This window comes from Streptomyces sp. NPDC001941, assembly GCF_040296945.1.
Classification (GTDB): domain Bacteria; phylum Actinomycetota; class Actinomycetes; order Streptomycetales; family Streptomycetaceae; genus Streptomyces.
The window spans coordinates 1-55,709 of the sequence record NZ_JBEOYE010000045.1 but is presented as its reverse complement, the minus strand read 5'-3'; the positions used below and the strand labels follow the sequence as shown (position 1 = coordinate 55,709).

Below are 55,709 nucleotides of genomic sequence, written 5' to 3'. Positions count from 1 at the left end.
GGATCATCCAAGAGGGTGATCGAAATCATTGCCTCATATTTGCGAGCCGACCTCGCGGTGTGGGGTGGAACCTGCGGTCAGGCTCCTACAGGCGCCGCGTCGCCCATCGGCTCCTCCGCCGCCACGCTCGGGCGTTCCGCCCAGTACGTGGTCGAGACGCGTCGCCACACGAACATCACCAGGACGCCCGTCGCGGCGATGCCGATCCCGATGACCAGCGGCGGGCCGAGCCCGAACCAGGACGTGCCACTCGCGGAGCTCGCCGGGTCGGCCATGTCCGCGACCGATTCCACCAGCAGCCAGGCCAGCAGGGCCGCGCCGGTGAGCGGGCCCAGGCCGAGGAAGAGGAATTCGCGGATGCTGCGCAGGAGGCGGTGGCGGTAGTAGACGGCGCAGGCGATGCCGGTGAGGGCGTAGTAGAAGGCGATCAGCAGCGACAGTGCGGTGACCGAGTCGACCAGGGCGTTGCTGCTGACGGCGTTCACCGCGAGGTACCAGGCGATCGCGACGACGGCGACCCACCAGGTGCTGGTGTGCGGGGTGCGGAAGCGCGGGTGGATCCGGGCGAAGTGCGCGGGCAGGGCGTGGCGCCGGGCCATCGACAGGACGGTGCGGGAGGCCGGGATGATCGTGGTCTGGGTGGAGGCGAGCGCCGAGGTGCAGATGGCGAGGAGGACGACCCAGTCCCAGCCGCCCATGACCTTCCCGGCGAGCAGCGCGAAGACGGCTTCGCCCTCGTCGGCGTTGTCCGAGAGGTAGGCGGTGCCGGCGTAGGCGACGACGGCGGTGCCCACGGACACGTACGTGACCAGGAGGACCACGGTCGACCAGACGCCGGCCTTGCCGGAGGCGGTGGCGGAGTCCTCGACCTCCTCGGTGAGGTTGACCGCCGATTCCCAGCCCCAGTAGATGAAGACTCCGAGGAGCAGTCCGCCGGTGAGTGCGGCGCCGCCGGAGGCGAAGGGGTCGAGCCAGTGGAGTTCGGGGGTGAGTGAGCCGGTGAGGGCGGTGCCGTCGTGGACCCGGTAGAGGGCGACCGCGGCGAAGACGAGCAGGCAGGCGACCTGGGCGAGGACGAGGACGTTCTGCAGCCGGGCGGACGCCTCGGTGCCGACGACGCAGACCGCGGTCATCACCAGGACGAGCAGGACGGTCAGGCCCTGGTGGATCCAGGCGGTGTCGGCCCAGCCGTCCAGGCCGACGGTGAGCAGCCCGAAGGTGACGGCGACGTCGGCGAGTGAGCCGACGACGAGTACGCCGGTCATGGCGACGGCCCAGCCGCCGAGCCAGCCGGCCCACGGGCCCAGGGCCCGGGTCACCCAGGAGAAGGTGGTGCCGCAGTCCTGGTCGGCCTTGTTGAGGTAGTAGAACGCCGAGGCGATCAGCAGCATCGGCACGAACGAGGCGAGCATGACCCCGGGGGCGGTGACGCCGACGAGTGCCACCAGCGGGCCGATGACGGCTGCCAGCGAGTAGGCGGGCGAGGTGGAGTTCAGGCCGATGACCAGGGCGTCGGTGAAGCCGATGGCGCCGGCCTTGAGCCCGGGGGTCGCAGTGGCGCGCCCCTGGGCGTGTTCGCGGTCCTGTTCCCGGTTGCGGTCGCGGGGCCCTCGGGGGCCCTGACGTCCGTCGGGCGGGTCGGTCCCCGCGATCAGGTCGGTCAATGTATCTCCTCGCCTCGGGGGGCTGCCTCGGTGGGTTGCCTCGGGATGGGTGTGGGGGCGGATGCGTGCGGGGGTGCGCGGGTGGTACGTGCGGGGTGCGGCGCTGGTACGTGTGCGGTGCGGGCGCTCGTACGTGCGCGGTGAATCGGGGCGGCCCCGGTCCCGTGCGCGCGTCGCACGGGACCGGCGGGTTCCGCTACTGCTCGCGCAGGCCCCAGGGCGAGCCGTACTCGACGAGCAGGTCCAGGAACGGGCGCGGGGCCAGGGCCTCGGCGCCGAGGACGCCGGTGCCGCTCCAGGTGCCGTTGGCGACCAGTTCCAGGGCGACGACGGGGTTGATGGCGGTCTGCCAGACGACGGCCTGGGAGCCGTACTCGCGCATCGACCACTGGTTGTCGACGACGTGGTAGAGGTACACCTCGCGCGGGGCGCCGTCCTTGGTGCCCTTGACCCAGGTGCCGGCGCAGGTCTTGCCGTGCATGCGCTCGCCGAGCGTGGCCGGGTCGGGCAGGCAGGCGGCGACGACGTCGCGCGGGGAGACCTCGGCGCCGCCGACGGTGACCTTCGCGGTGCGGTCGAGGCCGAGCTTGTGGAGGGTCTTGAGGGTCTCGATGAACTCGTCGCCCAGGCCGTACTTGAAGGTGACGCGCTGCGCGCCGACCCAGCGCGGGATGAGCAGGACCTCCTCGTGCTCCACGTTGACGCACTCGACCGGGCCGATGCCCTCGGGGAAGTCGAAGACCTCGGGCTCGCTGAACGGCGCGGTGGTGAACCAGCCGCGGTCCTTCTCCCAGATCACCGGCGGGTTGAGGCACTCCTCGATGGTGGTCCAGATCGAGAAGGAGGGGGCGAAGTCGTAGCCGTCGACGGTGAGGTTGGCGCCGTCGCGGACGCCGATCTCCTCGATCTCGTCGAAGAGCTCGTCGGCGGCGTAGCGGGCGAAGACGTCCGAGAGGCCCGGCTCGACGCCGACGCCGACGAGGGCGAGGAGGCCGGCCTTCTCCCACTCGTCGGCCCGCTCGAACTGTCCGTCGCCGAGCTTGACGCCGCACTCCTCGTAGGGGCGGTCGGGGTGCGGGTAGGACAGCGACATGGCCATGTCGAGGTAGTTCGCCCCGGCGGCAAGGGCCGCTTCGAACAGGGGCAGCACGAAGCGCGGGTCCGTGGCGTTGAGCAGTACGTCGCAGCGGTGCTCGGCGATCAGCGCGGTGACGGCGGTCTGGTCGGAGGCGTCGACGCGGGCGGCGCTGAACCGCGTCTCGTCGGTGCCGAGCGCGGCCACGGCGGCCTCGGCGCGGGAGAGGTCGTAGTCGGCGACGACCATGTGGTCGAAGAAGGAGCGGCGAGCGGCGATCTTCGTGATCGCGGTGCCCACACCACCCGCACCAACAAGCAGTACGCGCATGGCAGAAGTGCCCTTTCGTCGGAGGACCAAGGTCCTCGGGTCGCTTCATGAAAGGTCCACCTCCCGGACAACGTCAATTGCGTTGGCATAAGGTGTGCCAACGCCGCTGGCGTAGCATGAGTGCAGGCAGACACCGTGGAGGGGCTGGTTCCGGTGGCGAAGAAGGTGGTCCCCGACGAGGACAGGCGGCGCAGGCGGCCGACGAAGACGGGCGTGGTCGTCACGCACGGGCTGATCGTGGAGACGGCGCTGCGGATGCTGCACGAGCACGGCCGCGAGGGCCTGACCGTACGGCGCCTGGGCACCGCGCTCGGCGCGGACCCGAGCACGTTGTACCGCTACTTCCGGGGCATCGACGACCTCACCCTGGCCATCTCCGACGAGCTGATCGGCCGTGCGCTGCGGGCCTGGCGGCCGGGCGGCGACTGGCTGGCCGACCTGCGCGAGGTGGGCCGGCGGATCTACACCGCCTACCTCGCCCACCCCGAGGCCGCGGTCCTCACCGCCAACCGCGTCAGCGGCCGCTCCAACGAGATCGCGGGCGACGAGAAGATCCTCGGCATCCTGCGCTCGACCGGCCTGCCCGACCCCGAGGTCGTACGGATCTACCAGGCGTTCGTCGACCAGGCGCTGGCCTTCGCGGCCCTGGACGCGGCGAGCCTGGCCATGCCGGAGGCGGCCCGCACGGCGGACGCGGAGGTCTGGCGCGCCACCTACGCCCGCCTGCCCGCCGACACCCACCCGCACATCGCGGCCACGGCCCCGCTGCTGGTCGCCCGGATGAACGACAGCGCGTACCCGACAGCGCTCGGGATGCTGCTGGAGAGCGCGGAGCTGGCGGTGGAGCGGGCGCGGGCGGCGGCGGTCTGAGGCACTGACCCCGGCGGGGTCAGCAGACGCGCTGGTACGGGCTCAGGCCCGCGCGGAGTCGCGCCAGCGGCCTCAGGCCCGCTCGGAGTCGCGGCGCCCCGGGGTGGTGAGGTAGGCCATCGCCATGTCGGCGAGTTCGTCCGCGTAGCGGCGTACCTCCGCGTCGCCCTCCACCGGGTCGGGGCGTACGGAGTTGTGGAAGCAGGCGCCCAGGACGGCGCGGGCCGCCGTGTCCAGGGCCGCTTCCGGGTCGGGGCGGCGCACCTCGTGGAGGTGGGGGGCCGCCGCGGCGAGGACCAGGCGGTGGAGCTCGGTGATGGTGCGGGCGCCCCGGTCCAGGGTGCCGGTCCCGCGAGCGCGCAGCAGTTCGGGGAAGAGGGCGCGGTGGTCGGCGAAGGACCGCAGCAGGGCGTGGGCGAAGGCGTCGAGGACGCCGGAGAGCGAGGGCCCGGCCGCGGCGAGCCGCTCGGCGACGTACTCCTCGCGCTGTTCCAGCATCCGCTCGGTCAGGGCGGTGACCAGCTGGTCCTTGTCGTCGAAGCGGCGGTAGAGGGTGCCGACGGCGACGCCCGCGCGTGCGGCGACACCGGTCATCGTCATCGCGTCGAGGCCGGTGGAGGTGGCGATCTCCTCGGCGGCCCGGAGCACGCGCGCGAGGGTCGCGGCGCTGCGCGCCTGCCGGGGCTCCCGGTAGGGAGCGGGGCGCTCCGGCTCGTGGGTCATGCCCGGAATCGTAACGGCGGGGCGCCCGCGCGCCTGACAGCACGGGTGGCGGAGGCAGGCGTTCGGCGGGCGGTGACGGGGAACCCCTCCCCCATGACGCCCACAGCGGGAGACGGCGGGAGCGAGGGCGCTGCGCCCCGGGAGGACCTGGTGCGGCGCGCGGCGCCGTTCCTGCCCGCGGGAAGCGAGATCCGGCAGGTGTTCCTCTGCCAGAGCGCGCCGAACTTCGCCTTCTTCGTCATCACCTATCTGACCGGCCTGACGATGTTCCGCAACGCGTACCGGTGCGTCGCCGTCACGCGCGACGCCCTGTACGTACTGGACAGCGCCAAGTGGTCCGGCGGCTCCAGGCCCCGGCGTCTGCTGGCCGTGCTCCCCCGCGCCACCCGTCTTGGCCCGGTGGCCGGGCGCTGGGCGCGGGTGGAGCTCCTCGGTGAGCGCCACTGGGTCCACGTACGCTTCCACGCCCAGGTCGAGGCGGCGGACCGGGAGGCCGGGGCGCCGGGTTGAGGGCGTGTGGCGGGTGGTTGAGGGCGTGTGGCGGGTGGTTCGCGACGGGGTGGGTCCGCCGCGAACCGCCCCGCATGGGTGGGGCGTTCAGCCCTTGATGCCGTGCGCCTTCTTGTACTCCAGCATGTACGCGATCTTGCCCGGCTTCTCGTCCGCGTACGGCTTCGACAGCTTGGCGAACTCGCCCTTCTCCGCGGCCTTTCCGTCGTTCCACGCCTTCAGCGCGCCCAGCTGGCCGGCCGTGAAGCCGTCCGTCACCACCGAGTCGGCGGGCAGCGCGGTCTGCGCGTGCGAGATCTTGTCGACGGCGGCCAGGTAGCCCGGCAGCGTCGTGAGGTCGCCGCCGAGGGCGTCCGGCTGCGTCCCGCGCACCCAGTTGCCCCAGTAGAACTCCTGGAAGGGGATGGTCCCCGCCGTGTAGCCGATGTCCCGGGTGAAGTACAGGGCGCTGCGGTACGGGTCGTTCTGGAACCGCTTCAGGCCGACGCCGCCGGGCAGGCTCCACACCGATACGGGCTTGCCCTTGGGGTCGCGCGTCCACACCCACTTGTTGGCCTGCATCTGCTTCCAGAAGGCCGAGGGCGACAGCTTGGAGAGGTTGCCCAGGACGCGCAGGCGCACGTGCAGGTTGGCGCCGCCGTCGCGGGTCTCGTAGAAGGACGTGAGGGTGTGGTGGCCGTCGGTCAGGTACGGGACGCCGCCGGGGCCGATCACCACGGTCTTCATCGGCGCGATGCTCTCGGCCGTCTCCGAGCCGACCGGGACCTTGCAGGTGAACGACTCGGGGTCGTCCAGACGGGCGTCGGGGCGCGCGGACGCGGCCTCGACCTGGCCGTTCGCCTCGCACCAGTCGTCGAACTTCTTGTTGATCTTGTCCTTGCCCAGCGTGTAGCGGCCGAGCTTGTAGTAGACCTCGTCGTAGCCGAGCGAGGGCTGGGTGGCGTGGACGTCGCCGATGCGCACGTCGAGCAGGTCGCCCGGCTGCGCGCACAGGTACGACAGCCACTGGACCAGGTGCTGGGCGCGGCACAGCAGCGGGTACGGGCTGGAGTCGGCGGCGGCGGTGCTCCCGCTGGTGCCGGTGGCGGCGGCACCGGTGGCGGCGCCGGCCGTCGCACTGCCGGCGGCGACGGCGGCCACGGTGCAGGCGGACAGCGCGACCAGGCGCAGGGACCGCTGGGACCGCCGGGTTCGACTCGTGCGGATGAGCACGGGAGCTCCTTGTTCTCGGTGGATGGCGTGAGGATGCTCCACTCCGTACATGGTGCGGACCCGGCGTCGGGGCCACGCGACGGCCAATCCCCGGTGAACGACGGGTTTCGGGGGCGCGGCCGTCCGCTGGGCGGCCGGACCACCACGCCGCGCGCGGAATCGACTGAGCCGTCAGGGAGCGGCTGTCAGAACGAGCCCTTCGTCCAGGACAGCCTCGGCCGGAAGGAGCGCGGGCCGCCCAGCTGAGGGCGGCCCTCCATGCTCGTGCTCACCACCGAGGTGCCGTAACGGCCCGCGTTGCCCGCGACCTCGAACAACTTGGCGTAGCCGGGAAAGGTCACGGGGTACCACTCGCTCCCCCGTCCGCGGGTCGTGACGTTCACGTCGACCCCGAACACGCAGTCCTGGCTGCCGGTGAGGAACGTGAGGTCGAAGGCGCGGGCGTCGAAGTTCTCGCCGCCGTCGAGGTAGACCGTCTTCGCGAAGGCGTTGCCGGAGAGGTAGTGGGCCGGCTCGCCGGTCCGGGGGTCGGCGGTGGTGCCCGCCAGCTTCCACGGCCTGGGCACCGGTTCCGTCAGGTCGAAGGCGACGGTCGTAGGAAGCGACTCGCCCCCGCTGTCCCCGAAAGCTGGCGGCACGACCAGGGTGCCGGTATGCCGGGAGGGATGGCAGGAACGCTTGGTGACGCGCATGTTCTGGATCACCACAGTGCCCTCGTGAATGGGGAAGACGGTCACCCGTACCGTCCTCTCCCCGATGGGGACGCCCTTGTTCTCGGTGAACCAGTCGACGTATTCCGACGTCATGAATCCGGCGGACGGCAGACCGGTCGCCTCTGTGGTGCGTCGGACGAACGCGAAGCCGCCTCCGTAGAGGAGGTTGGGTTCATCGGCCGTGATGCTGATCGCGGGGCCGACGAAGTGACGTCGCTCCTCTTCTTCCTCCTCCTTGTCCTTCTTGCGTTCACGGTCCTCCGCCTGCTGGGCGACGTTCGCGCTCTGTATGGCGGCCGGAAGGCCCCAGATGGCAACGATCGAGGACACGACCACCCCAAGGGCACCGATCACGGCGAAGCCCTTCAGCGTCAAGTCCCACCATCGACCGCGTCCCGCCGACCCGTCTCCGTCTCCACCGCCGCCCACGCGATCGGGGGTACGCGGATCGGGGGAGGCCGGATCCGCGCTCCCCCCTGGGGCTCGGTCAGGTGAGTCCCCCGTCGGTGCGGGCGCGGGTGCGGTCGGCTCCGGGGGCGTTGCGGGTGGTGTCCGCGAGGGTCGCGGGACCGGCGCTCCGGGATCCGGCGGTTCCGGTCCCCGTGGCGGGGTCGGCGGTGAAGGCGTCGATGCCATGTGGTCCCCCCGTGGTGGTGCCGTCGACACGCGCAACTCGTAGCTCGCGCGTCACAGTAGGCGCATCCTGCTTACGAGGCTGGTGGTGCGGCCGAAACTGACTCATACATGGCCCTCACCAGTCCGGAACGGACCCGGATGCACCCTCCCTCGGCCAACGCGGAGGACGCGCAGCCCGTGTGTGCGCGAGGCTGCCGGGGCCGCCGGACCGCTACTGGACCCCTACCGGACCGGGATCGCGACCCCCGCCGCCCGTAGTCTCGCCTCCACCATCGCCGTCAGGCGGGCCGAGTTCTTCAGCTCCTCCTCGCGGTGCGAGCTGATCATGTCGTAGCGGGCCGAGGCGTCGGCGGACGGCTGGAAGTCGGCGGGCAGGGCGAGGAGTTCGGGGTGGGCCAGGAGGTTGTCGGCGAGGGCCTTGGCCAGGTCTTCGAGGCGGGGGTCGTCGGGCGGCCAGGACTCCGCCTCCCAGCCGCGCTTCTGGAGGTCGACGTACTCCGGGTCGTCCAGGCGGTGTTCGAGGCCGGTCAGGAACGTCTCGTACACCTCGGGCGCCAGGGCCCTGGACAGGATGAGGACCTCGCGCTGGGCCGCGACGTAGTCGGGTGCGAAGCCCAGGCCGGCCAGGCGGTCCAGGATGGCCCTGGCGCGTTCCGGCAGCAGTAGCCGGTCGGCGTCGGCCAGTTGTCGCAGGCTGTTCCGACGGGCCGTCAGGTCGGCTATTTTCGCGGTGAGTTGGGCTTCGACGTCCGCGACCCCCGCGGTGAAGTCGTCCGCGTCCGAGTCGAGGAGGGCCCCCACCTCCGCCAGCGGCACCCCGGAGGCCGCCAGGGTACGGACCTGGACGAGGCGCAGCAGCTCGGCCGAGCCGTAGCGGCGGTAGCCGGAGCCGTCCCGGCGGGGTTCGGCGACCAGGCCGTGCCGGTGGTAGACCCGTACGGTCTTCACGGTCACCCCGGCGAACGCCGCCGCCTGGCTGATGGTGACCCCGTCCGCGCTGTTGCCCGTCATCCGTCCCCCGCCCGCTCGTCCCGGTGCGTCGAGCGTAGCGGGCGAGGGTACGCGGGCCAGGGCGCGGGTCCCGAGGGGGTGCGGGACCCCGTGCCCGGACCGTACGGGCGTCATCCGCGCGCTTCCCGCTCGCCCGGGAAGACGGCCTTGAGCAGGTCGTCGAGCAGCGGCGGGAACTCCGCCGCGGCGTTGATGTCCGCGTCCCCGGTGGTCAGCGAGCCGGTCAGCGTGGAGCCGCCGTCGGGGGTGGCGTACATCAGGGTCGCGTAGCCGTTGACGCTGCCGTTGTGGTGGTACACGGTGCCGCGCCCGTCGCCGAGGTCCTGCTCGAACAGGCCGAGGCCGTAGGGGACCGGGGCGGTCGGGTACGGTGCGCGCATCTCGGCCAGCAGGTGGTCGGGCACCAGCTTGCCGGACATCAGCGCGGAGATGAAGGCCGCGAGGTCCTTGGTGCTGGAGACCATCTCGCCGCCCGCGCCGACCCAGGACGGGTCCTGGCGGCTGACGTCGAGCACCTTCCACTCGTCGCCGTCCTGGTAGCGGTGGTAGCCGTGGGCGTGCGGACCGTGGATCTCGGGGTCGCTCCCGGGGACCCGGGTGTCGGTCAGGCCGAGCGGCTGCATGACGCGGCGGTCCAGCTCCTCGCCGTACGGCCGGCCGGTGAGTTGGTGGATCAGCAGCGAGGCCAGGACGTAGTTGGTGTTGGCGTAGCTCCAGTCCGTGCCCGGCTCGAAGCGCGCGGGCTTGGACAGCGCGAACTCGACCAGTTCCTCGGGGCGGTAGGAGTGGAAGCGCTCCGCCACCCACTCCGGTCCCTGCCAGGGGATGCCTTCCACGACGGTGCCGTCGGGGTAGTACTCGCCGGTGAAGTTGAAGACCCCGCTGGTGTGCTGGAGCAGCATGCGTACGGTGATGCGGGGGTCCAGGTCGAACCGGGTGAGGTGCCCCGCGATCGGCTCGTCGAGTCCGATCAGGCCCTCGTCGACCAGTTGCAGGACGACGGCGGAGACGAAGGTCTTGGTCGCGCTGCCGATCCGGAAGAGTCCGTCGGTCGACGGCGGCTCCTGGAGGCCCAGTTCGCGCACCCCGGCACTGGCGGTCCAGTCGCCCCGGTGGTCGCGGATCCGTATCTGCATGCCCGCGAAGCCCTTGTCGATGAACGCCTGGAGGGCCTGGCGGACTTCGGCGCGGTCGGTCGGTGCGGAGGTGCGGGTGGAGGGGGTGGTGAGGGCGTTCTCGCTCATCGTCAGTCATTCCTCAGGTGTGAAGGGATGTCCCCGCCGCGGTGCGGAAGCGCGGTCCGCGAGCGCCTTTCCCGGCCCCCGCCTGCGCGTTTCCCGCGGCGTTGAGATGAGTCTCCGGCCTGACCCAAGGTCAAGGTCAACCCTCTTCCTCCCGCCCTCCTTTCGCGTCCGCTCGGACCGTGGGATCAGACCGCGTGCAGGCTGGTGAGGACGTTCGACGTCACCGTGCGGATGGGGGCCTCGGGGGGTGCGCTCTCCGTGGCGCCCTCGGTACGCAGTTCGTGCAGCAGCCGCTTGGCCTGGGCGAGCAGTTCCTGCTGGCGCTCGATGCGGCCGATCTGCTCGTCGAAGCGCTGACGCGCGTGCGCGCAGGTGGGGCCCGACGGGGACTCCACGCAGGGCAGGACCTCGGCGATGGCGGCGATGTCGAGGCCGACCTGGAGCAGGAGCTTGATCTTGGCGATCTGTTCCAGCGCGCTGGGGTCGAACTCGCGGTAGCCGTTCCCCGCCCGGCCGGAGGTGAGCAGCCCGACCTTCTCGTAGTAGCGGATGGAGCGGGCGCTGGCGCCGGAGCGTTCGGAGAGTTCCCCGATCTGCATGGCGTTTCCTTTCTGCGGAGGGCGGGTCGGGGCCGGACCGCGGCCGCGCGCCCTCACACCGAGGTGCGGTACGCCGAGGAGAGCGAGTGCAGCAGGCGCGTCTCCTCGGGCGAGGCCTCGCCCGACAGGAGCAGCAGGGCGTCCTGGCACTCGATCTCGCGGCGGTAGCGCCGGTAGGACAGGTCGACGCGGTCCCACACGCCGCGCACCCCGCGCTCAGGCGGCAGGACGACGTGCGGGTACATCGTGGTGAGGCGCTTCCAGACGGGCTTGAGGCGGCGCAGGGTGCGCCAGTCGTCGAAGCCGCGCCGCACCAGGAGGGCCGCGCGCCAGAGGGCGGCGAAGTAGAGGCCGAGGACGCTGGCGAGGACGGCCGCTTCGGTGAAGACGAAGTTGAGGATGCTGTACCAGGCGAACCAGCCGTCCTGGACGAGCTGTACGCCCACCAGGGCGAGGCGGTTGACGCAGGTGATCGCGTAGGCGGTCATGCCGACGGCGCCGACGCCGACCGCGACGGCGACGTGGCCGCGCACGATGCGGCGGATGCGTACGCAGGCGACGGCGGCGGCGCCGGAGCAGTACAGGAAGAAGAGGTTGCCGATGACGTAGACGCCGACGATGCGCCAGTCGGCGGCGTACTCGTTCTGCAGCGGGTTGGCGCGGCGGCCGGCGGGCGTGGTGGCCATCAGGACGGCGAGGACGGCGCTGACGACGCAGGCGGTCAGGAAGAGGGTGCCGCGCCACCAGGGGCGGTCGTCGCCGCGGCCGAGCGGGCGCCACAGGTAGGTGGCGAGCAGGGCCAGGCTGACGGAGACGCCGGTGTCCATGGTGATGGAGGCGACGCCGGGCACGTCCTCGAAGGGGACGGCGTCGCGCACGGCGGGGATGCTGGAGAGCGCGGCGACGGTGAAGCTGGTGAGCGCGACCATCAGCATGGTGGTGGGCTGGTCGCGCGGCGGTCTCAGTCTCAGCTCGGCCGCCTTGACCAGGAGGGCCACGCACAGGAAGCCGGACAGAAGGTACTGGAACCGCATCGTCACGCGTCAGCTCCCGGCGAAGTACTTGTGGACGTCGGAGGAGCCCTCGCCCTCTTCATCGAGGTCGTCGAGCAGCTGCTCGGCGAAGGCGGCGGCGAGTAGCTCGGCCTCGCGCTCGCACACGGAGTCGTACGCCGAGCGCAGCCGGCCGACGGGCCCGCCCCGGGCCGTCTCCAGGGCGGGTATCTCGGGCTGGTAGTCCGGCAGTTGCTCGCCCTCGTGGCCGCACAGGATGTGGGCGAGCTCGTGCAGCACGATGTGGTCGCGGTGGGTGCCGGTGGCGAGTTCCTGTACGACCACCACGTCGTCGCGGGCGCGCGCGATCCACACCCCCATGGGTCCGGGGATGGGCAGCGGCGCCTCGACGACGCGGATCGGCCGGTCGCGCAGGGAGCTCATCTGGTCGCACAGTTCGTAGGCGGACGCGTACGGGTCGAGCCGCAGCGATCTGACGTACTTGCGGCAGGAGTGGATGTTCGTGAAACGAGCGGACGTCACGTCTTTCCGTCCATCATGTCGAGGATCGCGATCAGTTGGTTGCGGAGCTCGGGCGTCATCTTCCCGGCCCGCATGGCGATGTGCCGCACCTGCTGGTCGGCGAGCGGGGAGAGCTGGTCGGCGGGCTCCTCGCGGCGGGCACGCGACTCGCCGGAGGCGAGCCAGTCGACGCTGATCTCCGGGTGCCCTTGGGGCAGGTGGTCGTTGAAGAAGCGCACGAGCGCGAGCACGACGGTGATGGAGGGGTTGGTGTAGCGGCCGGTCCTCAGCATGCCGAGGTAGCTGCGGGACAGCTTGACGGGGTACTCGTCGGTGGAGCGGGTGATGATGTCGGCGACCTCGCCGGTACTGAAGTTGCGCCAGCGTCCGCCGTGCTCCGCGTCGCCGGTCCCCGCCACCGAGAGAAGGTAGTTGAGGCGGTCCGCGAACGTCTCGCCGCCACCGAACCCGCCGCCCTGCTGTTCCATCCCGCCGCTCCGTTTGCCGAGAGATACCCGTGTGAAGTTCTGCCCCCCTGGTCGCTGCCACTCGGGCGGCTCGACCTCGGCCGGGCGTTCGAATGGCGATGGGCGCCAGTATACTGACGCACCCGCCGGGGGGCTACCGCCGTCCGACGGCACCGCTGCGCTCCGCTCCCCGGGCGTACCGCGCCACGGCGGCGGCCTCGTCGGGGCCGAGCGGGCCGCGCAGCACGGCGGCCGCGTTCGCGCGCAGGTGGTCCGCGCTGCCGGTGGCCGTCAGCACCGTGGTCACCTCGGGGCGGGCCAGCACCCACCGCAGCAGGGCCTCGCTCCAGGTGGCGCAGCCCAGTTCGGCCAGGAGGCCGGCGGGCGGGGGCGAGGCGAGCAGGCCGCCCTCGCCGAACGGCCGCATCACCAGCACGCCCACCCCGGCCTCGGCTGCGGCGGGCAGGACGTCCTCGGCGAGGTCGGGCTCGGCCGCGTTCAGGTTGACCTGGACGAAGTCGGCCAGCCCCTGCGACACGACCCGGTTGAGGTCCGCGCGGGTGCCGCCGAGGCCGAAGGCGTTGTCGAACTGGTAGGTGACGCCGGTGAAGCGGACCCGCCCCGCCTCCTTCTGGCGCGCCAGCCAGTCGAGGTTGGCGCGCCAGCCGTTGAGGTTGTGCACCTGGAGCAGGTCGACCGAGGTGCGGCCGTAGGCGCTCAACTGCGCCCGGAAGACGGCCTCGACCTCCTCGGGGTCGGTGTCCCAGAGCTTGGTGGCGACGAAGAAGTCGTCGTCGCCGTGCAGCAGCCGGGCGAGGTGGGCCTCGGACCTCGCGTAGACGGGTGCGGTGTCGACGAGGCGGACGCCGGTCTCGCGGCAGGCGTCGAGGACACCGCCGAGGCGCGCCAGGTCGGGCTGGTCGAAGGTGCGCCAGGTGCCGAGGCCCAGGACGGGCAGGTCCAGGTCGAGTGCGGGGAGGCGGCGGGTGGGGACGGTGGGCGCGGGTGTCATCGGTCCTCCGGTGGGGCGGCGGGTGCGCCCGCCGTGGCGGGCGGGCGTGGTGTGGCGTGGTGTGGTGTGGTGTGGGTCAGACGCTAGGAAGTGACACCGGTGTCAGGTCAAACCGAGCGTCGTCATCGCGTCACTGCGCGGGATACCCGCACGCCGCGGGGGGAGTTGGCCCCGGCGCGGACGGCTCGCGCGGGCGGGAGCGGCTCCGTACGTACGACAGCGGTACGGGAGGCGTCGTACGTACGACAGCGGTACGGCAGGAGTCGTACGTACGAAAGCGGTGCGGCCCCCACGCGTGTGGGGGCCGCACCGGGGCACGGGGGTACCGGCGGGCGCGCCGCCGGTGTCAGACCGCGGCGGTCCGGCGCTCCGGGGCGGTCACCCGGACCGCGTCGAGGAGGCCGGGGAAGAGTGACTCGATGTCGTCGCGGCGCAGGGTGACGACCCGGGCCGTGCCCCGGATCTCGGTGTGCATCACGCCGGACTCCCGCAGCACCTTGAGGTGGTGGGAGAGGGTGGACTTGGCGATCGGGTAGTCCAGTTGCCCGCAGACCCGCGAGCCCTCCAGGTGCATGACGCGCGCGATGTCCCTGCGGATGGGGTCGCTGAGCGCGTGCAGGACCTTGTCGAGGGAGATCTCCTCGCGGTCGGGGTGGTAGAGCTCCGCACGCATCCGCCGCCTCCTTGCCGCACCGGCGGGGCCGGTGCCCCGCCGAGTTGTTCGATGTTCGACGATTATAGGAGCCCGTGCCCGGGGAGGGCACGGGGTCACTCCCCTGCCATGCGGGTCACTCCCCCTGGAATGCGGGGTCACTCCCCCGGAATCAGGACGATCTTCCCGCCGGTGCCGCCCTTGAGTCCGAGGGCGAGGGCCTCGGCCGCCCGGGACAGCGGGAAGCGCGCGGACACGGGCAGCGCGAAGGGCCGGTGGCCGATCAGGTCGAGGGTGGCGGCCAGTTCCAGCGGCACGTGGTCGAGGAACGGCACGCCGCGCCCCTGGGCGGCGGCGTCGGGCACGATGGTGACCCGGCGCTCGGCGCGGTCCACGGCGCGCAGTGCGGCCTCGGTGGGCTGGGGGCCGCCCGCGCAGTCGACGGTGGCGTCGAAGGACCACCGGTCGAGCGCGTCGAGCAGCCCGTCGCCGTACTCCACCGGCGTCGCCCCCAGGGAGCGCAGCAGGTCGTGGTGGCGCGCCGAGGCGGTGCCGACGACCTCGGCGCCCATCAGCCGGGCGAGCTGGACCGCGGCGAGGCCGACGCCGCCGGACGCGCCGTGCACCAGCAGGAGTTCGCCCGCGCGCAGCCCGGTCTGCCGCAGTGCCGAGTAGGCGGTGCCCGCGGCGACCGGGAGGACGGCGGCCTGCTCGGCGGAGAACCTGCCGGGCTGGGCGGTGAGTTCGTCGGCCTCCTGGGAGGCGGCGACGGCCTCGTGGACGCGGAAGGTGCCGGGACGGCCGTGCCGGATGACGGCGTCGCCGACCTCGAACCTCCGTACTCCTTCGCCGACTTCGACGACGACCCCGGCGGCCTCGACGCCCAGGCAGGCGCCGGGCAGGGCCAGCGGGAGCAGGGCCCGGGCGTCGCCGCGCAGGACCTTCCAGTCGATGGGGTTGACGCCGATCGCGGTGTAGCGGACGACCACCTCGCCGGGCGCGGGCCGGGGCACGGGCACGTCGGTGACGTACAGCTCGCCGGGGTCTCCGTACCGGTCGAAGAGTACGGCGGTGCTCATGCGGCGCTCTCCTCCCGCCGGAAGGCTCCGGCCGCCGCGTACAGGCCGACGGCGGCGAGGAAGGCGATGACGGTGAAGGCCGCCACGCCGTGGAAGCCGCCGAAGCGGGTGAGCATCACGCCGCCGACGGCGCCGCCGATGGTGGTGCCGACGTACATGGCCGCGTTGGACAGGGAGGAGACCGTGCCGCGGGCGGTGGTGGTCTGCTGCTGGAGGGTCGCCATGAGCACCGGGAAGAGGAAGCCGCCGACCATCATGACCAGCGCGAGGAGTACCAGGGCGGTGGCGAGGTTGGGGGCGAACGGCACGGCGCAGTACAGGACGGTCATGCCGAGCAGCCCGAAGAGCAGGGAGCGGTGCAGGCCCAGGCGCTGGACCAGCCGGCTGCCGAAGAGGGAGCCGATGACGTTGCCCGCGCCGACGGCCATCATCGCGGTGCCCACGGAGCCGACGCCGAGGCCGAAGTCCTCGGAGAACCAGGAGCCGAAGAAGGAGATGGCCTCGAAGTTGCCGGTCTGGAAGACCAGGTAGGCGAGCAGGTACCAGCGCAGCCGGCCGGCGCCGAAGACGGTGGCGTACGTGCGCAGCGCGCCGCCGGCGGAAGGCGCGGCGGGCACCGAGGGGAAGGCCTTCAGGAGCACCACCCACAGCACGACGGAGGTGGCGCCGATCGCCCAGAAGGGCAGGTGCCAGGAGGACGAGGCGAGCCAGCTGCCCAGCGGGATGCCGAGGAACTGGGCGATGGACAGTCCGGCGGTGGCGAAGCCCATGGTGCGCACGATGCGCTGGGGCGGCACCAGGACGGGGATGGACGCCCAGATCTGCGGGGAGACGAAGGCGGCGCTGACGCCCGCGAGGAAGCGGAACAGGATCATCGTCCAGAAGCCCTGGGCGAAGCCGCACAGGGCGGTGGTGACGGTGAAGCCGACCAGGCCGGTGAGCAGCACGGTGCGGCGGTCACGGCCGTCGGAGAGCGGCCCGGCGATCAGCGCGAACAGCGCGTAGCCGAGGGCGTAGGCGCTGACCATCCAGCCGGAGACGTCGGGTTGGACGTCGAAGGTGTGGCTCAGGGTGGGCAGCAGCGGCGCGACCAGGAAGGTGTCGGTGCCGATGACGAACATGGTGGCGAAGGACAGCAGCGACACGACGGTCCCGGAGGGGCCGGTCGGGGCGTCGGTGGCGGCCGGGGTGGCGCGCGGGGTGGTGGCGGAGCTCATGCGGGCACCGCCTCCCGGTGCGGGGTCCGCCCGTGGGGGCGGCAGGACGGACTGGTCATCGTGGGCTCCTGAGCGGGCCGGTGCGCGCGGGTCGCCCCGCTCGCTATTTCGGTGTTCGTCGAACATCGAAGCAGAAGGTCCCGGGCGGAAGGAAGAGCGCCCGTCAAAAGAGTTCGTAAACCGTGGACTTCACGGGCGGGAACGCCAACTGGGCCATGGAACAGGCCTGTTACAGGGGCGTTAAGGGCCGCTCGGCGGTGAGTGACCTGGACCACAAAGCGCTTGCGGCCCACTGGAGTGTCAGCATACTAGCCATCAAGCGAGTAAACGCTTCAGCCTTGAGGGGAAGGCTTCATGGGGGATCTCTTCCAGGGTTCGTCATGGCTCCGACATGGCACGATCGTCGATCGATCGACCGTCGGCAGCCGGACGTTCACCGGTTTCCACGTCGTCCTGCGGTACGCGGACGTGGGGTCCGGGGCGCAAATCGCCGCCCGGGCACAGCTCTTGGGGACCGCGGCACGACGGGTCACGGTCGGCGACGGCGCCTGGATCGGAGCCGGTGCGCGCATCCACCCGGGTGTTCGCATCGGTGAACACGCCATCGTCGGCGCGGGGTCGGACGTCCACGAGGACGTCCCCGCGCACACCATCAGCTACGGTCGTCCCGCCACAGCCCGCGCCACCGTCACCACCCGCTTCGACCAGGGCGACGGCATCGAGGGCGTACTCGCACTCGTCCGCAAGCGGCAGGAGCGCGACACCACCCGTCTCGCACCCGACCGGCCGGCCGACCCGGAGGCCTTCTTCGACTGCGCGGCCGACCTGGGCCAGGACGTGTCCGTGGGACGCGCCGCCGTCGTCATCGGGCGCCCCGACGGGCCCAGCCCCCAGGGCGGCGTGAGCGTCGGGGACCGCACCCGGCTGGGCGACCACCTGGTCGCCGAGGGCGGCGGCGGGCTCACCATCGGCCCGGACGTGACCCTCGCCGAGTGGGTCACCGTCACCACCTCCACCCACGACCACCGCACCGCGGGCCGGCCCTGGACGGCCGCCCCCGTGCACATCGCCGCCGGAGCCTCCATCGGCGCCGGCGCCACCCTCGTCGGACCGCTGCGGATCGGCGCCGGCGCCACCATCGCCCCCGGCGCCGTGGTCACCCGCGACGTCGCCCCCGGCGAGCACTCGAAAGGCGTCTTCGGATGAAGGTCCTCCACCTGCCCGCTGAAACCGGCACGGGCCACAACATGCGCGTCCTCGCGGTCGCCACCAAGCTGCGCGAACTGTTCCCGCACGCCGAGCAGCACGTCCACCTCGCCTCCAAGAGCGAGGTCTTCCGGCCGATGTTCGAGGCCCAGGACGTCCGGGTGCACCTGGCCGCCACCGAGCGGGACCACGCCAACACCTCGCAGCTGGGCCGCAGTTTCGACTGGCACACCTACGTCAGCGGCTACCTGGACCGCACCTTCATCAGCGGCGACAAGATGCTCCGCGCCCTCGCCCTGATCAACGAGACCCGCCCCGACGTCGTGGTCAGCGACTACAACATCGCCGCCAGCCTGGCCGCCGAGACCGCCGGCGTCCCGCACGTCCTGATCACCGAGCGGTACGACTTCACGCTCGGCCAGGTCTCCAACGACGCCCTCGCCGCGGCCGGCTTCGACGTCACCCCGGCCGAGGTCGACGCCGCCCGCTCCGCCCTCACCACCCTGTTCGACTGGGTCACCCGGCGCGCCCACGCCGTGCTCACCGACAAGCCCCCGGTCGAGGAACTCGACCTGGGCACCCCGGTGCTGCGCGCCATCGCCGCGGGCAACGGCCACTTCGTCGGCCCGATCGTGCGCGACGCCTGCGCCGCCGAACCGGCCCCGCGCGCCGAGGTCGACGAGCGCTACGGCCTGGGCGGAGCCCCGTACGTCCTCGCCGGCGTCGGCGGCACCGCGATGTTCGCCGCGAACAAGGAGCGGCTGCTCGCCCACTACCTGGAGGCGTTCGGCAAGCTGCGCGCCGAACACCCCGACGCCCGGCTCGTCCTGATCGGCCGCCAGGAGTTCACCGAGGAGATCGACGGCGTCGTCCTGCTCAACTACGTCACCGACTGGCACTCCCTGGTGCGCCACGCGCACCTGGTGCTCTCCCCGCCCGGCTGGATCTCGGTGACCGAACTGGCCGTGATGCGCACGCCCGTGGCGTACGTGCTCAGCGGCCGGGACGAGTACCACGAGATCGAGGCGATGAGCCGGCTGCGCCTGCTCGGCTACACCACCGTCACCGAACCGGACGCCCAGGCCCTGCTGGACATCCTGCGGACCGCGTTCCGCACCCCCGAGGACTTCGCCCGCACCGCCGAGGGCGCGGCGCGGATCATCGCGCCGAACGGCAACGGCGCCGAGGTCGCCGCCAAGCTCGTCGCCCAGGCGGCCACCACCGCCCGCATCCACCGCGAAGACGCCACCGCGGCCTGACCGCGCACCCGGACCCCAGGAGGAGAGAAAGTGAAAGGCATCATCCTCGCCGGCGGCAACGGCACCCGGCTCGCGCCGATGACCAGCGTCGTCTCCAAGCAACTGCTGCCCGTCTACGACAAGCCCATGATCTACTACCCGCTGTCGGTGCTGCTCATGGGCGGCGTCACCGACATCCTGGTGATCGCCCGGCCCCAGGACATCGCGCTGTTCCAGCGCCTGCTCGGCGACGGCAGCCGCTTCGGCGCCCGCATCGACTACGCGGCCCAGGCCACCCCGCGCGGCCTGGCCGACGCCCTGATCGTGGGGCGCGAGCACGTCGGCGACGACGACGTGGCGCTGATCCTGGGTGACAACATCTTCCACGGCCACGAGTTCGGCTCGATCGTGGTCGACGCGCTCAAGAACAACGACGGTGCCACCCTGTTCGGCTACGAGGTGTCCGACCCCGAGCGCTACGGCGTCGCCCGCCTGGACCAGGACGGCACCGTGGTCGACGTGGTCGAGAAGCCCGCCGACCCGCCGAGCCGGCTGGCGATCACCGGCTTCTACGTCTTCGGCAACGAGGCCCTGGACGTGGCCGCGGGCCTGTCCCCCTCGGCCCGCGGCGAGCTGGAGATCACCGACGTCATCCGGCACTTCGTGGACCTGGGCCGGGCCCGGGTCATCCCGCTGGCCGGCGGGTTCGCCTGGCTGGACGCCGGGACCAGCGAGTCCTACATCGACGCCTGCAACTACGTGCACGCCATCGAGACCCGCCAGGGCCGCAAGATCGCCTGCCCGGAGGAGATCGCCTTCGACGCCGGGCTCATCGGCACCGACGAACTGCGCGCCTCCACGCTGCAGTTCAAGTCCTCCGAGTACGGCAACTACCTCGAACAGCTCGCAGAACGGAACGCGGCATGAAACTGGCGGTGACCGGCGGGGCCGGTTTCATCGGGTCGAACTTCGTCCGCGCGCTCCTGGCCGGGCGCCACTCCTCACTGGGCGTGGAGCGGATCTCCGTCATCGACAACCTCACCTACGCGGGCACCCTGCGCAACCTCGACGGCGTCCTGGACGACATCGAGTTCCACCGCACCGACATCTGCGACACCGAGGCCGTGACCGGGCACCTGGACGGCTTCGACGCGGTGGTGCACTTCGCCGCCGAGTCGCACGTGGACCGCTCCATCGCCTCCGGGCAGCCGTTCATGCGCAGCAACACCCTGGGCACCCAGTCGATGCTGGAGGCCGCCGCCGCGGCGGGCGTCGGCCGGTTCGTGCACATCTCCACCGACGAGGTGTACGGATCGATCCCGGTCGGCGCCACCGACGAGGACGCCCCGCTCGCGCCCAACTCCCCGTACGCCGCCTCCAAGGCGGGCTCGGACCTGGTGGCACTCGCCTTCGCCCGCACCCACGGGCTGCCGGTGGTCGTCACCCGCTGCTCCAACAACTACGGGCCGTACCAGAACCCCGAGAAGGCCATCCCGCACTTCGTCACCACCCTGCTGGGCGGCGGGAACATCCCGATGTACGGCACCGGCACCAACGTCCGCGACTGGCTCCACGTGGACGACCACGGGGACGCCGTCGCCGCGCTCCTCGGCGGAACGCCCAAGGAGTCCGTCTACAACATCGGCGGCGGCAGCCAGCTCACCAACCTCGAACTGGCCCGCCTCATCCTCGACGAACTCGGCCTGGACCACGGCCGCGTCGACTTCGTCGCCGACCGCAAGGCCCACGACGCCCGCTACTGCGTCGACGACTCCCGCATCCGCGACGAGTTCGGCTACCGGCCCCGCCGGGACTTCACCACCACGATCCAGGAGACCATCACGTGGTACGCGCAGAACGAGAGCTGGTGGCAGCGGTGACCCCCTCCCCCACCCTGGCCGCACGCCTGGTCGCGGGCGACGAGCCGCCCTCGGCGGTGTTCTCCTACGACGAGCGCGTCATCACCCAGGAGAGCCTGCTCGCGGACGCCGCGCTCGCCGACCTCATCGCCCAGCGGGCCCCGCTGCCGCCCGTCGGACCCGGCTTCACCAGCCGCTTCCGCGACCCGGAGGCCGGCGGCTTCCACGAGGTCCTGGAGCAGTACGGCGTGGTGTCCATGGCGGGCCGCCACCGCAGGACCGGCTCGCAGGCCCTGGCCTACCTCGCCTCGATCTCGCGCGCCGAGCTGCTCGGCGACAAGGAGGACGCCGAGCAGCTGCGCGAGGAGTTCGAGCTGCTGCTCACGCGCCTGGGCGAAGCCCGGCTCGCCACCACCTTCCTTCCCGGCCTGACCCGGCCGGTCGACCGCCAGCGGCGCCTCGGCGACCTCGCGCTGGCGCTGATCGCCGTGCACGCCACCGGGACCGTCCACCCGGTGACGGCCGACCTCACCGAGGCGCTGTTCGCCCTCTTCGACCACGACAAGGGCGTGTTCTGGGAGGCGGCCGAGCCCACCGGCGAGCCCGACCTGCTCGAAGGCCACCACCTCGCGGGCAACGCCCTCGCCCTGCTCGCGCTGCGCCGCCTGCACGACGCCGGGCACGCCTTCGGCCACGACACCTACGTCGCGGGACCGCTGCGCTACCTGGCCGCGCACCACCCGCACCCGCTCTCCGGTGGGTTCTGGAACCGCAGCGACCACTCCGGGCGGGTCAGCGTGGCCGCCGAACTGGCCCTGTTCAAGGGCGGGGCCTCGCCGTTCCCGAAGAAGGACCTGGGCGACCACGGCCTGCTGTTCGGCGCGGCCACCGCCTGGTCCGCCGAACTGCCCGAGCACACGGACGAGTTGATACGCACCTGCCTGGAGCAGGCCGCCACCTACAGCGACGGCTCGGGCGTCTTCCAGGGGCAGGGCAACTGGTTCTCCACCCCCGTCGACCCGACCGTGCCGCTGGCCCGCCACGTGATGGTGCCGCCGCGCACGCCCGGCGGGTTCAACGTCGGCAACTCCGCGTACGTGCTCTTCGGCAGCAAGTTCGCCGCCACCCAGCTGGTGTGGGAGTACTTCGACCCGGCCGGACGGCTGCGCGCGGACACCGCGCCGCCCGTGCCCGGGGACCCCGGGCGGCTGGAGCGGCTGGAGCGGCGCCCGTACACCCCCGACATGTCCTACGTGGCGACCGGCCCCATCGAGACGCCCCGGATGCGGGTGGACGACTACCTGCGGTGGCTGGACTCCACGAAGGTGGGGCCCGCGTACGGGCTGACGCCGTACACCTCGCCGCTGTCCTTCCGGGCGGACAACACCCCGCAGAACTTCTCCGCCGTGCACGTCATCTCCGACCGCATGGCGCTGGACCTGCCGCTCTCCGACGAGGAGGCGGACCGGCTGACCACGGCCCTGTTCGCCTCCCAGAACGCCGACGGCGGCTTCGGCGAGGCGCCCGGGGTCCCCTCGGAGCTGTTCACCACGTACTGCGTCGTCCTGGTCGCCTACGCCCTGCGGCGCTGGGACTTCGACCAGGAGCGCTGCCGCGCCTTCCTGCGCCGCTGCCAGCACCCGCACGGCGGCTTCGGCAACTTCCCCGGCTACCCGGCCGACTCCTGGCACACCAACCTGGCGGTCCTGGCCCTGCACGCGCTCGGCGAGCCCGCCGAGGCCCACCAGCACGCCGCCTCCTACGTCCTGGCCTGCCGCAACCCGGACGGCGGCTACTCCAGCGTGCCGGGCGGCCCCTCGGAGTCCTTCTCCACCTTCCGCGCCGTCGACACCCTCATCCCGCTGGGCTTCCAGCCCCCGGAGGCCGAGCGCACCGTCGCGTACCTGCGCGGGCTCCAGGACCCCTCGGGCGGCTTCCGGTACGGCGCCGGGCGCGCCGTCAGCTTCGTGGGCAGCTACCACGCGATCGCCGCGCTGTACCTGCTCGACGCCGAGCCGGCCGACGCGGCGGCCTGCATCGACTGGATCGCCGGGCACCAGAGCCGCGACGGCGGCTTCTCCCGGCAGTTCGACGCGCCGTCGGACACCACCGACGAGGGGTTCATCGTGGTGCAGGCGCTGCTGATGCTGGAGAAGAAGCTCAACAAGTACTGGGCGTCGATCATGACGTGATCCGGGCCGCGCCCGCCCGGCCGTCCGCCCCACCCCGCGGGGCCGCACCGGGGGCCGTGTCCGCACGTTCCCCGTGGCGCGGCCCCGCCCCGCGGGTCACCCCGTACTCCCGTCACCAGGATCGAAGGTTTCCCATGGACGCGTATCCCGACTTCTCGACGCCCCCCGCCCTGCCGTCCGCGACGCGCCTGATGCTGCGCAACGAGGGCTCGACGACCGTGCTCCTGCAGTCGCTGGTGGGCGCCGACCTCTCGGCGGAGGTGCTGCCGGGCCCCTACGAGGGTCCGCTGCCCGCCTCGGACCACCTCGACGCGGTGTTCGGCGCCGTCCCGGACGGTGAACTCGCCGTGCGGCGCTCCCGGTTGCGCGACCCCTCCGGGGCGCTGGTCAGCGAGAACGCCATCACCTTCCGCGGCGCCGACCGCGCCGGGCTCATCCCGCCCGGCCGGATCCCCTTCGGCCTGCACACCCGACGCCTCGGCCTGTACGAGCGCCGCCGGATCCTCGGCGCCGGACTGACCACCCGCCGCTTCGGCCTGCTGCCCGCGGGCTCGCCCGGGCGCGCCTACGAGATCGAGTTCTCCAACGGCGTGCGCGTCCTGGTCCACGAGGTGTTCAGCCCCGCGCTGGTACCGACCGGCGAGCAGCGGCCCGCGGCGGCATCGGTCACCCACCACCAGCCGGACTGGCCCGCCGGTGCGGGCGTCGAGCGGGTGCGCGCCGTGCTCGCCGGGGTGGACCCGCTGGTCTCCGACGCCGACTGCCGCGACCTGCGCGCCCGGCTCGCCGGGCCCGGCTTCCTGCTCCAGGCGGGCGACTGCGCGGAGACGTTCCGCGACAACACGCCCAGCTCGGTGGCGCGCCGGGTGGCGCTCTTCCGCGCCATGTCCGACCGCGTCACCGCGGCCTCGGGCCACCGCGTGGTCACCGTGGGCCGCATCGCGGGCCAGTACGCCAAGCCGCGCTCGGCGCCCGTGGAGCGGCGCGGCGAACTGGCCCTGCCCTCCTACCTCGGCGACGCGGTCAACGCGACCGGGTTCTCGGTCCGGGAGCGCGCCTTCGACCCGGGCAACCTGCTGCGCGCCTACCAGGAGTCCAGCAAGACCCTCTCGTTCATGGCCGGTTCGGGCGTCTTCGCCTCCCACGAGGCGCTGCTGCTCGACTACGAGCGGCCGCAGACCCGGCGCAGCAGCGCCGACGGGCGCGACTACGCCCTGTCGGGGCACCTGCTGTGGATCGGCGAGCGCACCCGCGCGCTGGACGGCCCGCACATCGCGTTCGCCGCCGGGATCCACAACCCGGTCGCGGTCAAGGTCGGCCCGTCCTGCACCCCGGACGAACTCCTGGCGCTGCACGGCGTGCTGAACCCGGACAACGCCCCGGGCCGGCTCACCTTCGTCCTGCGCATGGGCCGGGAGCGGGCGTACGAGCGCGGACACGTGCTGATGGCGGCCGCGGCGCGGCAGGGGCTGGCCGACCGCTTCGTCAGCGACCCGATGCACGGCAACACGGTGACCAGCCCGGCGGGCGTCAAGACGCGCTCGCTGGCCCACGTGGAGGAGGAGCTGCGGGCGTTCTTCGCGGCCTGCCGCGACACCGGCACCGAGCCCGGCGGCGTCCACCTGGAGGTGTCGGGCGACGACGTCACCGAGTGCGTCGCCGACCACCCGGACGACGCCTACCTGGCGACCGCGTACCGCTCCTCCTGCGACCCCCGCCTCAACCCCGCGCAGGCCCTGCGCGTCGCCGACCTGGTGGGCGAGCTCCTGGCACCGGTGTCCGCCCAGGCCCCGGCCCTGGGGCTGCCGGCCCTGACCTGAGGGTCCCCGCACACGCCGACCCCCTACTCACGTAGGGGGTCGGTTCTGGCGCCGTGGAGTGACGTGCGCGACGGGTGCTCACGCATAGCTTTCCTGTGTCGGCGGAACACACCTCCGGCCAGAGCGTGAGGAGCAGGTCATGGCAGTCATCGCTTCGGGTCACAGCAGCGGCAGCGACAGCGGTGCCGGTGCCGGCAAGGGTGCGGCCGCGCTCCTGCGGACGCCGTTCGTACGGCGCGTGGGTGCGGGTGCCGCGCTCCTGCCGGTCTCCCTGGCCGCGGTCGCCGCGGTCGCGGTCGGACGGCCGGAGGCGGCGCGCCGCTGGTGGGGACGGCTCTCCGCGCAGGGCACCGCGAACGGCCACCGGCCCGGTGCCGTACGACTGTTGGGGCACGGGCTGCTCGCCGTACCGCTCGGACTCCTCACGCTGATCCCGATCGGCATGGAGCTGCTGTTCGTGCTGCGCGGGGTCTTCTACCCGCTGGTCCAGCCCGGCCCGTACACCACCGCGTGGGGCGGCCCCACGACCGGCGGCGCGTGGCTCGCGCACTTCGGCGTCGGCCTGCTCACGGCGGCCGTCGGGCTCGGTCTTCTGTGGCTGCTCGACCGGCTGCACGCCCGGCTCGCGGGCGGGATGTGGGGCCGTCGCGTCGGCGCCTGGCCGGTGGTGGCCACCATCCTGTCGCTGCTCGGCGGGGCGCTCCTGGTCAACGCCTGGACCCACCAGCTGTGACCGGGGCCAGGGGCGCGGGCATCATGACCGGCGACCGGCACGGTCCCGCATCGTCGCAGGTCGTACGATGGCCGACGATGAAGCCCGATGCACCCGCCCGCCGGACCACCCCCAGGATCCGCGCCCTTCCGACCGTCCTGCGCGCGGCCCTGTGGGAAGACCTGGCCACGCGGTCGGTCCCCTTCCCGGGCGGGCGGCGCGGCAGCCGGACCGTCGTCGCGGGCGCCTGGGTGCTCGCCCTGGTGGCCTTCTTCGCCGGCACCCTGGACCTCATCCAGCACTACGCCCTCGACCCCGGGGTCGCCCTGGCGCTGACCGTCGCCCGCGCCGTGCCCCTCGTGCTGGCGCTCAGCCGCCCCCGGACCGCCTGGTGGACCGAGCTCGCGGCGGTCGCCCTGACCGCCGCGCTCACCCGGCCCGTCTCCCCGGCCGAGCCCTGGCCCTGGGCCGTGACCTCGGTGCTCACCCTGACCGTCACGCTCGGCGTCGTCGGACTGCGCGCCCCGCGCCGTGCGGTCGCCGCACTGTGGGGTGAAGTCCTGCTCGTGGGCGCGGTGTTCACCGCCGTTCTCCCCTCCCACGGCGGCTGGCTCGCGCTGCTCGCCCCGAGCGTGATCCTCGCGGTCACTGCGGTCACCGTGAACGCGCTGCGCGACCGCGTCGACGTACGGGCCAGGCTCGCCGTCGCCGAGGAGCGCGGCGCGGCCGAGGAGGCAAGGGCCTCCCTGCTGGCCGAACGGGCCCGCATCGCACGGGAGTTGCACGACGTGGTCGCCCACCACATGTCCGTGATCACGGTGCAGGCCGACAGCGCGCCCTACCGCGTCGCGGACGTGTCGCCGGGCGCCGCCGAGGAGTTCGCGGCGATCGCCGGCGAGGCCCGCACGTCGCTCGCGGAGATGCGGCGCCTGCTCCACGTGCTGCGCAGCGAGGACGCGCCCGACGGCGAGCACGCCCCGCAGCCGGACCTGTCCGGGCTGCCCGAGCTGATCGAGACGACGCGCCGCGCGGGGATCGCGGCCCGGCTGACCCTGGACCCCGGCCTGTCGGACCCCTCGCGCGGGGGTGAACTGCCCGCCGCCGTGGCCCTGTCGGCGTACCGACTGGTCCAGGAGGCCCTGAGCAACGTGGTCCGCCACGCGCCCGGCGCCGAGGCGGACGTGGAGGTGACGCGGTCGGGCGGCGCCCTGCGCGTCAGCGTCGTCAACTCCCCGGCCCGGGGCGCCCGTCCGGCCGTGGAGACGCGGGGCGGCGGGCACGGCCTGCTCGGGATGCGGGAGCGCGTCGCCATGCTCGAAGGGGAGTTCAGTGCCGCACCACTGCCCGGCGGCGGCTTCCGGATGGCCGCCGTACTGCCCTTGCCTCAACCGTCCCCGCCCGGCACACCGTCAGGAACCCCGTGACCGTCTCCGTACTCGTCGTCGACGACCAGGCCATGATCCGCGCGGGCTTCGCCGCACTCCTGAACGGACAGCCGGACATCTCCGTCCTGGCCGAGGCCGGTGACGGCGCGGAGGGACTGGCCCTGTGCGCGGAGCACCGGCCGGACGTGGTCCTGATGGACGTACGGATGCCGGTCATGGACGGCCTGGAGGCGACCCGGCGCCTGATGGGCCGCCCGTCCGGGGCGGGTGGGCCGGGTGGATCGGGCGGGCTGGGCGGATCGGGCGAGCCGGGTGGGGCGGGCGGGGCGGGCGGGGCGGGCGCGGAATACCGACCCCGGGTGCTGATGCTCACCACCTTCGACGTCGACGACTACGTGTACGACGCGCTGGCCGCCGGAGCCAGCGGGTTCCTGCTCAAGGACGCGCCGCCCGCCGACCTGATCCAGGCGGTCCGGGTGGTCGCGGCGGGCGAGGCGCTGCTCTCGCCGCGGGTCACCCGGCGCCTGATCGAGGGGTTCGTACGCAGCCGCCCGGTGGCCCCGCACGCGCCACAGCGCCTGGCCGGCCTCACGCCCCGCGAGACCGAGGTCCTGGTGCAGGTCGCGCGCGGCCGGTCCAACGCCGAGATCGCGCAGGAGCTGTTCCTCGCCGAACAGACCGTGAAGACGCACGTGTCCCGGGTCCTTGACAAGATCGGGGCGCGGGACCGGGCCCAGGCGATCGTGTTCGCGTACGAGAGCGGTCTGGTGCGGGCCGGGGAGAACGGCTGAGCGACAGCTGAGCGCGGCACGCCTGTGGGGTGGCTGAGCGGGGAACGCTGGTGGGGTGGCTGGGCAGGTACGCCGGTGGGGCTGCCGGACGGGGGTACCGATGGGCGGCCGCTACCCCGCCGCGGGGCGCAGCACCTGGCGCACCGCGCCGCGCAGCCACTGGTGGGCGCCGTCGGCGGTGTGCCGGGGGTGCCAGGCCATGCCGATGCTCACGGGCGGCAGCGGCAGCGGGATCTCCAGCAGGCGCAGGCCCAGTGCGTGCGCCGCCTCGGTGAGCGGTGAGGACGGCCCACCCGGCAGTGCGGTGGGCACCAGGCACACCACGTCGTCGGCAGCGGCGAGCGCCATCGCCGCCAGGTGCCCCGGCAGCACGGCGGTGACCCGCCGCTCCAGCCCCCGGTCGGCCAGCGCCGCGTCCAGCGGGCCGGTGAAGCGCCCGCGACGGCTGACCGCCACGTGCTCGGCCGCGGCCAGCCGGGCGGGCGTCAGTGTCCCCTCAGCCAGTGGGTGACCGGCCCTGACACCCGCCGCCATGCGCAGCGTGACCAGGTCCTCGACCCGCGTCTCCGGGTCGACGTGGTCGATCGCGCCGACCTCCAGGTCGACCCGGCCGTCACGCAGCGCTGGGCCCGCCTCCCACTCCTCGGCCAGGACGCGCAGCGAGACGCCCGGGGCGTCACGGCGCGCCCGCCCCAGCAGCCCCGGGGCCAGCGCCGCGCCGACCAGGTCGGCGGCCTGCACGGTGAAGGTGCGGCGCAGCACGGCGGGGTCGACCTCGCCGCTCGGCGTGAGCAGCGCCTCCAGGCTCCGTACCACCGCGGCGGCCTCGTCCCGCAGCGCCTCGGCGCGGGGCGTGGGCACCATCGCCTGCCCGGCCCGGACAAGGAGCGGGTCCTGCAGGACGCGGCGCAGCCGGGCCAGCGTGCGGCTCATCGCGGCGGGGGAGGTCCGCAGCCGCGCGGCGGCGCGGGTGACGCTCTGCTCGGTCAGCAGGGCGTCGAGGGCGACGGCGAGATTGGCGTCGAGGTGGGATACGGGGCCACTCACCAGCATCGTTCCGTTCTGGGCAATGACCCATTGCTGAAGTTCCCATTGTGGCAAGGGCGATGGCGTCCGCACGATGAGGGGGCGCCGCACCCGCTTCGGCGCACTTCCGGGGGACCTCCTGACGGACCTCCCCCATCAATCCTCTCCACCCACCCCTTTCCACCCACCCCTTTCCACCCACCCTTGAGGTTTTCCATGATCGTCATCACCGCCCCCACCGGGAACATCGGCCGCCAACTGCTCCCGCTGCTGCTCGACGCCACGCCCGCGCACGGAGAGCAGCTGCGCGTCGTGGTCCGCGACCCCGCCCGGCTCCCCGCGGACGTGCGCGGACGGGTCGAGGTGGTCACCGGCTCGCACGGCGACGCCGCCACCGTGGGGCGCGCCTTCGCCGGAGCCGACGCCGTGTTCTGGCTGGTGCCGCCCGACGCGTCGACCACGCCCGAGGAGGCGTACAGCGGCTTCACCCGCCCGGCCGCCCGGGCGTTCGCCGAGCACGGCGTCGGCCGGGTCGTCGGCGTCTCCGCCCTCGGCCGCGGCACCCCGCAGGCCGCGCGGGCCGGACTGGTCACCGCCTCCCTCGCCATGGACGACCTGATCGCGGGCTCGGGCGTGGCCTACCGCGCCCTGGCCAACCCGTCGTTCTTCGAGAACCTGCTGGAGGAGGCCGGCTCGATCCGCGAGGACGGCGTCTTCACCGACACGGCAGCCGCCGACCACCGCGCGCCGATGGTGGCGGTCGCCGACATCGCGGCGACCGCGGCCGGGCTGCTGCTCGACCGCTCCTGGACCGGCGTGGACAGCGTGCCGGTCCTGGGTCCGCAGGACCTCTCCCCCGACGACCTGGCCCGGATCATGTCCGAGGAGCTGGGCCGCCCGGTCCGCTACCGGCGGCAGCCGCTGGACGAACTGCGGTCCACGATGCTGGGGTTCGGCCTCGACGCGGCCTTCGTGGAGGCCATGGTCGACATGAAGCGCGCCAAGGACGAGAGCCTGGACACGGGCGCCACCCGTCCGCCGCACACCGGCCCGACCCCGGCCACCACCTTCGCGCGGTGGTGCGCGGAGACGCTGAAGCCCGCGGTGCTCGGCGCACCGGACGTGCAGACTGCCCCGACCGCCCCGGCCGCCCTGGAGACCGTCGATGCCGACTGACCGTACCCACGACACCCACGACACCCACCACACCGACCACACCGACCACACCGACCGCACTCACCACGCCAACCCGTCGACGACGGCCGACCGGGCCGAGCCGCCGGTCACCGCCTTCATGCTGGTCAAGACCACGCCCGCGTGGCTGGCGATGAGCGTGGCCGAGCGCGTCCACGCCTTCACCATTACGTCGCCCCGGTGATCGAAGCGCGCACCCACGGCGTCCGGTCCCGCTTCTACGACACCGAGTTCTACTCGGCGCGGGTCACCGACGTCTGGGTCTGGGAGGCGGACGACCACGACGCGTATCGGATCCTGATCGACGCACTGCGCGAAACCCCCTTCTGGGACCACTACTTCGAGGTGGTGGACCTGCTGGTGGGCACGGAGAACGGCTACGCCCGCACGTACGGGGTGGAGCCGGTGACCACGTTCGCGACGTGAGGCGCTGAGTTGGAGGGGGCACCGGGCGTGCGCGGGTGCCCCACCCTCAGCCCGTCGCGACGATCGCGCTCGCCGATCCGCCCAGGGGCTTCCACTCCGTACCGTTGCCCGTCCAGCGGGAGACGGTCAGGCCGTCGGCGGCGATCCGGTAGACCGAGCGGGCGCCCACGGCGAGGCCGACACCGGCCTCGCCGATCGGCGTCCACACGCCAGGGATCCCGGCGTACTTGAGGATCCGGCCGCCCGCGGCGTCGACGGCGAAGAGCCCCGCGCCGCCCGCGTGCAGGGCGCGGGCGGGGCCGCCGATGCGCCGCCAGCGGGCGCCCTTGCCGTTGGCCTGCCAGATCTCCTTGCCGTCCGGGGAGAGCCGGGCCACGTAGTCGGGGCCGACCGCGAAGTCCGCGCCGGGGCCTCCCGCGTCGACCCAGTAGTCGCCGGTGCCGGTGTACCGGGCGAGGTTCCCGGTCTCCGGGCTGACCGCGAACAGGCCCGCGCCCCCCGCGTACAACCGGCCGGCCGCTCCGCCCACGCGTACCCACTCCGCCCCCAGACCGGTCCACCGCATCACGGCATCCCGCCGCTCGGTGATCGCGAACAGGCCGTCCCCCGCGGTGATGAACTGCTCGCCGGGGGCCCCGATCTGGTGCCAGGAGCTGGAGGGCTCGTCGTAACGGAAGACACGGCCGTCGTTCGGATCGGTCATGAACAGCCCGGCGGTTCCGACGAAGATCTGGTCCGCCGACGGGCCGATCGCCCGCCAGGCGCCGTCCCGCGCCGTCCACCGCAGGATGTTCCGGCGGTCGGGGGTGATCGCGTACGCGATGGCCGAGCCCGGGTCGACGGGCGCGGCCGGGGGCCGCGCGGACGGACCCGTGGAAGGGGTGGGGGCGAGGACGGGCGGAGCGCCCGGGGTCCGTCGCGACGGCGAACTCGACGACAGTGGTACGGGTACGGGGCTCGCGGAGCCGGAGGGCGACGCGCTCGGGGACCCGGTCGAATAGGGCCGCACCGGCCAGGGCGCCCGGCGCGGGGCGGCCTCCTCGTGCGTGACGTCGGAGGCCGCGTCGGAGAGCCGTCCGACCACGACGCCCGCGAGGGTCGCCGCCGCGACCACGGCGAGGGTCAGCAGCACGCCCAGGACGACGACCGCCGCCGTGGTGAGGCGACGCGCGGGCGACGGGCTCGCGGGGAGCGCGGCGGGCAGGTACCGGGGCCGGACCTCGGGGGCGGTGTCGAGCCGCTGGAGGACCACGCCCTCGACGACCGGATCGGCCACCACCTGACCGGTGCGTAACCGCTCCCGCAGCCAGTGGGCGTCCTCGCGCTGGTGCTCCAGGACGTGGTGGACACGGGCCAGGGCCAGGGCGAGGGCCGGGTCGGCGACCTCGAGGAGCACCGGGAGCCGAGGCGCGTCCGGGGTGGCGTACTGGTCGCGTACGTCCGTCACGGCGTCGCGCGCGGCCTCCTCCGTGTCACGGGCGGCGGCCAGCTGGTCGAGGACCTCGTCCAACTGCTCCCGGGTACCGGGGTCGGGGGCTCGGGCCGGGGGCTCGGCCGGGGAAGGGGCCTGGGACTGCTCCTTCAGCAGGGTCACCATCGCCAGCAGGGCCTCGACGAGCCGCCCCGACTCGGCGAGGTCGGCCTGGGCCTGGCGCAGCGCCTCGTCCAGTGCGGGCGGCGGAGTGCTGGCCGCTTCCGCGGTGAGGGCCTCCGCGTGCAGGCGGCGGGCCTCGGCCAGTGCCGACTGCCGGGTGCGGGCGTCGCGCACCCGGTCCCTGATGACGGTGTTGAGGCGGCCCAGCGGGATGACGCGGACGCCCGAGCGGTAGTCGCCCCAGACGGACTTGCCCCCGCCGTAGCGTTCGGAGAGGTCCCTGAGGGTGAGGCCCTCGGTGACTCTGCGCAGGAGCAGTGCCAGGTCGTTGGCCGCCTCCGACCGACCCCGCGGAGCTCCCTGCGGACGTCCCGCTCTGGTCATCCGTAACCCCCACTCTGGTCCCCGATCGCCCCACCCCTGAGGAGCAGCCACAGACAACAACGGCGGGATGACTCGTGTCCACGGGGCGCGCTGGTCCCCGCACACGGTGGCGGGAAAGCGTGGCGCGGCGGGGCATGAGCGCTCGTGGGGGGCGTGGCGCACGGGTGGGGCGCGCGCAGATTCGGCTGGATCAGGCGGTCGGATTGGCGGCGCCCGTCACCGGCGTCGGTACCCGTCGTACGAACGCGGCGTCCGTCACCGGCGTACGTACGCGGCGTCCGTATTCGGCGTACGTACGACGGGTACGGACGCCGGTGACGTATCCGGCGTCCGTCCGTACGCCACGTACGTCCCCGGCCGTCCGATCAGAAGTCGTCCGCGCCGTTGCGCAGCTCCTCCGTCCAGAAGCCCGTCTTGGCCGCGGCGTCGTCCACCGCGATGCCGCCGCCCCCGATCGTGACCGACTTGCTGCCCTCCGCGGGGCCGTCCGCGGCGAAGACGTTCACGTAGAAGGTCTTCACGACGCGGTTGTCCTCGTGCACACCACCCTGGTTGATGCGCACCGCCGCGTAGGCGGGGGCGCCCGGCCTGAGGACCACCGGGGTGTGCGGGCGGCTCTTGGCCACGGACGGGACGTCCTTGGCGGTCTGGATCTCGCCGAACGCGATCAGCGGGTACTGGAGCAGCGTGCAGGAGCGCCCGGAGACGTTCTTGGCGGTGAGGACGATGTGCGTGGTGGGCACGCCGTCCTGCTTCTCGGCCGTGACGCGCAGGTCGGCGGCGCCGCAGGCGGCGGGAGCGGCCGCGCCACCGTCCGTTCCCTTGCCTGCCGTGCCCTGGCCGCTCTTGCCGCTCTGACCGGCCGCCTGCTTGCCCTGCGACTGGCCCTGGCCCGTCCGCGAGGCGGAGGCGGCGTCGGCCGAGCCACCGGTGGCGGACGTACCGGAGGCAGACGTTCCGGCGCCGGAGGCGGTGCCGCCGCCCGCGGTCGCGGTGTCGCCGGCGGCGGGCTTGGGAGCACCCTCGCCTCCCGCCGTACCGGTGCCGCCGCAGGCGGTGAGGCCCAGGGCGAGGACGGCGGTGGCGGCGGCGAGGACGGTGGAACGGGTGCGGGACGTACGCATGGGAAACCCCCGGGAGCGGTGAGCGGATCGCGGATTGCGGATGAGCAGTGTGCGGAGGTCGTACGTGATGTTCGGTACGCCTCTCCCGGCCCGGGCGCCCTGATCGGCTGATCGTTGGGCGGCCCGTCGGACCGGACACCACAGACTCTGGATCACCACCGGCCGCCACGGCCAGCACACCCGGCCGATCAGGGACGCTGGAACGTTTCAACGCCCCTGACCTGCGGAAACCCTCCCGCCTGGAACGGGCTGGTGGAATGACCCACGCTCACGCGGAACGCTCGGCACCGCTTCCCAGTGCTACTCCTTGCGCCCCCGCAGCGCGTCCAGGTGATCACGCGCCGCCCCCGCCGCGCGAGTGAACCAGTCCGAGATCACCGCCGTCTCCTCCGGGCTGTACCCGGCGAAGATCTCCTCGAGCCGGGCGTAGAACGGCTGGTAGATCTCGACCACGCGCACCGCCGCGTCCGGATCGGCGACGACGCGGACGCGCCTGCGGTCGCCGGGGTCCGGGACGCGGTGGGCGTAGCCCGCCTTCTCCAGTCGGTTGAGCACGCCGGTGACCGCGCCGGTCGTCAGGTTGGCGCGCTCGGCCAGGTCGCCCGCGGCGAGGGGGGTGGCACCGGCGCCCAGGACGTGGCCCAGGCAGGTGAGGTCGGTGACGTTGAGGCCGAGCGCCTGCGCCACCTCCTGCTGCCCGATCAGGCCGAGGGCCACGTACGCGTCCATGCGCTGGATCGCCTCCCCGGCGGTCGCCGGGGGGCGGCTGTTGCCCTGCACGCAAAGACTCCTTAGTATCTAAGTTACTTAGCTCGTGAGATAAATGGTTTCTCCCGAGCCTTCATCCTGCCTGCTCACCACCCCCTCAGGAGCCCCCATGAGCGCCCACGGCGATGTCGACCTCGGCCACACCCTGGCCGGCTGGACCGGAACGGCCCTCGCGATGCTCGGTTCCCTCACCCTGGGCGCGGCGATGTGCCTGCACCTGACCTGGGCAACCCTCCTGGGCGCGGCCCTGACGGCGGCGGCCGCCCTCGTGACGTGGGTCCTGCACCTGGCGGGCTGGGGCAAGCCGTCGGGTCCGCGCCCGGCGGCCGAATGGGACTGGCGGGTCCGCGACACCGCCGCGCGGGGTGGACACACGAACTGCCTGGGCTGCCGACTGGCAGGGCGGGGCGGGCACGCCGGGCACGAGCGGGCGGCGGGGGACGTCGCGCTTCCGTCGTCGCCGTCGTCGCCGGTGTCGGGGGCGTCGCCGATGTCGTCCATGTCGTCTTCGTCGTCGCGCTGAGGATCCACGACCCGGTGGGCGAGGCCTACGGCGGGACGGACCCGTGCGCCCGCCTGCGCCTGGCTGCCCCCGTCACCCGCGTCGGCGCAGGCGCAGGCGGTCGACCCCGCCACCGGCCGCACCTTCGCCCGCCTCCTGGCCACACCGGAGCAGGCTACGGCGCTCTTGGGAGGAGGGGCTTCGCGCGGCGCCTTCAGCGACGAATGAGACGGATGAGACGGATAGCTGGGCGCGAAGGCGTCCGGGTGGCCCGCGTGCCGCGAGGCGCACACGCCCGAGACCGAGAGGTACGCATCGGACAAGATCCGGGCCGCGCGGGGCCGACCGGTACGTGAATCGACGGGTGGGCCGGGCAACGCCGGGGAACTACCCCCGCACGCGTCAGTGCTGCACCAGCCCTCCGACCGCGACGGGGCCGACGTGTCCGGTCGGCGGGAGCTCGCGGGCCAGGGCGATGCCGACATCCACCAGCGAGGAACGGCGCAGTCCTGCCACCTCCTCGTACGGGGTCCACACCGACTCAAGCACCGCGTCGCCCGGTTGGGGCGTGAAGTCGCCGCCGGTGATGCGCACGCCGTAGAAGACCCCGACGTTCTGGTGGTCGGGCTGCCCGGGCACGGTCCGCTCGGCCGAGGGAATGACGCGCGAGTCGACGCCCAGGAGCCGCTCGACGACCGCGCTGCACCCGGTCTCCTCCGCGACCTCCCGGATCACCGCGTCGAAGGGGTCCTCACCCTGCTCGACCCGGCCGCCGGGCAGGGTCCAGTTGCTCGCGCCGTCGTCGGACAGGTGACGGGCGAGCAGGACGCGCCCGTCCTCCACGCATACGGCGTAGGCGGCCAGCCGAAAGGTCATTCACGCACCTCCGAGGGAGAGTCCGGACCCGTGGACCGTCGAACTGCGGGCCAGGAGTGTCGTCGCAGTGACGGTAACGACTGCCACCGAGCGGCGGAAGAGTCCCGCCCGCCCCCGACAGCGCGTACGAAACTACGAAACCCGGTGCACGGGAAAACCGTTCGAAGCGTGGCCGGCTCCCGTGTCAGCATGTGCCGCATGAGCAGGAACACGAACATGAGCATGAGCACGCATACGAACCGAAAGGCCCATGCCGCGTAGTCGGCGGGGCCTCACCACCGGGCCAGGCGCGCACTCCCACCAGGCCCACCCGCGCAACCGAGTCATCGACGGGCTGTCACCGAGCAGCCTGCGGGACATCGACCGGCTGGAGCGCAGCCGCAACTACCTCGCCACGGGCGAGGTCAGCGCGTCGTTGCGCCAGTGGCGGGACTACGTACTGTGTCCCGACACGGAGGCGTGGCACGCGTACGAGTACGGCTATCCCTACCGAGAATGCTGCGGCGACCCCTACGACGCCCGCGCCCTCCTCGACACCGTGCTCCAGGCCCTTCCCCCGCGCAGCGCACGGCAGTTGAGGGCCGTCGTCGCGCGTGTCGACGCACTGTGGAACGGCTCGTAGCGCCGTCCCTTGCCGTCGGCGGGACAGCACCCGGGCGCCCGGGCCCCGCCCCCCGGGCGCCTCCGTCACGAGGCGCGGAAGCGGCCCCGCGCGTCCTCGATGTCGCCGAGGTACCGCTGCGTCCAGTCGCACATCACGTCGACCGCGCTCCGCAGTGCGCGGCCCGGCTCCGTGAGGGTGTACTCGACGCGCGGCGGCACCGTGGGGTGCACCTCGCGGTAGAGCAGGCCGTTGCGCTCCAGCATGCGCAGGTTCTGCGTCAGCATCTTGTGGCTGACGCCGTCGACCTGGTCGCGCAACTCGCTGAAGCGAAGGGTGCGTTCACCGAGCGCCTCGATGATCAGGAGCGCCCACTTGTTGGCGACGTCCGAGAAGATCTCACGGGCCAGCGAGTCGGCCCTCCTGAGGTCGGCGTCCTCGGGCAGGCCCTGGAGTTCCTGTCGCGTACCCATCCGGCCGTCCCCGATCCCACGCCCACGCGGATCGCACACCCACGCGCGAGCCCGCCACCCAACTCCTGACTCTCTCATGGTGACTGAGTTCCCAGAAGAGAGCAAGGCGCTCCAGCCCGCCAACCCTCGCCCCTGTCGTCCCCGTCGCCCCTACCGCACGGTGCGCGGCCGGCCGAAGTAGCCGGCGGCCTCCCCCTTCAGGCAGTTGACCAGGGTGATGCCGCCCAGGGCGATGCCCGCGACGCTCAGGCCGCCGGAACCGGTGACCGCACTGAGCAGACCGTTGGCGGCCACGAGACCACCCACGACAGCGGCGCCGATGCGCACTCCCTGCCTCCCGCTGCGGAACCGCGCGGCCAGCACGATGGCCACGCCCGCCAAGGCCAGGGAAAGCAGCCCGCCCAGGTACAACCCTGCGGCGGAGAGCCCCTCGCCGTCCGCTTCCAGGAGTTCACCGCTCTGTGCCGCCCCCGCCAGGAGGAGCAGGACGCCGCCCAGGACGTTGAGGCCACCGATGACGTACAGCAGCACACGGGACGTCTTGACCGGACCCGGCATCGGCAGCTCCTGCCCCGGCACGCCCGGAGCGTACGGATGCGAGCCGTACGGAGACGGGGAGTGCGGAGACGGAGGGTACGGGTGCGAAGCGTACGGATCGGGGGCGCCCTGGCCCGAGACGTACGGGTTCGGGGCAGACGGCCGTGCGGCGTTCGGATGCGTGAGACTCGGGTTCGCGGGATTCGGATTCGCGGGGTTCACATCCGCGGCGTTCGGGTTGCCCGGGTTGTTCGGGTTGGGGGTTTCCATCGGAATTACTCCTCGGATCGCGGCACAACGGCGTTGCGATCCAGCGTGCGTGGCTTCAGGGGGCGTCGAGGCGAAAGGATCGCACGCCACATGCGGAGGAATTGGCGTTCCGCCGGGTGACGAAGATCATCCCCGGGGTCATCGCGATGATCTTCCTGGCGAGACGAGGACGAAGGTCCTTCGAGAAACCAGCTGCCCGGACAGGGAGTTGGACGTGAGAGACATGCGGCAACCCACACCCCCGGTGACTTTGGTCCTCTATTTATCCGTGACATACAGGTGCACGTGGGGCAACAGAACAGTCACACCTGACCACACCGCCTTGACCGGTTCCCGTGCGGAGAGTCGAAGCTGGCTCGGAAGGGGACAAGGACCAGGTACACGCGACACGGGCGCGACACGCACGGGGGACACCACATGACCACGAACATGACGACGAGCATGACGACGAACTGCGTCATTCTCGACATAGGCGGCGTGCTGGAATACACGCCGGACACGGGCTGGATTCCGCGCTGGGAGCAGCAATTGGAGATCCCGCCCGGTACCGTCCACGCGCGCATGCGCGACGTCTGGAAAGCGGGAAGCGTCGGCACGATCGACGAGAAGGGCGTGCGCGAGGAACTGGCCAAGCGCATGGGATTCGGCACGGAGCAGGTCGACGCCTTCATGGACGACCTCTGGGCGGAGTACCTGGGCAGGCCGAACGAGGAGTTGATCGCTTACGTGCACGGGCTGCGCGGGCGCTGCCGGTTGGGGATCCTGAGCAACAGCTTCGTAGGCGCGCGCGAGCGGGAGACGGCGCTGTACGGCTTCGACGAGTTGGTCGAGACCGTCGTCTACTCGCACGAGGTCGGCATCGAGAAGCCCGATCACCGCTCCTTCGACGCGGTGTGCGACGCCTTGGGCGTACGACACGAGGAGTGCCTGTTCGTCGACGACGTCGCGGTGAACGTGGAGGCGGCCCGGGTCACCGGAATGCTGGGCCACCTCTTCGAGGACAACGCGGGGACGATCAGCCGCATCGAGGCGCACCTGCGCTGAACTGCTTTGGTTGCAGGGCCTCGGTCCGGCTCGGGGTGGGCGGTGCGTCAGTGCGGTGTCAGACCCGGCCGGTACGGTACGTACGTCCGGTTCGGCCGCACCCCCCGTTGCCGCCGAACCGGCCCCTGCCAGACTCGCCCCATGCCCGCCCGACCCTCCGCCGAACTCGTAGGGCAGTGGCCCTTCTTGAGCGTGCACAGGCTGGCCGACGCGTACGAGCGCGGGGAAGCCGTCCCCGCGGTGGCGCTGGTGGTGGCAGCCCTGCCCGACGACGCGGTGCCTCAGCCGCGGCCGTGAGATCCCGGTGTCCGGAGCATCCGGATCCGGCGCGGGCGGGGAAGCGAGCGCGCAGATGCCCCGTACGCCCGCACCATGGCCCCGTACGGTGCACTCCCCCGCATGACGCGAGTCACATCCCTCCCGATGTCACAGTCGGCGGCCCCGCCTCGTCCCGTGTTCGGAAGGCCGGACGGATTCTTCGAAGCCCGGACCGACAAGCGAAGAAGAAGCAGAAACAGAAGCAGAGAGCTCACAGGGCTCAGAGAGCTTCAGAGAGCAGGGGATGGACACCATGGCTGCGGACAAGCACACCGACACCACTCCCGTCATCCGCACGGGCGGCACCGCCGCTCCGGTCCACGTGCTCGTCATCGGCGGCGGCTACGCCGGCGTGATGGCCGCCAACCGGCTCACCCGGCGCGAGGGCGTCGCCGTCACCCTCGTCAACCCGCGTGCCGAGTTCGTCGAGCGCGTCCGGCTCCACCAGCTGGTGGGCGGCACCGACGACGCGGTCACCGACTTCCGGGCCGTGCTGGCCGACGGGGTGCGCCGGGTGGTCGACAGCGTGGCGCGCATCGACGCGGCCGGGCGCACCGTCGAGCTGACCGGGGGCGGGACGCTCGCGTACGACTACCTGGTGTACGCGGTCGGCAGCGGCAGCGCCGACCCGCGCGTGCCGGGCGCGGCGGAGTTCGCGCTGCCGCTCACCTCCTTCGAGGAGGCCACCAGCCTGCGGGCCGCCGTCGACGCCGCTCCCGCCGGGGCGACGGTGACGGTCGTCGGTGCCGGTCCCACCGGCATCGAGACCGCCGCCGAGCTCGCCGAGGCGGGCCGGACCGTGACCCTGGTCTGCGGCAAGGTGCTCGGCCCGTACCTGCACGCGCGGGGCCGCCGCGCCGTGGCCCGTCGCCTGGCCGCGCTCGGCGTGACCGTGCTCCAGGGGGCCGGGGCCGAGGTGAGCGAGGTGACCCGCGACTCGGTGCGCCTCACCGACGGCCGCGAGCTGGCCAGCGGCGTGACCATCTGGAGCGCCGGGTTCGGCGTCCCTGACCTGGCCGCGCGCAGCGGGCTGAGCACGGACGCGCTGGGCCGCCTGCTCACCGACGAGACGCTGACCAGCGTGGACGACGACCGCATCGTGGCAGCCGGGGACTCGGCCGCGCCGTCGGACCTGCCGCTGCGGATGAGCTGCCAGGCCGCGATCCCGCTGGGCGCGCGGGCCGCAGACACGGTGCTGAGCCGCGTCGCGGGGGAACGGGTCGCGGCCCTCAACACGTTCTTCGCCGGCCAGTGCATCAGCCTCGGGCGGGCCACCGGCATCTTCCAGTTCGCGCGGCGCAACGACGTCGCCGTGGGGTTCCACATCGACGGCCGGCTCGGCGCGCGCGTCAAGGAGATGGTGTGCGCGGGCACCCTGAAGCACCTGTCGGGCGAGGCGGGCAAGCCCGGCTCGTACGGTCTGCACAACGTCTCGGACGGCGGCAAGCGGGCGCGCGCCCTGGCGGGGCAGCCGCAGCGCACCGAGGAAGGCCCGGGTGCGCAGGGCGCGGCGCCCGCTCCCGTACAGGCAGCACGGACCGTACAAGCCGTGCAGGAGGTTCAGGAGGCGGAGGGCACGGTCGGCGCTCGTTGAGCATCAGCAGGACCACGGAGGACCGGAGGACCGACGGCCGGTGCCAGCGGATCGGTGCACCGGCCGGGCCGCCGACCTCGGGCCCAGGGCCTCAGCCCTCAAGTCCTCAGGGCACCAAGGCACCGGAGCACCAGGGCCTCAGAGCACCAGCAGGGTCTTCCCCAGGGTGGTCCGGCCCTCGATCGCGGCGTGCGCGTCGGCCGCGCGCTCCAGCGGGAAGGTCTGCCCGATGAGCGGTCGTACGGTGCCCGCCACGGCCAGATCCATTGCTTCTCCCGCCCACCTCGTGACGTGCTGGCCGAAGTCGAAGAGCTGCTCGACGCCGATCACCTCGACGCCCCGCCGCCCCGCCACGTCCGCGTCCACCTCGGTCACTTCACGGCTGGACGCGCCGTGGACGGAGAAGCGGCCGCCGCGCCGCGTCAGGCCGAAGGCCGTACGGCCGACCTCGCCGCCCACCCCGTCGAACACGAGGTCCACGCCCTCCCCGCCGGTGGCCGCCCGCACCTGCCCGGCCCAGTCGGCGGCCGAGTAGTCGACGGCGACCTCCGCGCCCAACTCCTCGACGGCGCGCAGCTTCCGCTCACCCCTGGCGGCTCCGACGACCCTCGCCCCGGCAGCCCGGGCGAGCTGCACCAGGAGGCTGCCGACGCCGCCGGCGGCCGCTTCCACCAGGACCCACTCGCCCGGCTGGACCGCCGCCCGTTCGACCAGGCCCCGGGCCGTCGCGCCGTCGCCGTACAACGCCAGCGCCTCCGGCAGTTCGAGGCCGTCGGGTACGGGGAACAGGGCGGCGGCGGGCGCGACGGCCCGCTCCGCGAAGCCGCCCGTCAGGCCGTCACCGCCGGTGGGGGCCACGACACGACGGCCGAGCCACGCGGGGTCGCCGCCCGGGCCGACGGCCCCCACACGACCCGCCACCAGGCCCCCGGGGACGTACGGCAGCGGGGGCTTCGCGTGCCAGGGGTCGGTACCGCGCCGCATCTGCGTCTCGATGAACGACATTCCCGCGACGGCCACCTCGACGAGTACCTCCCCGGCCTCCGGTACGGGTTCGGGCGCGTCGCCGAGGACCAGTTCCTCGGGACCTCCGAAGCGGTGCACTCGGACGACTCTCATCACGTACTCCCAGGGGTGTCGGGGCCGGCCCTGGTGGGCGGCCCTTTCCGGTTCTGCCGGGCCTGCCGGGCCCTACGGGTCGGCGCCGTCGGCGTGGACTCCCCTGATCGTTCAACCTCGATCGCTGTTGAGGTCAAGCGCGGCCGCTCCCCCGCGCACTTCTCGACCCCGGCGCTTCGTGATGTCGACACTCCGGAACTCCAGCAAGGCTCACGGCTCCCGTTCAGCTGCCGTCCGCCGGGCGGTCGTCCACGGCGACCCGGGCCAGCGCCCCGGTCTCCAGCGCCGTCCACACCGCACCGTCCGGTCCCACCGCGATGCCATGGGGTTCGCTTTCAGGGGTGGGGAGTTCGTAGTGGCTGAACCTGCCGTCCGGGGTGACCCTTCCGATCCTGTTGCCGCCCCATTCGGTGAACCAGGCCGTACCCGAGGTGTCGACGGCGATCCCGTGGGGCCGGGCCGCGCGGTCGGGCAGCGGGTACTCGGTGAGCCTCCCCTCCGGCGTCAACCGTCCGATCTGCCCCGCGGCGATCTCGGTCCACCAGACACTGCCGTCCGGACCCGTCGCGATGCCGACCGGTGCCGCGCCCGCGGTGGGCAGTTCGTGGACGGTGACGGTCCCGTCCATGTCGATGCGGCCGAGGGCGTCGGCCTGGTTCATCGTGAACCACATCGACGTCTGGTCGCCGGCGATGGCGGAGGGGAACGCGCTGCTCAGCGGTAGCCGGTACTCCGTGACCGTCCCGTCAGTGCCCAGGCGCCCGATGCGGTCGCTGTTCATCTCGGTGAACCACAGGGCACCGTCGGGGCCTGCGGCGATCCCGAAGGGGGCGCACTCTTCGGTCGGCAGCGCGAACTCCGTCACCTCGCCCGCCGTCGTGATCCGTCCGATCCGGTGCGCCCGGTACTGCGTGAACCACAACGCGCCGTCCGGCCCGGCGCAGACGACCGACGGGCCGCAGTCCGGCGCGAGTTGATGGACGACGGGCACCTCCCCAGGGACCAGCCGGCCGATCCCGCCGCTGTGCACCAGGGTGAACCACAGGGCGCCGTCAGGTCCGGTGGTGAGCGCGTAGGGGCCGTCGCCCGGGCCCGCGACCCTGTACTCGCGGACGTACTCCTGCGCTTGCCCGTGGGCTTGACGCTGTGCGTGCCCATGGCCCGCGTGCTCCGTCATGCGTTCCGCTCCCCGTCTTCGACCTCGCGCGGCCCGGAGCCCGTTCGCACATCCGGTTCACGCTCCACGACTTCTCGCTCCGTTCCCCCGGCTTCTAGCCTGATCGGCGGAAAGAACACCACTTCGCGCAAGACGGCCGCGGTTCGTGGTGATCGATGACTCCAGCGCGTGAACGCGCGCGAAGCATGGCCAAGACACGGATCCGCGACCCGGGCCCGACGCGTGCCCGGCGAGCGACACGGGTAGAGCGCGTAGAGCGGGTGGAGCAGCACCGGAGCGGATCCAACGCATGAGGGGCGGCGGAGTGGACGCGATCGGAAGTTGGGTCGGCACGGCAGTGGGGGCCCTGCTGGTGGTGCTGTCCGTCGCCGTCGTGGTGCGCTTCCGGCACACGCTCACGCGGGCACGGGCGGCGCTCGCGGCGACCGCGGGACCCGTGCGGCCACCGGAGCAGGGACTCGACCTGTACGAACTTGGGTACTTGCGCCGTGAACTCAGCGGCGGCTTCGTGCTCGCCGCCGCGCTGGTGCGCATGCACGCCGAGGGGCGGCTGGCCCTGGTCGAAAAGCAGTACTCGGGCTACGACTTCCGGGTCGTCGACGCCGTTCCGCGCGACGAGGCCGAGACGTTGCTGCTGAAGTTGCTCGACACGCGCCGGGGCAACCTCCCCCCGTACGTCCACCTCTGCGGCTGGAAGGACGACCCGTTTCCCGTGCTGCACGAACGCCTGGTCGTGGACGGGCTGTTCCGTGAGCTCGGGCTGCCCGAGGGCATTCCGTCCGGCGCGCCCCGGGCCGCGGCCTGGCGGGCGGCGCGGCGTGACATCGACCGGCTGCGCGCGCCCGTCGTCATCACGCTCGTCGCGGCGGGTGGTCTCGCGGCGCTGATGTTCGGGGCGTGGCTGCCGTTCGCCGTCCAACTGGTCGCACTGGTCTGCGCGGAGGTCTGGTACGCGCGGTCACGCCCGGTGGACGAGTGGGAGGCGAGGAAGGGGCCGTCCGGACAGTGGGGCCCGACCGCTGCGGGGCACGCGGCGGTGGAAAGGGCGATGAGCGCCCAACTTCCGCCGGATGAGAAGATGTTGCGCAAGGTCGCTTGGATCGGCCTGGATGGGCTGCCGGACAGCCACCCGCTCTATCCCGCGCCCAGGCCGGTCGTGCCGCACCAGGACCGCCCCCCTGAGCCCGAGCCCGAACCCCAGATCAACTTCGACCCACCGGGACTCGGCGGGCTCTGAACACCCACGGTCTCCGCGTCCCTGTCTGTCCGGCGGGCGGTACGGGCATGCGGGTTCGGTTCGGTTCGGTCGCCCTGCCGCACCGGTTACTTCCGCACGCGCGGGCAGTCTCCGTCTCGTACAGCACTCACCGGGACGACTTGCGACAACTGCCCAGACCGATACTGAGGGTGACGACGATGACCGACGACACGAACAGCGGCACCACCCCGGCGCTCCGCACCGAGGCCGAGGCGCTGCTGCACTTCCTGAGCGGCCAGCGGCGCCACGTCCTCGGGATCCTCGAAGGCCTGGACGAGGAGGCGCTGCGTCGACCGGTGCTGCCCTCCGGATGGAACTGCCTGGGTCTGGTGCAGCACCTGGCGCTGGACGTCGAGCGCTTCTGGTTCGGCGCGGTCGTCCTCGGCGACAAGGACGTCATCGACAGCCTGCCGCACGGGGACGAGGGCTGGACCGTCGGATTGGAGACCGCGTCCGCGGAGGTGTTCGCCCAGTACCGACGAGAGATCGAGCGCGCGGACGCGGTGATCACCACGACGGCGATCGACGCGCCGCCTGCGTACTGGCCCCGCGAACTGTTCGGCGAGCCGCACCTGCACTCGCTGCGTGACGTACTCCTGCACGTCATCACGGAGACCGCGTGCCACGCCGGTCACCTCGACGCGGTACGCGAACTCCTCGACGGCCACCGCTGGCTCGTACTGACGTAGTGACAGTGGCCGCTCAGGCCAACGGCTCGGCCACCAGCCGGAGCACCTGCGCCGGCCCGGCGCGGAACGCGCGGTTCGAGGCATCGGCCTCGACCATGTGCGGGGCGGCGTCGTGCGCGTCGAGCGCCGCCTGCGAGGCCCAGCGCTCGACGAGGACGAAGCGGTCGGGATCGTCGGCGACCTGGTGCATGTCGTACTGGAGGCACCCCTCCTCGGCCCGCACGAGGGGCGCGAGCCGCTCGAAGGCGGCAACCTGCTCCTTGCCCAGACCCGGGCGGGTGGCGATGAGGATGACGAGCGAGACGGGGGTCGCTGCGGACTGGGACACGGGGCGGGGTCCTAACGGTCGGTGGGGTTGGTGGGATGGGCTGCCGGGCCTGAGTGGTACGGGAGCGGGATCGCGTGGGCGTGGAGCGCGGTGGCGTAGCGCTCCAGCAGGCCGTCGAGGTCACCGAGGAGAAACTCCGCGGCCTCGTGCGCTTCGTCGACCTCTCCCCTTGCGGCGAGGTCGACGATCTCGGCGACGTCGGCCCTGATGATGGACAGGGAGTCGCCCTGGACGAGCACGCCCGGGAAGTTCCGCCCGGGCAGGCGCACGACGGCGTTGTTGCCAGCGTCGGTGAAGAGTTCGGCCTCGATGCGTTCCATCGGAACATCCCAGCCGACGGCTCCGGTCCGGGGCCACTGCTTTTCCTGCCTGCTCGTCCGGCGTCCGGCGTCCAGACGGCGTTGTCAGTGGTGGGTGTCACCATGCGTGCATGGAACTCGCACAGCCGCTCGACCACGTGAGCAACCTGCCCTGGGCCTCCTTCTCGCACGCGTACGGCAGCGCGGAGGACGTGCCCGATCTGCTGCGCGCCCTGGCCGGTGCCGATGAGGCCGCGGCCGACGAGGCGCTGTCGGAGTTGTACGGGTGCGTGCTGCACCAGGGGACGGTGTACGGCGCCAGTGCGCAGGCCGTGCCGTTCCTCGCCGGGATAGCGGCGGCCGGTCACCGTACCGCTGACGTACTGGCCCTGCTCGGCGGTATGGCCGAGAGCGAGGACGAGTACGGCGTGGAGCCGGGGTCCGTGCGTGCCGCCGTGGCCGCGCAGTTGCCCCTGCTCCTGCCGCTGGTGGCCGACGCGGTGCCCGAAGTGCGGCGTACGGCTGTCTGGGCCGCATCGCACACCGGGGTTGCCGGCACCGTGCTGCCCGTGCTCCGGGCACGCTGGCCGGTGGAGGACGAGCCCGGCGTGCGGGTCGAGTTGCTGAGCGCGCTCGTGCGACTCGACGCCGCGGCCGGGCTGGGAGCGGCCGCCGGCGTCCTGGTGCCGGCCGAGCCTGCCGAGGTGCGGCTGGCGGCGGTGTTCGCGCACCTCGACGCGGGCGCCGCGTGGACCGGACTCCTGCACACGACGATGCTGGCGCTCCTGCCCGCCGACGACCTGCGCTCCGACCTGGACCTGGGGCGCTCCGAACCACTGGCCGACGTCGTCGAGGCCTTGGTGGAGCGGGGCAGCGAGGAGGACCGGGAGGCCGCGTTCGCGCTCGTCGACGCGGCATTGCGGGACGGCAGGGCAGAGGTGCGGGCCGAGGGTCTGTGGGCCGCCGACCGCGCCTGTGCGCTCTCCCGCAGCGCACCGGTGCGCCTGTTGGAGGGCCTGCGCGCGGCGGCCGTCGACGAGCGGTCCGTCGTCGTCATGGCGTCCCTGCTCGGCAGGCTGGGCCCGGTCGCCGCACCCGTCGCGGACGTGCTCGTCGAGGTCGCGCGGCGCGACCCGGAGCACGTCGACGACAAGGCCGACCAGGCGCTCGCGGCGCTCGTGCTCGTCGCACCCGCCGTAGCGGTCCCGCACCTCACCGCGGGCCTGGGGCGGCGGCCGCGGGCGCTGGACGCGGCCGGTGGACTGCACGCGGCCGACGCCGCCTTCCCCTTCGACCCGGCCCTCCTCGACGCCGTACGCGAACGCCTCGCCCGACCCGAGGCCCTGACCGGGAACGAGCCCTGGCACCTGACCGCCCTGCTCGCGGGCTGGGGCACGTCCGCCGCACCGGCCCTGCCCGAACTGTGCGCCGCACTCCCCCACTACCCGAGCCAGGCCGCCCGGGCCATCGCGTCCGTCCTGACCGGCACCCGAACAGACGGTGACCTGGCCGCAGACCGCGCGCGGGCCGTCGCCGCGCTGCGGGCGGCAGCCGGGAAAGGGTCACTCCAGGCGGCGGAAGCCGTGAACGCCCTCACCGGCGACGCCGGCCCCCTGCTGGGCCGTATCGAGCACCAACTGCGCGTCGACGGAAGCGACGTGGCAGAGGCCGCCACCGCCTTGGAGCCTCTCGGCCCGCGCGGGGCCGCGCTCGTTCCGGCCCTGCGAGCGGCGTTCAGCGGCCCTGAGGAGCCCCTCTCGCCCGCGCTGGACGCGGACACGGCGATCGCCCGGGCATTGTGGTCCCTGACCGGAAGGGCGGACGAGACGGTCGCCGTGCTGGCTTCGGTCTTCGCCCGGGCGGCGGGCGGTGCGTGGACACGCTGGCAGGTGGTGCGGGCTGCTCGCGCGGCGGCGGCCGTGGGTCCGGAGGCGCGGTCGCTGGTCCCGCACGTGGAGGCCGTGCTGGACGACCCGCAGCAGGCACCGGCGGCGGTCCTGGCGCTCCTGGCGGTGGCGGATCCGGCCCGGCTCGACCACGCGGCGCTCGCGGATGCGGCGTTGCGCTCCGCGGAGTGGGACGCCGACGCGCCGGGAGCCTGCGACGCCCTGGAAGCCCTCGACACGGCCGCGTCGGGTACGGAATGGAGTACGGACCACCTGCGTCGCCTGGCCGAACTCGCCGACGGGGACCGTCGCGTCGTCCGCTCGGGCCTGGCGAACCGCATCATCGCCGAGGACGAGGTACTGCGGAGTCGGGCCCGGGCGCTCATACCGTCCGCGTGAGGCACTGTCCGAGCGGGACACCCTCTGGGTGTGGCCATGACCGGCCCCGGGGCTCTGAGCGCGCGGGGGCAGCTCCCGCTGGCGGTCGCCCGGGTGCGACGATGCGGAGATGTACGAGGACCATCAACTGATCGACGTCGACGATCCCGCGTGGCCGCACCTCCTCCGGGAACTCTCCGGCACCGACGTACCCGTGGAGGTGCTGCCCGCCGATCCCGTGGCAGCCCGGGCCACCCTGCTGCAACTGCGGGTCTCCGCGCGGTCGAACCTGGGTGGCGTCGCACTGAACTGCGGCGGTCTGGTGGTGGACGGTGGCTGGCTGCGGATCCTCGGGAGCCCGGGCGACGGCGGAGTCCCGGGGCTGGCCGGGGTCAACGCGATGCCGTCGGCGTTCGATCCCGCCTGGAGCCCCGGTGCCGGTCTCGTGGTCGCGTACGACGTGCTGGGAGGGGTGTTCGTCCTCAACGGGGGCGATCCGCGTGAGGTCGGTCGGCCCGGTGACCCGGGCGAGGTCCTGTACTTCGCCCCTGACGCGCTCCGTTGGGAGGCCTTCGGCGCCGGCCACTCGGCGTGGCTGTCCTGGGTCTTCTCCGGAGGGCTGCGGGAGTTCTACGGCGAACTGCGGTGGGACGGCTGGCCCGGTGAGGTCTCGGCGCTGGACGGCCGGCAGGGCCTGTCGTTCTTCCCGCCGCTGTGGTCGGCCGAGGCCCGCCAGGACCTGTCGGCGACCAGCCGCCGCGCGGTGCCCATGGCGGAGCTCCTCGGCATGAGCCGCGACGCGTGTCTCCAGTTCGACGGCACTGACCCGGGCTTCCTCGGAGTCGTATGAACGGGGGCGTGTGCACTGAGCGGGGGCGCGTGAACGGAGGCGCGTGAGGTGAATGGAGGCGCGTGAACCGGCCCGCTCCGTAGCGGTGGGTGCGGGCCGGGCCCGGCCGTCACCGCAGTGACGCGTACTCCGGGAGCAGCAGGTCCGAGTGGGCGTCCCGGCCCGCCTCGGCGCCCGATGTGGCCAGTTCCTTCTCCAGGGCGCCCGGGTCGCGCAACAGGGCGTTGCGGGCGTCCAGTTGCTCGCGCGTCGTGGGGGTCACCACGGTGCCGCCGCCGGTGGCCAGCGCCTGGTTGCGCTCGGCGAAGGGGCGTATCCGCCGCTCGTACGCCGTGAAGGCCTCGGCGTGGTTGGTGTGCGCGGCCAGTTCCCCGGCGAGGACGTACGCGCCGACGAGCGCGACGCTGGAGCCCTGTCCGGAGAGGAACGAGGTGGCGTGGGCGGCGTCACCGGCGAAGGCCACGCGCCCGTGCGACCAGGCCGGCAGGTGGATCTGGCTGACGACGTCGAAGAACAGGTCGTCGGCGTCCCCCATCGCCGCGACCAGGCGCGGTACGTGCCAGACCTGCTCGGGGAAGCGCGCGGCGACCAGTTCACGCTGGGCCTCCGGGTCGCGGAAGGCGTCGAGGGGAGGGACGTCCCGGGTGAAGGTGAGGAAGCCGTGGATGCGGTCGGACGGTTCGTGGGCGTAGAGGACCGCGCTGCGGCCCACGTCGTTCCAGATGACGCCCTCGTGGGCGAGCCCGAACTCGTTGGGGAGGGTGAAGCCGGCGAAGACGTGCCCGAGGTAGTGGTGGAAGGGCTCCTCCGGGCCGAGTGTGAGGCGGCGCGTGTGGGAGTGCAGCCCGTCGGCTCCGATCACGAGGTCGAAGGTGCGCCGGGTGCCGCTGTCGAACACGACGTGGACCGCGTCGCCGTCGTCGTCCAGCGCCGCGATGGAGTCCTCGAAGAGGAACTCGACCCGGCCGCGCAGCGGTTCCTGGAGCGCGTCGGCCAGGTCGCCGCGGCGCACCTCCAGGTCGAGACCGGCCTCGCCGCCGGTCATCTGCTCGGGGCGCAGCGAACCGACGGTCCGTCCCGCGGTGTCGAGGAAGGTGACGCGCCGGGTGTCGACGTGGGCGGCGCGCAGGCGCGGCGCGAGTCCCATGCGGTCCACGACCTCGCGGGCGGTGCCGCGGATGTCGATGGCGTAGCCGCCGCCCCGGACGGCGGCGGCCTTCTCGACGACGGTCACGTCGAATCCGTACCGGTCGAGCCAGTACGCGAGCGCGGGGCCCGCGATGCTGGCGCCGGAGATCAGTACGCGACGGGCGCGTCGTGACGTGGTGTTCATGGCCTCTCGATTCCCCGGCGGGCGTTCCCGTCGGCATGTCGGAAGAGCAGGGCGAACGCATGCAGCGCATCGCACGCATGGAGCGCGAGAAGATACGTACCTCAGGTACCTTTATTGAGCGCAGACGTCGCCCACAAGGGCGGCCGTCGCACCCCACCGTACAGATACCTAACTCAGGTATGCAAATGGAGGACCCATGCCCGAGCCGACGGAGCCACGCCCCGACCTCCTCTCCGTGCTGCCGAGGATCACCCGGCTCAGCGCGGCCGTCACCCGGGGTCGCCTCGTCGAGCACGCCGCCGAACAGGCGGGCCTCGCGCGCGACCGCGGCTCGTTGGGCGTGCTGACCACCCTCCGTACGGCCGACAAGCCCCTGCGGGTCGGCGAGATCGCCGAACGGATGCAGGTCGTGGGCCCGCACATCACCCGCCAGGTGCAGGCCCTGGAGAAGCGCGGCCTGGTCCGCCGCGTCCCCGACCCGCACGACGCCCGGGCCCGCCTCATCGAACTCACCGACACCGGAGCCGAGGCCGTCAACCGCTACCTCACCAGCCTGCTCGGCTGGTTCGCCGACGCGCTCGCCGACTGGCCCCGGCAGGACCGCGACGACCTGGTGCGCCTCCTCGCCCGCTTCGCGGACGACGTGACGACGCACCTCAGCCGCCTCGACGAGTCCTGATGTCTCCGGGTGGTGCGATGACACGCCGCCCGACCCCACAGGCCCGTGCCATGAAATCAAGGTGATTCCGCCGGGAGCGGTCGGGTAGCGTGCGGGCCATGTCGAGTCCCGAGTCGGACAGGGTGGGGGCTTTCGGTCACCCGTCAGCCCCCTGAACCACTGAGTCCGCAGCGCTGAGTCCGTAGCACTCAGCTGCTGCCGACGAGCCGCGCGGCCGGACGCGTGTGCCCCGGGCTGACCAGGGTGACGAGATGACCACCTCTCGTGCCTCTCCTCATCCCGGAGCACTCGATGCCACTCCCGCTCTACCTCCTCGCCATGGCCGTCTTCGCCATGGGCACCTCGGAGTTCATGCTCGCCGGACTCCTGCCGGACATCGCCGCCGACCTCGACGTCACACTGGCGTCGGCGGGCACCCTCACCTCCGCCTTCGCGATCGGCATGGTCGTCGGCGCCCCGCTCGTGGCCGCGCTCGCGCGCGACTGGCCCCGGCGCACCGGCCTGCTCGGCTTCGTCCTCGCCTTCGCCGCCGCCCACGCCGTGGGCGCCGTCACCACCAGCTTCCCGGTCCTGTTCGCCACCCGGATCGTGGCCGCCCTCGCCAACGCGGGCTTCCTCGCCGTCGCCCTGACGACCGCCGCCGCGCTGGTCCCGCCGGACAAGAAGGGCCGCGCGCTGGCCGTACTGCTGTCCGGCACGACCGTGGCCACCGTCGTCGGGGTCCCCGGCGGGTCGGCACTCGGCCTGTTGCTGGGCTGGCGCGCCGCTTTCTGGGCCGTCGCCGCGCTCTGCCTCCCGGCGGCGCTCGGCATCCTGCGAGCGGTTCCGGCAACACGCGCCGAGGAGGCCGGAGTCGTCACGACAGTCAGCGGTGGAACGACAGTCAGCAACGGACCGACCCTCCACGCCGAACTCGCCCAACTCGCGCGCCCACGACTGCTCCTGGCAATGCTCCTCGGAGCGCTGGTGAACGCGGCCACGTTCGCGAGCTTCACCTTCCTCGCCCCCGTCGTGACCGGCACCGCGGGTCTGGGCACAGGATGGGTCTCCTTCGCCCTGATGCTCTTCGGCACCGGTTCCCTCGCCGGGGTCACCGTCGCCGGGCGCCTGTCCGACCGGCGGCCGGGCGCGGTCGTCGCGGTCACCGGGCCACTGCTGCTCCTGGGCTGGCCGACGCTGGCGCTGCTGGCCGATCGGCCGCCCGCCCTGTTCGCCCTCGTGTTCCTCCAGGGCGCCGTGTCGTTCGCGCTCGGCAGCACCCTGATCACGCGGGTCCTCTACGAAGCCTCGGAAGCCCCCACCATGGGCGGTTCCTACGCGACGGCCGCGCTCAACTCCGGCGCCACCGCCGGCCCCCTCCTCGCCGCGACCACCCTCGGCACGGCGGCCGGGACGCTCGGGCCGCTGTGGACGAGCGGAGCCCTGATCGCCCTCGCGCTGTGCGTGATGCTCGCCTTCCGCGGGCTCCTCACGCTCCGTACGTCACCGGCGTGACGTTCCGTACGAGACGGGCGTGACGTTCCGTACGGGGCCGGCATGACGTTCCGTACGGGACCGACGTCACGGCGCAAGGCCTCCCGCGGGCGACGCGTAACCTCTTGGGCCATGTGCTACCACACGTTCAACGGCGCCTTCCGGCACTACGTGTGCGTCACGTGCCGACTCTCCTTCAAGACCAGCGCGTGGCCGATCCGGAAGCGCGTCTGTCCCGACTGTCGTGAGCAACTCGTCTACGCAGGCTATGACTTCGCCGCGCCCCGGCGACGCGATGCGAAGGCTTGGTCCGTCGTGGCGACCGTGCTCGCGGAGGGGCTGACCTACGATCACCGACCGGGCTGCGGCTGCTCGCGGCTCCCCTCGTTCCGGCCCCGCACCCCGGCTCAAGTGCGGGTGCGCCGACGCGCGGCCGAGCGGCTGGGCCTGCCCCTGTCGGTGGTCCTGGCCCGCCGCGACGCCTTCACCCCGGAGAGCCGCGACGAGGACCACCGCCCGCCCTCAGCCACCAAACTCGAGAAGGCATGAGGCCTGATGCCTGAGCCCCGCGCCGAACAGTGACCGACGGGTGACGGTCCAGCTGAAGTCCCGATACCCCGCGCCGCCCCCGTCCACAGTGGCCGGACGCTCCAAAACGCGTACGCGAACCTTGTCCCCCGCCGGATCACGTCCCGCCGCCCGCCCACCACAGACTTGCAGCACCCGGTGCGCCGGCGGTCGCGGTACATCCCCGGCGGCCCGTCGCCGCCCCTCGGGATCCGTATCCGTCGATGCAAGGAAAGCCATCGTGAGCGAGCGCGTTCTCACCCCCCGCAACCGCGGGTTCCTCTTCCTCGACGCGCACCCCACGGGGTGCGCGCGAGTGGTGGCGGACATGTGGGACGCCTGTCCCGGGCCCGTGGCCGCGCCCGAGGGGGACGGGCCGGTCGCGCTGGTGATCGGGTCCTCCGCCGGGTACGGCCTGGCGGCCGTGGTCGCCGGTCTCAAGCGTGCCGGGATCCGCGGTGTCATGGTCTCCTTCGAGAAGGCGCCGACCGAACGCCGTACCGCCACGGCCGGTTGGTACCGCACCGCGGCCACGGCGGACCTCGCCCGCGCCGCCGGCCGGGACCTGGTCTTCCTGAACGGCGACGCGTTCTCGGACGACCTCAAGGACCAGGTGGCGGACATCGTCGAGCGGCGGTTCGGCGGCAGGGTCGACCACCTCGTCTACTCGGTGGCCGCGCCCCGGCGTACGGACCCGGACACCGGGGCCACGTACGCCTCCGTCCTGAAGCCGGTCGGCGCGGCCCACCGCACCAAGACCCTGGTCTTCGACGACCAGGGTTCCGGCGAGGTGCGCGAGGTCGAGACGGCCCCGGCGGAGGGGGACGACGTGGAGCAGACCGTCGCGGTGATGGGCGGCGCGGACTGGGAGCGGTGGGTCGACCGGCTGGCCGTCCGGGGGCTGCTCGCCGAGGGGTTCAGCACCGCCGCGCTCTCGTACATCGGCTCGCCCCTGACCTCGGCGATCTACCGCCGGGGCACCATCGGCGCGGCCAAGGCCCACCTGGAGGCCACCGCCCGCGCGCTCGACGAGCGGCTCGGCAAGGAGGTGCGCGGGCGGGCCGTGACCTCGGTCAACGGCGCCGCGGTCACGCAGTCGTCCACCGCCATCCCGGGCATCGCCCTCTACACGGGCCTGCTGCGCGGCGTACTGGGAGCCGCCATGGTCCCGCCGGTCGACCAGCTCGCCGCCCTCTGGGACCAGCTCACCGGCGCCGCGCCGCTCACCGTGGACGACGAGGGGCGGGTCCGCCTCGACAGCTGGGAGCTCTCCGACGAGGTCCAGGCCGCGGTGGCCGCCCGCTGGGAGGCCGCCACGACCGGCACCGTCGCGGACCTGGCCGACCTGGACTGGTTCCGGGCCGAGGTGCGGCGCCTGTACGGATTCTCGGTCCCGGGCGTCGACTACGCGGCGGCGGTACGGACGGACGTGGCGTGGCCGTCCGCGTCGGCCGTGTCCTGACGCCGGGGGCCTCTCGGCGACGCCGCCCCAGGCACCGATGCCCGGCCCGGACGACGGCAGGGTCAAGGCGTACCGCAAGCAGGCACGCGAAGGGACGCTGCCGCCCGTCCTGTTGTGGTGGGTGAGCGGCCTCGACTGCCACCTCGTCCTGGACGGTCACGCACGGCTCGCGGCGGCCGTCGCGGAGGACCTGGAGCCCTCGCTGCTGCACCTGGACCGGGCGCTCCCGCACGACGAGCTGGCCGCGGGCTTCGAGCGGGCGGCGGACTTCTACGCGTACGAACTGGAACGCTTCGCCCGGCTCCGCGACCGCCACGGCCCCACCGTCCCGGACGGCACGGTCACCGCGGGGCCGCAGCTCGCGCGGCTGATCGCCGGCGTCGAAGCCGGGCGGCGGCCGACCCTGGCCTGGCCGCTGCCCGGCGGGACGGAGGAGTGGGAGCACACGGTCGCGCAGGTGACGGGGCGGCGGAGGTGGCCGCGGGGCTGAGTTCCCGGAGAGGCGCCCGGCCCGGGCGCGGGCTGAGACGGCTAGGACGGCTGAGACGCTGGAGAGTGGCCAGCTCCGGCGTCCGGCGCAGACCGAGACCCCCGGGAAGCGAGCAGCCCCGACGCAGGCTGAGACCCCCCGAGAAGCGTCCACCCCCAGCGCTCGACGCAGACCGAGACCCCCGGGAAGCGACCAGCCCCGCCACGCATAGAGTGCGCGGGTGACTGCGCACCTTCCCACCTGCTCCTGCTGCGGCGACCCGCTCGACGACTCGCGGCGCATCGACGTCGGCTTCAACCTGCCCGACGCCGCGCTCGGCGTGCCCGAGGAGGCCCGGCACCACCTCTCCGTACGCGCTCTGCTCCGGGTCGACGGTGCCGGTTGCTTCATACGGTGCCTGCTGTCCGTCCGGCTGACGCACGACACGGAGCTCGTCCTGGGCATGTGGCTCGAGGTGGACGAGGCGACGCTGCGGCGCGCCGACGAACTGTGGGAGGCGCCGGGCTACGCCGGCTTCGCCTTCCGGGGCAGGATCGCCAACGTGATCCGGCCCTGGGGCGAGGACGTCCTCGGCGCCGAGGTCACCGCGCGCGTCGCGGACGTCGACGAACTGCCCTACCTCGTCACCGGCCACTCCCCCGCCGCGGCCCGCCTCCTGGAGGAGGTCTGGGACCGCGACCACGTCCTCAGCCGCTTCCCGATGCCCCTCCCGGTCGATGTGCGCACGTCCCTCGACGACGGCTGGTGGGTGGTGCGGACCGCCGGACTCAACGCGTACTTCGAGGACGGCTACGACCACTTCGCGGGCCCGGACCGCAGCGCCGCGGTGAACCTGATGCGGGACGACGTCCCCGGCCGCGCGCCCGCCGACTTCCTCGCGGTGCTGCTCGACGGCGCCCCCGACAAGCTGCCCGCGCAACGCCTGACCGAGACCGTCCCCGGCGGCCTGCGGTACGCGTTCTGGCTCACCCCCGCCGACCACGGCCGCCCCCGGCACGAGCTCTACGGCTTCACCGTGGCGGCCGGATCCGGTAACGGTAGCGGTAGCGACGCCGGCTCCCCGCTCGCCTCCGCCGCCGGTGTCTTCTGCACCTTCGAGGACGCGGCCGAGCTTGCCTGGGCCCAGACGGTGTGGCGGTCGCTGGAGTACGACCCGCGCGCGGCCCCCTAGGGCGTGTCTGATGGCTCTTTGGCGAGGTCCCGGAGCCAGATGATGAGGGCTGCGGTGGCCAGGGTGCCGTGGAATATGTAGTCGCGTT

Annotated in this window: 55 protein-coding genes and 1 pseudogene; 28 read left to right on the top strand and 28 right to left on the bottom strand. The window is 72.9% G+C overall.

The annotated features are described in order from the left end of the window. Positions 1 to 77: 77 nt before the first annotated feature. Positions 78 to 1,526, bottom strand: a complete 1,449-nt coding sequence (locus tag ABT160_RS27275) for an APC family permease (RefSeq protein WP_351650478.1) — start codon at positions 1,524 to 1,526, stop codon at positions 78 to 80. 334 nt (positions 1,527 to 1,860) lie between these two features. Next, entirely contained in the window at positions 1,861 to 3,069 is a 1,209-nt protein-coding gene (locus tag ABT160_RS27270; RefSeq protein WP_351650459.1) for a saccharopine dehydrogenase family protein, read from the bottom strand. Positions 3,070 to 3,222: 153 nt separating this feature from the next. On the opposite strand from ABT160_RS27270, the gene ABT160_RS27265 reads away from it, so the two are divergent. Then, a complete protein-coding gene (locus ABT160_RS27265) occupies positions 3,223 to 3,939 on the top strand; it encodes a TetR/AcrR family transcriptional regulator (protein WP_351650477.1) in 717 nt (238 codons plus the stop codon). Between the two features lie 72 nt (positions 3,940 to 4,011). Here ABT160_RS27265 and ABT160_RS27260 read toward each other — a convergent pair whose 3' ends face one another. Further along, a complete protein-coding gene (locus tag ABT160_RS27260; RefSeq protein ID WP_351650458.1) occupies positions 4,012 to 4,662 on the bottom strand; it encodes a TetR/AcrR family transcriptional regulator in 651 nt (216 codons plus the stop codon). Positions 4,663 to 4,755: 93 nt separating this feature from the next. Between ABT160_RS27260 and ABT160_RS27255 the strand changes: the two genes are divergently transcribed. After that, positions 4,756 to 5,172, top strand: coding sequence for a hypothetical protein (locus tag ABT160_RS27255; RefSeq protein WP_351650457.1), 417 nt, complete (start codon positions 4,756 to 4,758; stop codon positions 5,170 to 5,172). 87 nt (positions 5,173 to 5,259) lie between these two features. On the opposite strand, the gene ABT160_RS27250 is transcribed toward ABT160_RS27255, so the two are convergent. The 13 genes from ABT160_RS27250 to ABT160_RS27190 form a co-directional block, all read right to left on the bottom strand. After that, the gene (locus tag ABT160_RS27250; RefSeq protein WP_351650456.1) at positions 5,260 to 6,384 is read right to left on the bottom strand and encodes a ParB/Srx family N-terminal domain-containing protein; all 1,125 of its coding nucleotides are present in this window, start codon (positions 6,382 to 6,384) and stop codon (positions 5,260 to 5,262) included. 185 nt (positions 6,385 to 6,569) lie between these two features. Next, the gene (locus tag ABT160_RS27245) at positions 6,570 to 7,451 is read right to left on the bottom strand and encodes a hypothetical protein (protein ID WP_351650455.1); all 882 of its coding nucleotides are present in this window, start codon (positions 7,449 to 7,451) and stop codon (positions 6,570 to 6,572) included. Between the two features lie 133 nt (positions 7,452 to 7,584). Beyond that, positions 7,585 to 7,788 carry a hypothetical protein gene (locus ABT160_RS27240; RefSeq protein ID WP_351650454.1) on the bottom strand — a complete coding sequence of 68 codons (204 nt, stop codon included), beginning with the start codon at positions 7,786 to 7,788 and terminating at the stop codon, positions 7,585 to 7,587. Positions 7,789 to 7,955: 167 nt separating this feature from the next. Continuing rightward, positions 7,956 to 8,744, bottom strand: a complete 789-nt coding sequence (locus ABT160_RS27235) for a MerR family transcriptional regulator (RefSeq protein ID WP_351650453.1) — start codon at positions 8,742 to 8,744, stop codon at positions 7,956 to 7,958. A gap of 110 nt (positions 8,745 to 8,854) precedes the next feature. Then, positions 8,855 to 9,988 carry a serine hydrolase domain-containing protein gene (locus tag ABT160_RS27230; protein ID WP_351650452.1) on the bottom strand — a complete coding sequence of 378 codons (1,134 nt, stop codon included), beginning with the start codon at positions 9,986 to 9,988 and terminating at the stop codon, positions 8,855 to 8,857. Between the two features lie 185 nt (positions 9,989 to 10,173). Next, entirely contained in the window at positions 10,174 to 10,587 is a 414-nt protein-coding gene (locus ABT160_RS27225; protein WP_351650451.1) for a MerR family transcriptional regulator, read from the bottom strand. A 53-nt stretch (positions 10,588 to 10,640) separates the two neighbouring features. After that, complete coding sequence (locus ABT160_RS27220) at positions 10,641 to 11,621, bottom strand: MAB_1171c family putative transporter (RefSeq protein WP_351650476.1); 981 nt, start codon at positions 11,619 to 11,621, stop codon at positions 10,641 to 10,643. Positions 11,622 to 11,630: 9 nt separating this feature from the next. Next, positions 11,631 to 12,122: a hypothetical protein gene (locus tag ABT160_RS27215; protein ID WP_351650450.1), complete on the bottom strand. Its 492-nt coding sequence runs from the start codon at positions 12,120 to 12,122 to the stop codon at positions 11,631 to 11,633. Then, a complete protein-coding gene (locus ABT160_RS27210) occupies positions 12,119 to 12,589 on the bottom strand; it encodes a hypothetical protein (RefSeq protein WP_351650449.1) in 471 nt (156 codons plus the stop codon). Before ABT160_RS27210 ends, ABT160_RS27215 begins: the two co-directional genes overlap by 4 nt. A 133-nt stretch (positions 12,590 to 12,722) precedes the next feature. Next, complete coding sequence (locus ABT160_RS27205; RefSeq protein ID WP_351650448.1) at positions 12,723 to 13,580, bottom strand: aldo/keto reductase; 858 nt, start codon at positions 13,578 to 13,580, stop codon at positions 12,723 to 12,725. Positions 13,581 to 13,926: 346 nt separating this feature from the next. Next, positions 13,927 to 14,253: an ArsR/SmtB family transcription factor gene (locus ABT160_RS27200; RefSeq protein ID WP_351650446.1), complete on the bottom strand. Its 327-nt coding sequence runs from the start codon at positions 14,251 to 14,253 to the stop codon at positions 13,927 to 13,929. A 137-nt stretch (positions 14,254 to 14,390) separates the two neighbouring features. Continuing rightward, positions 14,391 to 15,311: an NADP-dependent oxidoreductase gene (locus ABT160_RS27195; protein WP_351650445.1), complete on the bottom strand. Its 921-nt coding sequence runs from the start codon at positions 15,309 to 15,311 to the stop codon at positions 14,391 to 14,393. Next, entirely contained in the window at positions 15,308 to 16,528 is a 1,221-nt protein-coding gene (locus ABT160_RS27190) for an MFS transporter (RefSeq protein WP_351650444.1), read from the bottom strand. The genes ABT160_RS27195 and ABT160_RS27190 overlap by 4 nt, the downstream gene beginning before the upstream one ends. A 354-nt stretch (positions 16,529 to 16,882) precedes the next feature. Here ABT160_RS27190 and ABT160_RS27185 point away from each other — a divergent pair, with 354 nt between their 5' ends. From ABT160_RS27185 to ABT160_RS27145, 9 genes are all read left to right on the top strand, one after another. Then, on the top strand, positions 16,883 to 17,734 hold the full coding sequence (locus ABT160_RS27185; protein WP_351650443.1) for an acyltransferase: 852 nt from the start codon (positions 16,883 to 16,885) through the stop codon (positions 17,732 to 17,734). Further along, a complete protein-coding gene (locus ABT160_RS27180) occupies positions 17,731 to 18,993 on the top strand; it encodes a glycosyltransferase family protein (RefSeq protein ID WP_351650441.1) in 1,263 nt (420 codons plus the stop codon). Before ABT160_RS27185 ends, ABT160_RS27180 begins: the two co-directional genes overlap by 4 nt. A 30-nt stretch (positions 18,994 to 19,023) precedes the next feature. Then, positions 19,024 to 19,899 (top strand): glucose-1-phosphate thymidylyltransferase RfbA, encoded by an 876-nt coding sequence (rfbA, locus tag ABT160_RS27175; protein ID WP_351650440.1) that lies wholly within the window; start codon positions 19,024 to 19,026, stop codon positions 19,897 to 19,899. Beyond that, a complete protein-coding gene (gene rfbB, locus ABT160_RS27170) occupies positions 19,896 to 20,852 on the top strand; it encodes a dTDP-glucose 4,6-dehydratase (protein ID WP_351650439.1) in 957 nt (318 codons plus the stop codon). Before rfbA ends, rfbB begins: the two co-directional genes overlap by 4 nt. After that, positions 20,840 to 23,023, top strand: a complete 2,184-nt coding sequence (locus tag ABT160_RS27165) for a prenyltransferase/squalene oxidase repeat-containing protein (protein WP_351650438.1) — start codon at positions 20,840 to 20,842, stop codon at positions 23,021 to 23,023. Before rfbB ends, ABT160_RS27165 begins: the two co-directional genes overlap by 13 nt. A 134-nt stretch (positions 23,024 to 23,157) precedes the next feature. Further along, entirely contained in the window at positions 23,158 to 24,843 is a 1,686-nt protein-coding gene (locus ABT160_RS27160) for a 3-deoxy-7-phosphoheptulonate synthase (protein ID WP_351650437.1), read from the top strand. Positions 24,844 to 24,982: 139 nt separating this feature from the next. Then, positions 24,983 to 25,576, top strand: a complete 594-nt coding sequence (locus tag ABT160_RS27155; protein WP_351650436.1) for a hypothetical protein — start codon at positions 24,983 to 24,985, stop codon at positions 25,574 to 25,576. Between the two features lie 77 nt (positions 25,577 to 25,653). Further along, positions 25,654 to 26,979, top strand: coding sequence for a sensor histidine kinase (locus ABT160_RS27150; protein WP_351650435.1), 1,326 nt, complete (start codon positions 25,654 to 25,656; stop codon positions 26,977 to 26,979). After that, positions 26,976 to 27,731 (top strand): response regulator, encoded by a 756-nt coding sequence (locus tag ABT160_RS27145; RefSeq protein WP_351650434.1) that lies wholly within the window; start codon positions 26,976 to 26,978, stop codon positions 27,729 to 27,731. The genes ABT160_RS27150 and ABT160_RS27145 overlap by 4 nt, the downstream gene beginning before the upstream one ends. A 111-nt stretch (positions 27,732 to 27,842) precedes the next feature. Here ABT160_RS27145 and ABT160_RS27140 read toward each other — a convergent pair whose 3' ends face one another. Next, positions 27,843 to 28,784, bottom strand: a complete 942-nt coding sequence (locus ABT160_RS27140; RefSeq protein WP_351650433.1) for a LysR family transcriptional regulator — start codon at positions 28,782 to 28,784, stop codon at positions 27,843 to 27,845. Between the two features lie 189 nt (positions 28,785 to 28,973). On the opposite strand from ABT160_RS27140, the gene ABT160_RS27135 reads away from it, so the two are divergent. Together ABT160_RS27135 and ABT160_RS27130 are read left to right on the top strand one after the other, a co-directional pair. After that, on the top strand, positions 28,974 to 29,933 hold the full coding sequence (locus tag ABT160_RS27135; RefSeq protein WP_351650432.1) for an NAD(P)H-binding protein: 960 nt from the start codon (positions 28,974 to 28,976) through the stop codon (positions 29,931 to 29,933). A gap of 118 nt (positions 29,934 to 30,051) precedes the next feature. After that, a pseudogene (locus ABT160_RS27130) lies at positions 30,052 to 30,377 on the top strand (darcynin family protein). 46 nt (positions 30,378 to 30,423) lie between these two features. On the opposite strand, the gene ABT160_RS27125 reads toward ABT160_RS27130, so the two are convergent. From ABT160_RS27125 to ABT160_RS27115, 3 genes are all read right to left on the bottom strand, one after another. Continuing rightward, a complete protein-coding gene (locus tag ABT160_RS27125; RefSeq protein WP_351650431.1) occupies positions 30,424 to 32,355 on the bottom strand; it encodes a hypothetical protein in 1,932 nt (643 codons plus the stop codon). Positions 32,356 to 32,720: 365 nt separating this feature from the next. Beyond that, positions 32,721 to 33,479 (bottom strand): DUF4232 domain-containing protein, encoded by a 759-nt coding sequence (locus tag ABT160_RS27120; RefSeq protein ID WP_351650430.1) that lies wholly within the window; start codon positions 33,477 to 33,479, stop codon positions 32,721 to 32,723. 300 nt (positions 33,480 to 33,779) lie between these two features. After that, a complete protein-coding gene (locus ABT160_RS27115) occupies positions 33,780 to 34,259 on the bottom strand; it encodes a MarR family transcriptional regulator (protein ID WP_351650429.1) in 480 nt (159 codons plus the stop codon). A 97-nt stretch (positions 34,260 to 34,356) separates the two neighbouring features. Between ABT160_RS27115 and ABT160_RS27110 the strand changes: the two genes are divergently transcribed. Further along, positions 34,357 to 34,770 (top strand): HGxxPAAW family protein, encoded by a 414-nt coding sequence (locus tag ABT160_RS27110; RefSeq protein WP_351650428.1) that lies wholly within the window; start codon positions 34,357 to 34,359, stop codon positions 34,768 to 34,770. Positions 34,771 to 35,151: 381 nt separating this feature from the next. On the opposite strand, the gene ABT160_RS27105 is transcribed toward ABT160_RS27110, so the two are convergent. Then, positions 35,152 to 35,625 carry an NUDIX hydrolase gene (locus ABT160_RS27105; RefSeq protein WP_351650427.1) on the bottom strand — a complete coding sequence of 158 codons (474 nt, stop codon included), beginning with the start codon at positions 35,623 to 35,625 and terminating at the stop codon, positions 35,152 to 35,154. Positions 35,626 to 35,875: 250 nt separating this feature from the next. Here ABT160_RS27105 and ABT160_RS27100 point away from each other — a divergent pair, with 250 nt between their 5' ends. Beyond that, positions 35,876 to 36,247 (top strand): hypothetical protein, encoded by a 372-nt coding sequence (locus ABT160_RS27100; RefSeq protein WP_351650426.1) that lies wholly within the window; start codon positions 35,876 to 35,878, stop codon positions 36,245 to 36,247. A 65-nt stretch (positions 36,248 to 36,312) separates the two neighbouring features. On the opposite strand, the gene ABT160_RS27095 is transcribed toward ABT160_RS27100, so the two are convergent. Next, a complete protein-coding gene (locus tag ABT160_RS27095; RefSeq protein WP_351650425.1) occupies positions 36,313 to 36,699 on the bottom strand; it encodes a winged helix-turn-helix transcriptional regulator in 387 nt (128 codons plus the stop codon). Positions 36,700 to 36,849: 150 nt separating this feature from the next. Then, positions 36,850 to 37,278, bottom strand: a complete 429-nt coding sequence (locus ABT160_RS27090; RefSeq protein WP_351650424.1) for a hypothetical protein — start codon at positions 37,276 to 37,278, stop codon at positions 36,850 to 36,852. 669 nt (positions 37,279 to 37,947) lie between these two features. Here ABT160_RS27090 and ABT160_RS27085 point away from each other — a divergent pair. From ABT160_RS27085 to ABT160_RS27075, 3 genes are all read left to right on the top strand, one after another. Next, positions 37,948 to 38,550: an HAD-IA family hydrolase gene (locus ABT160_RS27085; RefSeq protein WP_351650475.1), complete on the top strand. Its 603-nt coding sequence runs from the start codon at positions 37,948 to 37,950 to the stop codon at positions 38,548 to 38,550. Positions 38,551 to 38,691: 141 nt separating this feature from the next. Further along, positions 38,692 to 38,847 carry a hypothetical protein gene (locus ABT160_RS27080; protein ID WP_351650423.1) on the top strand — a complete coding sequence of 52 codons (156 nt, stop codon included), beginning with the start codon at positions 38,692 to 38,694 and terminating at the stop codon, positions 38,845 to 38,847. A gap of 376 nt (positions 38,848 to 39,223) precedes the next feature. Then, on the top strand, positions 39,224 to 40,462 hold the full coding sequence (locus ABT160_RS27075) for an NAD(P)/FAD-dependent oxidoreductase (RefSeq protein WP_502984308.1): 1,239 nt from the start codon (positions 39,224 to 39,226) through the stop codon (positions 40,460 to 40,462). Between the two features lie 138 nt (positions 40,463 to 40,600). Here ABT160_RS27075 and ABT160_RS27070 read toward each other — a convergent pair whose 3' ends face one another. Both ABT160_RS27070 and ABT160_RS27065 read right to left on the bottom strand, forming a co-directional pair. Next, positions 40,601 to 41,581 (bottom strand): zinc-binding dehydrogenase, encoded by a 981-nt coding sequence (locus tag ABT160_RS27070; protein ID WP_351650421.1) that lies wholly within the window; start codon positions 41,579 to 41,581, stop codon positions 40,601 to 40,603. A 223-nt stretch (positions 41,582 to 41,804) separates the two neighbouring features. Continuing rightward, a complete protein-coding gene (locus ABT160_RS27065) occupies positions 41,805 to 42,758 on the bottom strand; it encodes a Vgb family protein (RefSeq protein WP_351650419.1) in 954 nt (317 codons plus the stop codon). Positions 42,759 to 43,062: 304 nt separating this feature from the next. Between ABT160_RS27065 and ABT160_RS27060 the strand changes: the two genes are divergently transcribed. After that, entirely contained in the window at positions 43,063 to 43,995 is a 933-nt protein-coding gene (locus tag ABT160_RS27060; protein ID WP_351650418.1) for a hypothetical protein, read from the top strand. Between the two features lie 179 nt (positions 43,996 to 44,174). After that, positions 44,175 to 44,705: a DinB family protein gene (locus ABT160_RS27055; protein ID WP_351650417.1), complete on the top strand. Its 531-nt coding sequence runs from the start codon at positions 44,175 to 44,177 to the stop codon at positions 44,703 to 44,705. Between the two features lie 13 nt (positions 44,706 to 44,718). Here the strand turns inward: ABT160_RS27055 and ABT160_RS27050 are convergent, their stop codons facing one another. Next, complete coding sequence (locus ABT160_RS27050; protein WP_351650415.1) at positions 44,719 to 45,033, bottom strand: putative quinol monooxygenase; 315 nt, start codon at positions 45,031 to 45,033, stop codon at positions 44,719 to 44,721. Between the two features lie 11 nt (positions 45,034 to 45,044). Next, entirely contained in the window at positions 45,045 to 45,353 is a 309-nt protein-coding gene (locus ABT160_RS27045) for a DUF6959 family protein (RefSeq protein WP_351650414.1), read from the bottom strand. Positions 45,354 to 45,463: 110 nt separating this feature from the next. Between ABT160_RS27045 and ABT160_RS27040 the strand changes: the two genes are divergently transcribed. Beyond that, positions 45,464 to 47,617 (top strand): hypothetical protein, encoded by a 2,154-nt coding sequence (locus tag ABT160_RS27040; RefSeq protein ID WP_351650413.1) that lies wholly within the window; start codon positions 45,464 to 45,466, stop codon positions 47,615 to 47,617. A gap of 109 nt (positions 47,618 to 47,726) precedes the next feature. Beyond that, positions 47,727 to 48,446, top strand: coding sequence for a DUF2625 family protein (locus tag ABT160_RS27035; protein WP_351650412.1), 720 nt, complete (start codon positions 47,727 to 47,729; stop codon positions 48,444 to 48,446). Positions 48,447 to 48,555: 109 nt separating this feature from the next. Here ABT160_RS27035 and ABT160_RS27030 read toward each other — a convergent pair whose 3' ends face one another. Continuing rightward, positions 48,556 to 49,779 (bottom strand): FAD-dependent monooxygenase, encoded by a 1,224-nt coding sequence (locus ABT160_RS27030; RefSeq protein WP_351650411.1) that lies wholly within the window; start codon positions 49,777 to 49,779, stop codon positions 48,556 to 48,558. Between the two features lie 196 nt (positions 49,780 to 49,975). Here ABT160_RS27030 and ABT160_RS27025 point away from each other — a divergent pair, with 196 nt between their 5' ends. The 6 genes from ABT160_RS27025 to ABT160_RS27000 all read left to right on the top strand — a co-directional run bounded on the left by ABT160_RS27025 (position 49,976) and on the right by ABT160_RS27000 (position 55,621). Continuing rightward, positions 49,976 to 50,458: a MarR family winged helix-turn-helix transcriptional regulator gene (locus ABT160_RS27025; RefSeq protein WP_351650410.1), complete on the top strand. Its 483-nt coding sequence runs from the start codon at positions 49,976 to 49,978 to the stop codon at positions 50,456 to 50,458. A gap of 291 nt (positions 50,459 to 50,749) precedes the next feature. Beyond that, positions 50,750 to 51,952, top strand: a complete 1,203-nt coding sequence (locus ABT160_RS27020) for a Cmx/CmrA family chloramphenicol efflux MFS transporter (protein ID WP_351650409.1) — start codon at positions 50,750 to 50,752, stop codon at positions 51,950 to 51,952. Positions 51,953 to 52,063: 111 nt separating this feature from the next. Next, positions 52,064 to 52,480 (top strand): hypothetical protein, encoded by a 417-nt coding sequence (locus ABT160_RS27015; RefSeq protein WP_351650408.1) that lies wholly within the window; start codon positions 52,064 to 52,066, stop codon positions 52,478 to 52,480. 259 nt (positions 52,481 to 52,739) lie between these two features. Then, complete coding sequence (fabV, locus tag ABT160_RS27010) at positions 52,740 to 53,960, top strand: enoyl-[acyl-carrier-protein] reductase FabV (protein WP_351650407.1); 1,221 nt, start codon at positions 52,740 to 52,742, stop codon at positions 53,958 to 53,960. Between the two features lie 37 nt (positions 53,961 to 53,997). Then, the gene (locus tag ABT160_RS27005; protein WP_351650406.1) at positions 53,998 to 54,450 is read left to right on the top strand and encodes a hypothetical protein; all 453 of its coding nucleotides are present in this window, start codon (positions 53,998 to 54,000) and stop codon (positions 54,448 to 54,450) included. Between the two features lie 220 nt (positions 54,451 to 54,670). Continuing rightward, positions 54,671 to 55,621, top strand: coding sequence for a DUF2199 domain-containing protein (locus ABT160_RS27000; RefSeq protein WP_351650405.1), 951 nt, complete (start codon positions 54,671 to 54,673; stop codon positions 55,619 to 55,621). Positions 55,622 to 55,709: the final 88 nt, after the last annotated feature.

Excerpts from the sequence above, each read along its gene's own strand:
- ABT160_RS27040 (WP_351650413.1), top strand. The coding sequence starts at position 45,464 with ATGGAACTCGCACAGCCGCTCGACCACGTGAGCAACCTGCCCTGGGCC.
- ABT160_RS27200 (WP_351650446.1), bottom strand. The coding sequence starts at position 14,253 with ATGCGTGCGGAGCTCTACCACCCCGACCGCGAGGAGATCTCCCTCGAC.
- ABT160_RS27080 (WP_351650423.1), top strand. The coding sequence starts at position 38,692 with ATGCCCGCCCGACCCTCCGCCGAACTCGTAGGGCAGTGGCCCTTCTTG.
- ABT160_RS27155 (WP_351650436.1), top strand. The coding sequence starts at position 24,983 with ATGGCAGTCATCGCTTCGGGTCACAGCAGCGGCAGCGACAGCGGTGCC.
- ABT160_RS27065 (WP_351650419.1), bottom strand. The coding sequence starts at position 42,758 with ATGACGGAGCACGCGGGCCATGGGCACGCACAGCGTCAAGCCCACGGG.
- ABT160_RS27100 (WP_351650426.1), top strand. The coding sequence starts at position 35,876 with ATGCCGCGTAGTCGGCGGGGCCTCACCACCGGGCCAGGCGCGCACTCC.
- ABT160_RS27120 (WP_351650430.1), bottom strand. The coding sequence starts at position 33,479 with ATGCGTACGTCCCGCACCCGTTCCACCGTCCTCGCCGCCGCCACCGCC.
- ABT160_RS27085 (WP_351650475.1), top strand. The coding sequence starts at position 37,948 with ATGACGACGAACTGCGTCATTCTCGACATAGGCGGCGTGCTGGAATAC.
- ABT160_RS27150 (WP_351650435.1), top strand. The coding sequence starts at position 25,654 with ATGAAGCCCGATGCACCCGCCCGCCGGACCACCCCCAGGATCCGCGCC.
- ABT160_RS27075 (WP_502984308.1), top strand. The coding sequence starts at position 39,224 with ATGGCCGCCAACCGGCTCACCCGGCGCGAGGGCGTCGCCGTCACCCTC.
- ABT160_RS27105 (WP_351650427.1), bottom strand. The coding sequence starts at position 35,625 with ATGACCTTTCGGCTGGCCGCCTACGCCGTATGCGTGGAGGACGGGCGC.
- ABT160_RS27020 (WP_351650409.1), top strand. The coding sequence starts at position 50,750 with ATGCCACTCCCGCTCTACCTCCTCGCCATGGCCGTCTTCGCCATGGGC.
- ABT160_RS27190 (WP_351650444.1), bottom strand. The coding sequence starts at position 16,528 with ATGAGCTCCGCCACCACCCCGCGCGCCACCCCGGCCGCCACCGACGCC.
- ABT160_RS27210 (WP_351650449.1), bottom strand. The coding sequence starts at position 12,589 with ATGGAACAGCAGGGCGGCGGGTTCGGTGGCGGCGAGACGTTCGCGGAC.
- ABT160_RS27205 (WP_351650448.1), bottom strand. The coding sequence starts at position 13,580 with ATGACACCCGCGCCCACCGTCCCCACCCGCCGCCTCCCCGCACTCGAC.
- ABT160_RS27030 (WP_351650411.1), bottom strand. The coding sequence starts at position 49,779 with ATGAACACCACGTCACGACGCGCCCGTCGCGTACTGATCTCCGGCGCC.
- ABT160_RS27045 (WP_351650414.1), bottom strand. The coding sequence starts at position 45,353 with ATGGAACGCATCGAGGCCGAACTCTTCACCGACGCTGGCAACAACGCC.
- ABT160_RS27255 (WP_351650457.1), top strand. The coding sequence starts at position 4,756 with ATGACGCCCACAGCGGGAGACGGCGGGAGCGAGGGCGCTGCGCCCCGG.
- ABT160_RS27095 (WP_351650425.1), bottom strand. The coding sequence starts at position 36,699 with ATGGGTACGCGACAGGAACTCCAGGGCCTGCCCGAGGACGCCGACCTC.
- ABT160_RS27195 (WP_351650445.1), bottom strand. The coding sequence starts at position 15,311 with ATGAGCACCGCCGTACTCTTCGACCGGTACGGAGACCCCGGCGAGCTG.
- ABT160_RS27185 (WP_351650443.1), top strand. The coding sequence starts at position 16,883 with ATGGGGGATCTCTTCCAGGGTTCGTCATGGCTCCGACATGGCACGATC.
- ABT160_RS27015 (WP_351650408.1), top strand. The coding sequence starts at position 52,064 with ATGTGCTACCACACGTTCAACGGCGCCTTCCGGCACTACGTGTGCGTC.
- ABT160_RS27125 (WP_351650431.1), bottom strand. The coding sequence starts at position 32,355 with ATGACCAGAGCGGGACGTCCGCAGGGAGCTCCGCGGGGTCGGTCGGAG.
- rfbB (WP_351650439.1), top strand. The coding sequence starts at position 19,896 with ATGAAACTGGCGGTGACCGGCGGGGCCGGTTTCATCGGGTCGAACTTC.
- ABT160_RS27135 (WP_351650432.1), top strand. The coding sequence starts at position 28,974 with ATGATCGTCATCACCGCCCCCACCGGGAACATCGGCCGCCAACTGCTC.
- ABT160_RS27230 (WP_351650452.1), bottom strand. The coding sequence starts at position 9,988 with ATGAGCGAGAACGCCCTCACCACCCCCTCCACCCGCACCTCCGCACCG.
- ABT160_RS27140 (WP_351650433.1), bottom strand. The coding sequence starts at position 28,784 with ATGCTGGTGAGTGGCCCCGTATCCCACCTCGACGCCAATCTCGCCGTC.
- ABT160_RS27110 (WP_351650428.1), top strand. The coding sequence starts at position 34,357 with ATGAGCGCCCACGGCGATGTCGACCTCGGCCACACCCTGGCCGGCTGG.
- ABT160_RS27235 (WP_351650453.1), bottom strand. The coding sequence starts at position 8,744 with ATGACGGGCAACAGCGCGGACGGGGTCACCATCAGCCAGGCGGCGGCG.
- ABT160_RS27180 (WP_351650441.1), top strand. The coding sequence starts at position 17,731 with ATGAAGGTCCTCCACCTGCCCGCTGAAACCGGCACGGGCCACAACATG.
- ABT160_RS27070 (WP_351650421.1), bottom strand. The coding sequence starts at position 41,581 with ATGAGAGTCGTCCGAGTGCACCGCTTCGGAGGTCCCGAGGAACTGGTC.
- ABT160_RS27225 (WP_351650451.1), bottom strand. The coding sequence starts at position 10,587 with ATGCAGATCGGGGAACTCTCCGAACGCTCCGGCGCCAGCGCCCGCTCC.
- ABT160_RS27035 (WP_351650412.1), top strand. The coding sequence starts at position 47,727 with ATGTACGAGGACCATCAACTGATCGACGTCGACGATCCCGCGTGGCCG.
- ABT160_RS27220 (WP_351650476.1), bottom strand. The coding sequence starts at position 11,621 with ATGCGGTTCCAGTACCTTCTGTCCGGCTTCCTGTGCGTGGCCCTCCTG.
- ABT160_RS27005 (WP_351650406.1), top strand. The coding sequence starts at position 53,998 with ATGCCCGGCCCGGACGACGGCAGGGTCAAGGCGTACCGCAAGCAGGCA.
- ABT160_RS27270 (WP_351650459.1), bottom strand. The coding sequence starts at position 3,069 with ATGCGCGTACTGCTTGTTGGTGCGGGTGGTGTGGGCACCGCGATCACG.
- ABT160_RS27260 (WP_351650458.1), bottom strand. The coding sequence starts at position 4,662 with ATGACCCACGAGCCGGAGCGCCCCGCTCCCTACCGGGAGCCCCGGCAG.
- ABT160_RS27160 (WP_351650437.1), top strand. The coding sequence starts at position 23,158 with ATGGACGCGTATCCCGACTTCTCGACGCCCCCCGCCCTGCCGTCCGCG.
- ABT160_RS27025 (WP_351650410.1), top strand. The coding sequence starts at position 49,976 with ATGCCCGAGCCGACGGAGCCACGCCCCGACCTCCTCTCCGTGCTGCCG.
- ABT160_RS27055 (WP_351650417.1), top strand. The coding sequence starts at position 44,175 with ATGACCGACGACACGAACAGCGGCACCACCCCGGCGCTCCGCACCGAG.